This window comes from Vibrio sp. 1580, from assembly GCF_033340055.1.
The window spans coordinates 1-57,671 of record NZ_JAWOVT010000006.1; the positions used below are offsets into that span (position 1 = coordinate 1).

Here is a 57,671-nt window from a genome sequence, read left to right on the forward strand (position 1 = left end):
AGTGATTGCTGTCGGCGTCGTCGAAACGACGTCAACGACGATAAATGGAAGGGTTATTTTGTTTTCTTGTCTGCGAGTGCTAACAGCTCTGCTTTTAGCTGTTGGTATTCGTCGCCTAGTACGTGAAGATAAATTGATGATTCGGACTTTTGGGCTAGACCTAAGTCTCTAACTATTGAGGCGCAAAACCCTAGGTTGTTAGCTGAACCTGAGGGATATAGGGATTTATAGACCTGACTTTTCCACGAGGTGTCACCTTGAGATTCGATCAACTGGAATAGTTCGTTAAGTGGAACCCAGTGTTTTGAATGCAATCCTGCCCCGCCACTTTGTCCGGCAATACGAAAGTAGAGCTGCTCGTCCTCATTATGTTGAGCAATTTCATAGAGGACTTTTCCTTGGGCCTTTGCCCCTAGTTTTGAGGCTTCACCTGTTTTGAGAATGGTAGAGAATGGATTGTCTACTGATGTGGTTTTAGATGTGTCAACTCCTGCATTCTTCCTGCTGTTTTTGGCTTGGTTCATAGAAACTCCTTTATATGTCGAACTGGAAAGAAGAGTACTCGCACCGGACTAATCCAGTAAAAGTTATTACAATTCAATAATATAAATTCGATTTTCAGCTTAATACGACTAGGAGTTTTTCCTGTCTTCTCCGGTACCGTTCCTGTCTTTCCAACACAGTTTTCTACATTTTCTCGACGGTGGCGGCGGTGATATAGGTTCGGCGGATTTCCCGTTGTCGACGTCAGAGAAATCATGCGGGTAATCAGGTGATGTGATTTTGCTGGTGGATATGGGCGTGATTCGGGGCAGGGTTTCTATGTTGATTGTGCAGTGATATTGCGTCAGACCTTCGCTCATAATCGATTGGTCCGCAGTTCAAGTCTGCGAGGGGCCACCATATTCCGAAAGGCGTAGCAGGTTAATACCTACTACGCTTTTTTTGTATCTTATATCTTTGGGTACAGTTTCGGTTGCGGTAACTCGTCACTAACCTCGTAATAGCTTTTCCTCTTCCCCTTTTCTTTAACCCTTATCTGGCTTTCTATATGTAGCAATGAAACAAAATGTCCGCTCGTGATTTAAACCATTGACCCTCAGACAACTTCTGATAGGATGGACATACAAACGTATGGACGTCTAAAACAAAAAATGGAGCTACAATGAAAAGTATTGGTCACTTAAAGAAACTAGCTTTGATTCTCACGGCAGTAGTCGGCTTAAGCGCTTGTGGAGAAAAAGATGACTCTGTCATTAAAGTGGGCGCGACAGTTGGACCACATGCACAAGTAGTCGAGGCGGTAGCGAAGGAGGCAGCAAAGCAAGGTTTGAATGTCGAAGTCATTGAGTTTTCTGACTACGTGACACCTAATGCCGCTCTTAGCGATGGTAGCATCGATATTAATAGCTATCAGCACCAGCCATTTTTAGACAACTTCAACAGTAGCCATAACGCCCAATTAGTATCAATTGGTCAGTCCATTCTTATGCGTATGGGGCTTTATTCCAATAAGTATCGCTCACTGCAAGAGCTTCCAAACAATGCACGTATAGCGCTTCCAAATGACCCTACCAACGGTGGTCGTGGTCTGTTGCTACTCGCCGATGCAGGTTTAATTGAGCTGAAACAGGGTGTTGGCCATAAAGCCGCCCTAACTGATATCACAAAAAACGCAAAATCATTTGAATTTGTCGAGGTAGATGCCGCTCAGCTACCAAGAACATTAGATGATGTGGACGCGGCTGCGATTACAATGAACTACGTAATGTCTTCTGGTTTAGATCCGAAGAAACAAAGTATCTATCTTGAAGCAAAAGACGCCCCATTAGCAGTCATGGTCATCGCCACTCGTGACGCAGACAAAAATAATGAAGCGTATAAAAAGTTCGTTTCTATTTATCAATCTCAAGCGATTCGTGATTATCTCGATCGTACGTTCAAAGGCACAATCGAAGCAGCTTTTTAATCAATAAAGCAGCGAATACTTTGCCCACGAATCAGATAGAAAAGAGGCTAATGTTTTCTCATAGCCTCTTCTTTTCATTACTCACTAAATCGACTCATTGTCGACTTTCAGCCTCTAACTTCATTGCCAAATAAGCTTGGTCAGCAGAAACCAATTCAGGACGGTTAATCAACTTCCAGAGGAAGTATGGTGGGATTAAAAATACGATGAAGTAGAGTGATTCATGGAAGAAAACATCGGCTATCGTTTGCTGATGCTCCCAAAGTGCCGTCAGTGCGAAGAGCTCTAACATCACGCCTAATACGCCAAAGACGACAGAGACAACAATCGCTAAACCCAGTAGTTCTCTAATAAAGTGCTTGTATGCCATGATACTAATTCCTTCTAGCAATAAGTCATACTAACTTACGCTCATAAGAAACAAGTGAGCTTGATTATTATCAAACTCACCTCATCACTGTTAAGAACTTAGTTTTATAAAAAAGTACTTGTATATAGCGTCATCGAAGACTGATTTCCCTATCACAGAGCATAGATACCTCTACAAATAGAAGGTGATGGAACGACCAACTATTGACTATATGAGCGCAACTTTAATCAGATAAGTAATATTGAACCGTCGATACCACTCGTACTTTCTTAATGTAAGGCGTGTTGCTGTCTCGGTCATAAATCGAGAACTGCCCTTGAGTTGCACGTTTGATCTTACCCAGTGAACTCTGTGAGTCTTTCGCAAATTTCTCAGCCACTTCACGCGCATTCTTAGTCGCTTCTTCGATCATGTCTGGCTTCACATCATTCAGCTTAGTAAAGCTGTACTCAACACGATTTGCATAAGGATCTTGGTTAAGCAAAACGCCTTGCTTTCCTAGCTCACCTATTTCATTGATTGCCGCTCGAACAACATCAACACTCTGGCTATAAACCGTAACGGTTCGCGAGGCCAAATAACGATACTCAATGTCTTGCTCGCTCCCATATTGCTGTGCTTTTCTGTCAATGACCGCTGGGGAAGAAAGGGAAACGCTGGTTTCAGGAAGCCCTTTGGCACTTAGAAAGTCCAAAATCAAACGGGTTTGCTGGTCAATTTCATCAAACATGGCTCCCATATCATTACTCGCTAGAGTAAATTGAATCGGCCAAATCACCGTATCAGCAGGATACTCACGCTCCGACAAACCTTTTACTGTCACGACTCTTTCATAGGCTCGGTATTTCACCGCCGTCTGCTGCATAAAATAGCCAAGGATGCCAAGACCAAGTATCAAACTTAGCCCAATCCAAAGTGCTGCTTTATTGGAAACTCGTTCCATTATTTCCCCCTGATAAATATCAACTTAGCTTAATCTTTGTTCTAGATAAGATAGCCTATCTATTGTTTTAAGAGGGAGACATAACGCGAGTTTTGATTCATAGCACAGTGATATACCGTTTTCTTTAGTCAATAAAGCTTCATTGGTTTGTCACCAAAGGCTCATGCTTTTGCCTCTTAACTGTCATCTGTAATTTCTACTATCCAATCAGCAACTTGTACGCTGAGGTAAATATGGATAGTTCAACCCCTTTTCGTCTCCCTCGTAAAACGCCGTTTGGCATTGGTGAAAACGTTGCTGAATGGGCAACCGGTTTAAACCAACTTGATAAGTTCTACGCCCAACGCCCCGTTAATGCCGATACCAAAACTTTTCTCCGCTTCACGCTGGATATCTTAGGTATCGATTATCGCATTGCTCATGGTTCACTCGACTCAGTACCTAAACAAGGAGCTACCGTCATTGTGGCGAACCACCCGCTTGGTTGTGTGGAAGGCGTCATCTTGGCCGAACTCTTGTTGATGGTACGAGACGATATCCAAATTCTAGCCAATCAATACCTGAAAACCGTACCAGAGTTAGATCAGCTCTTCATTGGTGTCGATGTGTTTGAAGGCAGAGACGCCGTCAAATCGAATATGAAGGCCCTCAGAGCGGCTAATAAACACCTCGCAAGTGGCGGCTTATTGCTTGTCTTTCCTGCCGGTGAGGTTTCCCAGTTAGTCGATGCCAAACAGCAACGCTTGGAAGACAAAGCGTGGAGTCGAAGCGTAAGTAGCCTGATCCGCAAAAACAAAGCAACGACAGTTCCAGTATTCATCAGTGGTCAGAACTCGAAACGCTTCTATATGGCAGGGAAAATCCATCCACTTTTGCGTACCCTAATGCTCGGGCGGGAGCTACTGAACAAACATGCACAAACCATCAACTTGTCTTTTGGCCAAGCGATTAAATTCAAAGAGCTCAACACACTTAACGATGATCAAGTGGTGAACTATTTGCGGCTCAACACTTACTTGCTCAATCGTGAAACCCAATCAGTTAAGCCTTCTTCTTCATCAGAACTGCTCTCTCCAATAGCGGCAGGGTTACCCGTAGGCGAATTGCTTGAAGAGCTGAACAACTTACCAAAAGAGTCCAAGCTGCTAACAAGTGGTGAGTTCGATGTTTACTGCACGGAGTCGCAGAGTATCCCTTCCCTACTGCATGAAATTGGTCGCCTACGTGAGCTCAATTTCCGACAAGTTGGCGAAGGGACTGGACTAGCAATAGACATTGACCATTTCGATCATGATTACCTGCATCTGTTTGTGTGGGACAGAGAGAACCAATGCTTGGTGGGCGCGTATCGTTTAGGTCTGGTTGATCAACTGATTGAAAAGCGCGGCGTAGCAGGTCTGTATTCACGAACGTTGTTTAACTATGACCAACGCTTTATCGACCAAATGGGTAAATCCATTGAGATGGGGCGCTCTGTGATTGCACAGCAATATCAAAAGAGCATGAGCGCGCTACTGCTGCTGTGGAAAGGCATCGCAACGTTCGTTCATCAAAACCCAGATTACACTCACCTATTTGGTCCGGTAAGCATTAGCAACGACTATAGTGATACTGCACGTCAATTACTGGCTCAATCAATGACACTGCACCACTACGATAACAACTGCGCAGAGTATGTCACACCTTCTAACCCACTTCCTGAGCACCACCGTGACTGGAACACCAGCATGCTCACTGCTCTGGGTGATTTACAGCTATTGTCACGTGTCATTGCCAGAATCGATGAAGGGAAAGGAGTGCCCGTTTTGCTGCGTCAGTACTTAAGCCTCAATGGCAAGCTGGTATGCTTCAACGTCGACCCTGCATTCAATAACGCTCTAGATGGATTGATTATGGTGGATTTGCGCGATGTTCAAGAAAAGACGTTGGCAAGGTATATGGGACGCGAGCAAGCTCATGACTACCTCGTCTATCATACTAAATAGCAACGATGATTAAGAACAGTGATTAAATAGAGAGTTGGGAATCACAAGAAGAACCGTGTGGCGACTCTCTTTATTTACCCTTTCATCAACTAATTAGGCGTGCTCCGTGAAGTGCGCCGAAAAGACTCTCATAGATACAATCTATCGAAAGATCTAGATAGCATTTATCTCACCAATTCCGTCACAAACTTTCACAAAAAACAAAAACAGATCCAGGTCACACTTTAAATCCACCACAACTCAACACAAAACGTGACATTGATCATTACAAGTATTTAATTCGAATTTCAAAAAAAATCAAAAGTGATCAAAGTCACAAAGTATTTTGATTTTAAATTTGTCAGAAGATCGGATTGATCACTAAGATTTTTATTGACAGATTTAAAAGTGGCTTTTTGTTATTAAGTTACAAGTTAATAAGTTGAACTTGGTCACTTAAAAACCGTTTCTCAGCCTAAGAAATGCGGGCGTAGATCACGAAAAACCCGTTGTCAGTTCCAATTGGAAAATGTGTGGTAAATTGATTGGGTACTAAGCAATCAAACAAACGGTTTTGGCGAACCGTTTACTACAACAAGATTCATCAGAACATCGAACGGGGAATTGTTATGATATCACCAGATGCCAAGATCAAGATACAAAATTTTGGTCGTTTTCTGTCAAACATGGTAATGCCAAACATCGGCGCGTTTATCGCGTGGGGCTTTATCACTGCTCTATTTATCCCAACTGGATGGCTACCAAACGAAACGTTAGCCTCTATGGTTGGCCCAATGATTACCTACTTGCTGCCACTACTTATCGGTTACACCGGTGGTAAATTAGTTGGTGGCGATCGTGGTGCGGTAGTCGGTGCAATCACAACAATGGGTGTGATTGTCGGCACCGACATCCCAATGTTTATGGGGGCAATGATGGTCGGCCCAATGGGCGGCTGGGCTATCAAGAAATTCGATAACTACATCGATGGTAAAGTAAAAAGTGGCTTCGAGATGTTGGTTAACAACTTCTCTGCGGGCATCATCGGCATGCTATGTGCGATCCTTGCCTTCATCTTTATCGGTCCATTCGTAAAAATTCTTTCTGGTGGCTTGGCAGCTGGCGTTAACTTCCTAGTTTCTGCTCACCTACTACCACTGACTTCAATCTTCGTTGAACCTGCGAAGATCCTGTTCCTAAACAATGCGATCAACCACGGTATTTTCTCTCCACTGGGTATCCAACAAGCGTCTGAAACAGGTCAATCGATCTTCTTCCTAATCGAAGCAAACCCAGGTCCTGGTCTAGGTATCCTGCTAGCTTACATGGTGTTTGGTAAAGGTACGGCTCGTCAAACGGCAGGTGGTGCATCAATCATCCACTTCTTCGGCGGTATCCACGAGATTTACTTCCCATACATCCTAATGAACCCTCGCCTAATCCTTGCGGCTATCGCAGGTGGTATGACTGGCGTATTCGTTCTAACTATCTTTAACGCAGGTATCGTTTCTCCAGCATCACCAGGTTCAATCTTTGCAATCTTGTTGATGACTCAGAAAGGCTCAATCGTTGGTGTTCTAGCGTCTATCGCAGCAGCAACAGGCGTGTCATTCGCCGTAGCAGCACTGCTAATGAAGACGCAAACGTCAACAGAAGAAGACGGTGATGAAGCAGCACTAGAAAAAGCAACATCACAAATGAAAGACATGAAATCTGCATCTAAAAACGATGCGGTGGTAAACAACCAAAGCAAAGGTGACGTAGACCTAGCGACAGTACAAAGCATCATTGTCGCTTGTGATGCGGGCATGGGCTCGAGTGCAATGGGCGCGAGCATGCTACGCAAAAAGGTTCAAGACGCAGGTCTGAACATCCACGTAACCAACCTTGCCATTAACAGCTTACCAGAGAGTGCAGATATCGTGATTACTCATAAAGACTTAACGGATCGTGCACGTAAGCATGCTCCAAACGCACACCACATTTCATTGACTAACTTCCTAGACAGCGAGATGTACAACCAGCTAGTCACCAAACTACTAGCAGCGCAAAACCAATCCGCAGCCAATGACGACCAAATGGTAAAAGTTTCGCTCGTGGCAGCAAACGACGACAACTTCGAGCCACAGCAAACGTCGGTGTTCCAAATCCAGCGTGAAAACATTCACCTAGGTTTGAAAGCTGCCAACAAAGAAGAAGCGATTCGCTTCGCGGGTAACAAGTTGGTCGAACTTGGCTACGCAGAACCAGAATACGTAGACGCGATGTTTGAGCGTGAAGCATTGGTTCCAACTTACCTAGGCGAATCTATCGCAGTGCCTCACGGCACGGTAGAAGCGAAAGACCGCGTGAAGAAAACCGGCATTGTAATCTGCCAATACCCATCGGGTATCCAATTTACTGAAGACGACGATGATGTAGCGAAACTGGTTATCGGCATTGCCGCTAAGAACGATGAGCACATCCAGGTGATTACCACCATTACGAACGCGCTCGATGAGCCGGAGGCAATTGAGAAGCTAACCAGCACCAACGATGTGGAAGAGATTCTAAACATCCTTGGCGGTCAACAAGCGGCTTAATTACCCCTTTAATTTGCTCCTGAGGCAAATGAGGTCAGCTGTCACCCCCTATGCGGTTGGCCTCCCCCTAGTTTCGTAAGTCAACATTTTAGACATTGGTAGGTAAGAATTATGAAAAACGCAGTTCATTTTGGCGCAGGTAACATTGGTCGTGGCTTCATCGGAAAACTCTTAGCAGATGCAGAAGTCGAGGTCACATTTGCAGACGTTGACGCTCCACTCGTCGACCAACTGAGTCACAAGCAAGAATACAAAGTAAAAGTGGTCGGTACTGAGTGCCAAATCGACACAGTAACTCACGTCACCGCGGTAAACTCAGCCAGTGAAGATGTCATCGACCGCATTGTAAAAACCGACTTGGTAACAACAGCGGTTGGCCCTAACGTACTGGACATCATTGCAAAAACCATCGCTACCGGCATTGCTAAACGCTTTGCAGCAGGTAACGATAAACCATTGAACATCATAGCGTGTGAAAACATGGTTCGCGGCACCACACACCTAAAAGGTGAAGTGTACAAACACTTGGATGAATCATTGCACGCGAAAGCAGACGAACTGGTTGGCTTTGTCGATTCAGCGGTAGACCGTATCGTCCCACCAGCAGAAGCAGCGAACGATGACCCACTAGAAGTGACGGTAGAGAGCTTTAGCGAATGGATTGTGGATGAGCAGCAATTCAAGGGCGAAATCCCTGACATCGCAGGCATGGAAAGAACCAATAACCTAATGGCGTTTGTAGAGCGTAAGCTCTTCACCCTCAATACAGGTCACTGCATTACCGCTTACCTAGGTTGCTTGAAAGGCCATCGTACCATTCGTGAAGCAATTGAAGACCCAAGCATTCACGCTGAAGTAAAACAGGCGATGCAAGAGAGTGGTGAAGTGCTGATCAAACGTTACGGCTTCGACCGTGACATGCACAACGCCTACATCGAGAAGATTTTAGGACGCTTTGCCAACCCTTATTTAGTTGATGAAGTTGATCGTGTTGGTCGCCAACCAATTCGTAAATTAGGTGCAAACGATAGATTAGTGAAGCCTTTACTCGGTACAATTGAGTATGGCACTGAAAATCAAACACTTTTGAAAGGCATTGCCGCTGCGTTGAAGTACACTAACGACACTGACCCACAAGCCGTAGAGCTACAAAACTCATTAAAAGAAGTGGGTGTGAAGAAGACGCTAGCGACATACACAGGTCTTGCAGAAGACAGTGCTGAAGTGGCTCAAATCGAGACACTTTACAACCAACTTTGATTTACCTAGGGGAGCTCGGCTCCCCTTCTATGTCCTTCTCTGCTTGAAGAGTTGGGATAGCTAATAATTAGAAATGTATTCAGTATATGGCAGATAACATCAACGAAACCGAGATCATTGAGCGATTAAACAGCGCACCATCGGTACGAGGCTTTTTCATTGCAGCAGTCGACGTTTTTAACGATTCGATCGACGGGTTGGTGCAAAGAATCTTTCGTAAAGATAACTTCGCTGTTCAATCAGTTGTCGGTCCGCTGCTACAAGACTCTGGACCGCTGGGCGATCTGTCTGTTCGTTTGAAGTTATTGTTTGGCTTGGGAGTGCTCCCCGATGACATTTACCACGACATCGAAGACATCATCAAACTCAAAAACCAACTCAATAGTGACGCTTCAGATTACGAATTCACTGACCCGAATATTCTAGAACCAATTAAGAAACTGCACTTGGTGAAGAAAATGGGCATGGTACAACTGGAAGTCAGCGAACCAGATGACGACATCGACCTTGAGTTTTATCAGCTACAACTGCAACGTCAACAACAAATCATTAAGTCAGGGCTCTCACTTGCCATTGTCGAGATTTGCAATGAGCTCGGCAAAGACAGCCCTTTTTAATCGAAAAACTGGCACGGAAGCCTCCTCAACTCGCCCCCCTTTTTGCACATTCTTCTATACAACGTGCGTGAAAGCCATCACAGTCCATATTCCGATGTCTCTGTAACATCAGACCAATCTATCGCTAGTATTGAAACGGTATCGCATGCTTTCAATCGAAGACACTAAAACTAAGTGGGAGTTTTTCCAGAAACACCACTGGGTATCTCCAGAATTTTCCCGCACTCCCGTCCTCGAGTCGTGGGAGCGTTGCATAAAGCAATGCAGCCCTTACACCTGGTCAAAACCACATATTGCTTCTGGATTTACCTTCTCATCTCTAATGAAGCGCAACGAATATCTCATCGAATGCGCCACGACCGTGCTTGAAGATACGTACGATATGCTTGGTGACGAAGACCTGGTATTGATGGTGACTGACGGCAACGGCTGCGTTCTATCTGTTGTGGGACATAACTCAATGCAACAAGAGATGCAGGCGCTCGGTATTAAACAAGGCTGTTTTCTCTCCGAAGGAAAGATAGGCACAAATGCAGTCAATCTCTGTATCAACACTCATATCCCGTGTGAAGTTTTTGCTGCCGAACATTTCAATCGCCACTTGCACTCTTATGCCTCTGTAGCGGCGCCTGTTTTTGACCAATTTGGCAAATTACGCGGTACAACATGCCTTTTCAGAAAAGCGGAAAGCTATAAGAAAGAAGACTTAGTCATCATCGCGTCGAGCGCGAAAGAAGTCAGCTTGCAAATCCACATTCAGTCGGAACAAGAAAACATGAACCGCCTCACTTGTGCGCATAACGCAACGTTAGAGTGCATGGATGACGGCCTTCTGGCCTGGGATGAAGAGAGCCGTATAACCATGGTAAATCACCAGTCCGAGCGCTTGTTAAACATTAAAGCCAGTCAGGTCTTGGATAAAGAAGTCTTTTCTGTTTTGCGCTTCCCACCGAATGTCCTTACTAGTATTGAGTCAGGTGCGAGCATAAACCGTAAACTCACAACGGTAGAGGTTCGTGGCGAGTTTGTTGAAGCGATCATCACCTTGCGTCCACTCAACGACGGCACACACTTATTGTTCTTGCACCCTATCGATAAAATTCGCGAACTTGCTCAACAACAAATAGGTGGCAGTGCGCGCTATACGTTCAGCACTTTGCCTGTCATTTCACGAAAAATGAAGCATGTCATTACCGTTGCAAAACGGGCCATAAAGTCCAAATCACCGATTCTAATTACGGGTGAAGAAGGTGTAGGAAAAGCCACTCTCGCCATGGCGATCCATAACGAAAGCACTTACAAAGAAGGGCCGTTCATTACGCTCAACTGCCGCTCCATCAATACAGAGCAACTGGTCAAAGAAACTCTGGGGTATGACGAAGGGCAAGGCATGCCTTCAAAGTTTGAGCTCGCCCATGGCGGTACGCTCTTTTTAGAAAAGGTGGAATATCTGTCGCCCGATTTACAAGCCGTGCTACTTAAGTTGTTAAAAACTGGGCTCGTCAGCCGCAGCGACAGTTTGCGATTGATCCCCGTAGATTTTCAACTTATTACCAGCACCGCTTCAGAGATCAGCGAGTATGTCACTCAGCGCTCATTTGGTCGGCAACTTTATTATGAAATCTCCTCGAACGAGCTGCATATTCCGCCACTACGAAAGCGTAAAGAAGACATTGAATTTCTCGTCCAGCAACTTATCAGCCATTATGAACGCCGCCACAATGTGACGATCTCGATAGAGCCAGTCGCACTGGAAGCGTTGATGAATTTTCGTTGGTCAGGCAACAACTCTGAATTAAGAAATCGAACTGAGCGAATTTTGCTTAACCGCAGTTCCAACTTAATCAAGCTGAACGATATTCCTGAAGACATTAAACTGAATTCTCGCCATACCGCAGAAAATACGCCAGTAATCACGTTAGAAGAAGCCGAGAGAAGAGCGATTGTTCAGGCTTGGAATCAGTGTGATGGCAAAATGCATGATATGGCGAAAGCATTGCAAATTGGCCGCACGACCTTATGGAGAAAAATTAATAAGTTTGGGCTGCAGGAGCAAATGAAGCTGTATTAAGTCGTGAATTGGCGTTCCTATAACAAAAGTAAAACCGGCGTAAGCACGCCGGTACAGGTGTACTAACGATAAGGTATCGATTAAACATCGACAGACAACTGACGAATCTGCGCTTTTAGTCCCGGTAGCATGCTCGAACTGGCGCTGAATTTTCGCAACCCCACGCGAAGCAATGTTTCTGTGGCATTTGGATCGCCAGCCATCTCACCACACATACTAACCGGTATGCCCGCGCAATCGCCTGCTGCACACGTGAGCTCAATGGCTTTTAGTACCGATGGTTCAAAGTAGTTCACCAATTCAGCAACAGCGGCGTTACCTCGATCGGCGGCCATAACATATTGAGTCAAATCATTGGTGCCGATAGAGAAAAAGTCGACTTCTTGGGCTAACGCATCAGCATTTAACACCGCGGCTGGTACCTCAATCATAATACCAACGGGCAAATGAGTCGCATCCAAGCCGAGTTGGTTTGCTTGATGCGCCAACAGCACTTTTACTTTTCTCACTTCTTCAACCTGAGCCACCATCGGTATCATCAATTGAATATTCGGTTGCTCGTGAAAGGCTCTCAGAATGGCTCGAAGTTGAGCGGTAAACAATGACTCATGTTGAAGGCACAACCGCACCCCTCTCAAACCTAAAAATGGATTATCTTCTGCTGGCATAGGATAAGCGGCTAAAGGCTTATCACCGCCAACATCTAGACTACGAATCGTAAGTGGCTTATCACCAAGTGCGGCAGCAATATCACGATACACTTGGTATTGCGCTTCCTCAGTTGGCAACTCATCACTGTTTTGAAATAGAAACTCAGTCCGGAATAGACCAACGCCCTCAGCTCCTGATGTTAGTGCATCATCAATATCTTTCGGTCCACCAATATTGGCGAATACTGGAATATGGACACCATCACAGGTGACTGCGGCTTGCTGAGCACTCGCTAGCGCACTTTGTCGGGTGCTTTGCCACTCAATTTGTTGCGCTTCTAATTCCTGCTGTACGGCATCTGAAGGAGAGAACCATAAATGCCCTCGAAAGCCATCAATAGTCACCACTTGACCAGCACGCACAGCATCAAGGCAGCCCTGAGCTTTAACGATGGCAGGAATCCCCATCGCACGAGCAAGAATCGCACTGTGAGAGGTTTTCCCTCCCTCACTCAAACAGATACCAAGCACTTTCGATTTATCAAGCCCGGCCACATCAGAAGGCATCAGGTCGCGGGCCAACAAAATACTCGGTTCCTGAATGTCGATGGCATTAGGCGTTACGCCTGTCATTTCGACCATAACTTGGCGTGCGATATCATGCACATCTGCTTCGCGTTCCCGCATGTACTGACTTTCTGCCTGGCGAAACTCTTCGGCCAACGTTTGCAGTGATTCTACCCAAGCTTGCTCGGCTATCATGCCCGTTTGAATTCGCGACTCGACCGATGCCCATAATTCTGGGTCACTGAGCATCATGCTATGAGCGGAAAATATTTCCCCTTTCGGCTGCTTCGCTTGCTCCTGCAAATGTTGAACAACCACGCCTATCGCACGCTTAACCCGTTCAATTTCATCTTGTTCACTTTGGAAATCACGTTCAGGCACTGCTGGCATTTCATGAGTAAAAAGGACAGCAGGAGCAGTAGCGATACCGTCATTGACTCGAATACCAACAACAGCACCTTCAATCTGATTTGAGGCCATGCCATCGAGCAGAGTATCCGAGCTTTCTTCAGGTTCGACAATGCCTTGCTCAACCGCCTCTTTTTCTCCGAAGTGCTCACTAGCTAAGGCTTCAAATGCCTTGATTGCTTCACTGGATTGAGAGCCGAGTGCGCACAGCGTGATCGTCTCTTGACTACGAACGCCAAGTTTCGCAATGCTGTTCAAGCTTTTCGCGTTCACACGGCGCTCGCCTTTTTTCAACCATAATTGACAGTCGAAAGGCGCGAGTGCACCAACAATGGCCGCAGCGGGACGAGCATGTAATCCATGCGGATTTTGCACTACCCAATCAAATGTCCGTTCTTGCTCAAAGTTCTCTGATACTGGCGCTATCTCAGCGGATGTTAGTGGCTGATCACCAAGATGCTCTTGTTTTACGCTTAACGCATTCTGTGCCTCTTCGACTACCGTCGATAAAGGTAGTCCGGCAGCAGCAGCCACCGACGCCGCCATGGTTCCTTCAACAATAGGTGCCGAGATAAGGGTGACATTTTCCCTCACATGATCATCAATCAGGTCCAGAGCCATTTCCGTGCTAAGCAACGCGCTGCCAAGATCCATCAACACAACAACCCCTTGTTGATCTTGTACCTGCTCAATCGCTTCCATCACGGCAATGGCATCGGTTCCGATCGGGTTCTCTGGATCATCAATCCCAGCAGCAATCGCAAGCTTGGCTTTGCCTTGCGTCATTTGGGTGGCAAGTTCTGCCACCCCTTCTGCAAGTCGACGACTATGAGATACAACTACAATTCCCACCATCTTAATTACCTGCTATTACCTGCTGGAGTGCTTTAATCATTAACAAAGAAGAGGTTGCACCGGGATCTTGGTGACCAATACTACGTTCCCCCAGATAGCTTGCTCGCCCTTTTTTCGCCAACATTTCAATCGTGGCAACCGCGCTCGTTTCTGCTAGCTCAACCATTTCATTCAGTAAGTGATCGGCGCTCATACCATTTTCTAACGACGCCTTCACGCTAACTAAAACGGGTAACCAAACATCACACATGGTTTTATCACCCAGCTCTGCTTTACCACGAGACACCACGCCATCCACACCGCTTTTTAGTGCATCCACCAACTCTTCAAACGTTAATTGCTCTCGGGCTCCGACAGCGGCGGCCGTGCGAATAAACAGCGTGCCATACAGAGGGCCACTTGCCCCACCGACACTAGAAAGCAAGGTCATGCCCGTATTCTTGAGAATGCTGCCGATATTTTGGTCCGCAAATTGCGGCAGTTTTTCCGCGACTTTTTTAAAGCCACGGTTCATATTGAGACCGTGGTCTGCGTCACCAATATCACGATCAAGGTCGGTCAGAAAATCTTGATTCTCTTGATACGTTTTTGCACATAACTCTAGCCAGTGAACGATATGTTGTTTTTCAATTTGCATGTTTGCTCCCCCCTGTTACCACTTGATCGCGGCCGTATCGACAGGAGCATCAAACAGCTCCAACATCTCTTTGTCTGCCTTCAGCAACGTAATCGAAACGCCTTCCATATCGAGTGACGTACAGAAGTTACCAACCATATTACGCACGATACGGAACCCTGCTTGCTCGCAGTTATGAGCCAGACGGCGGTACACTCCGTAAAGCTCTGAAGTTGGCGTACCACCCATACCATTCACCATCACGATGTAGTTGTGTTCAGCGGCGAAAGGCTCAATGCTGGACTCCACTTCATCCCATTCACCTTCGTCACGATTCCAAATACGCAATGTGCGCTGATAAGGCGTGTTTTCAGCAACTTCAGCAAACATTTCATCCACTAACGTATCGACATCGGTGTATTTCACTCGCTTGATACCTGGTTCACCATGGATACCAACACCAAACTCCACTTCATCATCTTCCAGAACAAAAGATGGTTTACCTGCTGCGGGTACAACACAAGCATTAAGCGCCACGCCAAATGAACGACAGTGATTATTAACGCGACGAGCCAGTGCTTCACATTGCTCCAACGAATAACCTTTGCTCGCGGCAGCCCCAACTAACTTTTCAACCAATACCGTTCCAGCTACGCCACGGCGACCAGCGGTATACAGGCTGTCTTTGACTGCAACATCGTCATCCACCAACACCGACCCAACTTTGATGCCATCGGTATGAAGCAGCTCCACAGCCGTTTCAAAGTTCAACACGTCTCCGGTGTAGTTTTTAATGATAAATAGCACGCCTTCACCAGTATTCACTTGGTTGCCACATTCGTACATTTGATCTGGCGTTGGTGAAGTAAATACCTCTCCAGGGCAGGCGCCTGTCAGCATGCCTTTACCAATAAAACCTGCGTGCAAAGGTTCATGACCACAGCCACCACCAGAAACCAGTGCCACTTGCCCCGGTGTTTCCTCGTGCCACATGTAACGAGGTTCGTAGTTCGCTTTTAGCTCTGGGCGAGATAAAGCCAGACCTTCCATTTGCTGCAATACAACATCATCAACTTGGTTAATTAACTTTTTCATCGTTCTATCTCATTCCATTTATATTTTTATGTAGGGTATGAATTCATCTTAAACAGAGAAAATGCGTGCTCAACAAAAATCAATCCGTTTCATATTGAAACAAAAACTTCGGCATTATTGTTTCAATATGAAACGAAAAACGACAAATTTTCCTGAATAGTGATCGTCGCCATAAAGCATGCTGATTCTTATTACTTCTGGCAGTCGGTTTGACACAGAGGTCATAAAAGCATGGAACAAAACCAGAGATATCCTTCACCACTTACCACACCAAACCTAATATAAACCTTATCCCTACAATGGATATTCATTGCAGTCCAAAACACACATAAAAAAGGTTAAAGGTTTGAATTATGGACAAAATTATTATCAGCCCAAGCAAATACGTCCAAGGTGAACAAGTACTTACATCTATCGCTCACTATGTGAAAACATTGGGTGAACGTCCGTTAGTAATTGCCGATGAGTTCGTGACTAACCTGGTTGGTGATGACGTCAAACAAAGTTTTGCTGACGAAAAGCTTCCACTCACTATGAACATTTTTGGTGGCGAATGTTCACGCGTTGAGATTGAACGCATCACGGACATTTGTGCCACTCAAAAACACGATGTCATTGTCGGTATTGGTGGTGGTAAAACGTTAGATACAGCAAAGGCTGTTGCGTTTTACACAAAAATTCCTGTCGTGGTGGTTCCTACGATTGCCTCGACTGATGCGCCAACCTCAGCGCTTGCGGTGATATACACACCTGAAGGTGAATTTGCAGAATATTTGATGATCCCTAAAAACCCAGACATGGTCATCATGGATACGTCAGTCATCGCCAAAGCCCCTGTTCGCTTACTTGTATCGGGGATGGGCGACGCGCTTTCCACCTACTTTGAAGCTCGTGCCAACATGACTTCTGGTAAGGCAACAATGGCTGGTGGGTTAGCGACGCGTTCAGCACAAGCGCTTGCGAAACTTTGCTATGAAACCTTGCTTGAAGATGGTGTAAAAGCAAAAGCTGCAGTAGAAAATGGTGTGAGCACCAAAGCGGTAGAAAACATTATTGAAGCCAATACATACCTTAGCGGTATCGGTTTTGAAAGCAGTGGTCTAGCGGGTGCTCACGCTATTCATAACGGCCTAACTAAGCTTGAAGAGTGTCATCATCTCTATCATGGTGAGAAAGTCGCGTTCGGCACACTAGTTCAGCTGGTACTAGAAAACGCAGCGATGGAAGAGATTAATACGGTTCTTGCATTCTGCCGCTCTGTAGGTCTACCAACCAACTTATTTGATATGGGCGTTAAAGAGCTTAACCACGCTAAGTTGCGCGAGGTCGCCGAAGCCTCAACGGCCGAGGGAGAAACCATCCACAATATGCCATTCCCAGTGACGGCAGAAAATGTCTACTCTGCAATTCTAACCGCTCACCAGTTGGGTCAATAACTCACAAACCTTAAAATGGGTTTAAATAAAAAAGCGGCACATACTCTCGCATGTGCCGCTCAGGATTTTTGCTGTTAAGCGTAATTACTCAACCGTTACCGCTTTCGCTAGGTTACGTGGTTGGTCTACGTCCGTACCTTTGATCAGTGCTACGTAGTAAGACAGCAATTGCATTGGGATGGTGTAGTAGATCGCCGCCGTGATTTCACTAACGTGAGGCATCGTGATGATCTTCATTGTTTCATCGCCTTCGAAGCCTGCGTCTGCATCTGCGAATACATACAGAAGACCGCCACGCGCACGTACTTCCTCAACGTTTGATTTTAGCTTTTCAAGTAGGTCGTTGCTTGGTGCAACCACAACAACAGGCATGTCAGCATCAATCAGCGCAAGAGGACCGTGTTTTAGTTCACCCGCCGCGTACGCTTCTGCGTGGATGTAAGAGATCTCTTTCAGTTTTAGAGACGCTTCCATCGCGATTGGGTAGAACTCGCCACGGCCTAGGAACAATGTGTGGTGCTTGTCTGCAAAATCCGTTGCTAGTGCTTCAATTTCTTTCTCGAAAGAAAGTGCCGCGTTGATTTGCTTAGGAAGTGCATGCAGCGCTTCAACAATCTCTTTTTCTTTCTCTTTGCTGATGCGGCCTTGCTCTTTACCTAGTGCTGTTACCAGCATAAGTAGTGCAGAAAGCTGAGTCGTGAACGCTTTGGTTGAAGCCACGCCGATTTCGACGCCAGCGCGAGTCATGAATGCAAAATCTGATTCACGAACCAGAGAAGAGCCTGCTACGTTACAAATGGTCATCGCCGCCATATAACCTTTCTCTTTCGCAAGACGAAGTGCTGCTAACGTATCTGCAGTTTCACCAGACTGAGACAACGTAATAAGAAGGCTGTTTGGACGAGTCACAAACTTGCGGTAACGGAACTCAGACGCGATTTCTACATCACAGCTAACGCCAGCAATGTCTTCAAACCAGTAACGCGCTGTCATACCTGCGTTGTAAGACGTACCACACGCGACGATTTGTACGTGTTCTACTTTGCTTAGAATGTCTGCCGCGTGCACACCGATCGCGTCTGTCACAACAGAGTCTGCCGTGATACGACCTTCCATTGTGTTGATCAACGCTTTAGGTTGCTCATAGATTTCTTTTTGCATGAAGTGACGGTATTGGCCTTTATCACCTGCATCATGCTCTGCGTTAGATTCAACAATTTCACGCTCAACTGGCTCACCCGTTGCATCAAACACAGTGACTTCACGGCGAGTAATTTCTGCTACGTCCCCTTCTTCTAGGTACATGAAACGGCGCGTAACGTTAAGTAATGCAAGTTGGTCAGACGCTAGGAAGTTTTCACCTACACCAAAACCGATCACGATCGGGCTGCCTGAACGCGCTACTACGATGCGTGAAGGATCTTTGCGATCCAACGCTACCGTGCCGTATGCGCCTTCAAGTTGTTTTGCTGTTTTTTGTACCGCTTCTAATAGCGTTTCTGAAGTACGAAGTTCCCACTCAACCATGTGTGCGATAACTTCTGTATCCGTTTGCGATTCAAACACGTAGCCACGAGATTGAAGCAGCTCACGCAGCTCTTCATGGTTTTCGATGATGCCGTTATGGACAACTGCGATATCACCAGACATGTGTGGGTGAGCATTGATTTCAGAAGGTTCACCGTGCGTCGCCCAACGAGTGTGCGCAATGCCAGTTCCGCCGATCACTTTTGCTTCTTCTACTGCATCAGCCAATTCTTGTACTTTACCCAAGCGACGAACGCGCGTTAGGTTTGATTCGCCATCAACAACCGCAACGCCAGCAGAGTCGTAACCGCGGTACTCTAAGCGGCGTAGACCTTCAACCAAAATTTCTGCAACATCTCGTTGTGCTACTGCACCTACGATTCCACACATGTGTTTATCTCCGTTTGTAGTTTTGTTCTTCCCTAGCCATGATTTCAAATAGAGGCAGCAAGCAAAGGCCTTTATCCAGAGGGAAGTGAAATATGAAACTGATTACATCATTAGGCGCAAATGACTTTCACGCCATGTTGTTCAATCTGTACTTTATGCTCTGCTTGGATATCTGCATCGGTCACCAACACATCAACTTGATGCCAAGCGAGCTCTAAGTTTGGGATCTTACGGCCGATTTTTTCGGACTCTATCATTACGATCACTTCACGTGACGCTTCTGCCATTACCTTACTTAAGCCAACCAACTCATTAAATGTCGTGGTTCCACGCTCGAGATCGATGCCATCCGCACCGATGAATAGTTGGTCAAAGTCGTAAGCTCGTAATACAGATTCGGCTACTTTGCCTTGAAAGGACTCTGAGTGCGTATCCCAAGTACCGCCAGTCATCAGCAGTGTCGGTTCGCTCTCTAATTCATTTAGGGCGTTAGCAACATGCAACGAGTTGGTCATGACCACTAAGCCACGTTTGTCATTCAACTGTTGAATCAGCGCGGCAGTCGTGCTGCCACTGTCGATCACGATGCGATTATGATCGCGAATCAATGATGCTGCTGCTTTTGCTAAGCTTAACTTTCGAGTCGAAACATTAGCGCCCAATTCTTCGTGAATGACTTCCTTTGGGATAGCAATCGCACCGCCATAGCGGCGTAGAAGTTGGCCGTTTTTCTCTAAAGAAGCTAAATCCTTTCTAATCGTGACCTCTGAGGTTTCGAATTTCTGAGCAAGTTCATCAACGCTGACTTCTCCTAGTTCAGAAACCAAGTTAGAAATGGCGTGTCTTCTTAATTGAGTATTTCGTTTCGACATTTAAGTTTTGACCTTAAGTTTCGATGTGAAACTTATTATAGTCAAACCGAAACTTTCAAGTCCATTTATTTCGATCCAAAAAATTAATATTTCTCGATAAAACCTTGTCCTAAGACAATTCTTAAACAGTGATATTGGATTCATTCAGTGGTAGAATTCGCCACCGAAAAGAAAAAAAATTACAGAATTGAAGGCTATTTTTTTGAAACTTTCTGCATATAAAGTGGGATTAGTCACAAAAAGGTAACCAAAATCGCCGATCTTTTAGTCATAAAATGACTAAACTTGGTGAAAGACTTTCAGAATCTGAAGTTCTAATAATGAGACGAAAAATCGGTGGATGACAGGTACTAAATGTCATCAAAAACGTCCTGACTTCAGAGTAAATAACCGACTTTCAAATTGTAACTATACTTACCGGAGAGTATCTTCCATGAAAAAGACCAAAATCGTATGTACGATTGGCCCTAAAACAGAATCTGTAGAGAAGCTAACTGAACTAGTTAACGCAGGCATGAACGTAATGCGCCTTAACTTCTCTCACGGTGACTACGAAGAACACGGCACTCGTATCGCGAACTTCCGTAAAGTAATGGAAGCTACTGGCAAACCACTAGCAATTCTTCTAGATACTAAAGGTCCAGAAATCCGCACTATCAAGCTAGAAGGCGGTGACGATGTTGATCTAGTAGCAGGTCAAGAATTCACTTTCACAACTGACACTTCAGTTGTAGGTAACAAAGATAAAGTTGCAGTAACTTACGCTGGTTTCGCAGCAGACCTAAACGTAGGTAACACTATCCTAGTAGACGACGGTCTAATCGAGATGGAAGTTATCTCTAAGACTGAAACTGAAGTTAAATGTAAAGTTCTTAACAACGGTGCACTAGGCGAAAACAAAGGTGTTAACCTTCCTGGCGTTTCTGTAAACCTACCTGCACTATCTGAAAAAGATAAGAACGACCTTAAGTTTGGTTGTGAGCAAGGCGTTGACTTCGTAGCAGCTTCTTTCATCCGTAAAGCGTCTGACGTTCAAGAAATCCGTGAAGTACTTGCTGCAAACGGCGGCGAGAACATCCACATCATCTCTAAGATCGAAAACCAAGAAGGTGTTGATAACTTCGACGAGATCCTAGAGCTTTCTGACGGCATCATGGTTGCTCGTGGTGACCTAGGTGTTGAAATCCCAGCTGAAGAAGTAATCTTCGCTCAGAAAATGATGATCGAGAAGTGTAACCGTGCACGTAAGATGGTTATCACTGCAACTCAAATGCTTGATTCTATGATCAACAACCCACGTCCTACTCGTGCGGAAGCAGGCGACGTTGCTAACGCAGTAATGGACGGTACTGACGCAGTAATGCTTTCTGGTGAAACGGCGAAAGGTAAATACCCTGTTGAAGCGGTAACTATCATGGCTCAAATCGCGAACCGTACTGACTCAGCGCTAAAAGCTGAACTAGGTTCTCGTCTAGACAGCCCACGTCTTCGCATCACTGAAGCAGTATGTAAAGGCGCTGTAGACACAGCTGAGAAACTAGCAGCTCCACTTATCGTTGTTGCAACTGAAGGCGGTAAGTCTGCACGTTCAGTACGTAAGTACTTCCCAACTGCAAACATCCTAGCGCTAACAACTAACAAGAAAACTGCTGCACAGCTAGTTCTAACTAAAGGTGTTACTCCAGTAGTTGTTGATTCAATCGAAAGCACTGACGCATTCTACGTAGCGGGTAAAGAACTTGCTCTAGAATCAGGTCTAGGTAACAAAGGCGATATCGTTGTTATGGTTTCTGGCGCTCTAGTTGCTTCAGGTACTACGAACACAGCTTCTGTACACGTACTATAAGACTGAACTTTTAACACTTCAGTTTCTTGAGAAGGAGGGCTTATGCCCTCCTTTTTTATATGGCTTTCTTGCTCTCATAATAGGCTAATTGTATTATTCACCTCTATCAGAATTTCGTACTGTTTAATTTTATCGTCACGATTAAAGTTTCTATGAGGTGTATGTGTCTAGTCCCACTCTTACCGACAAAGTATTAAGAATGATCCGTCAGGATATTCTCGATGGCGAGCTTAAACCAGGTCAAAAACTCGTGGTTGCCGAACTCAAAGAGAAGTACAACGTAGGAGCGTCACCCATTCGAGAAGCATTGGTGCAATTATCTTGGAGCAAATACGTCAAACTCGAGCCGCAAAAAGGCTGCTGGGTTGCACCTGTATGTAAAGATGAGTTACATGACTTGTACGAAAGCCTGCAAATGGTCTCCGCATGCTTACTCAGTAAGGCAATTATGATTGGCGATGAAAAATGGGAACTGGATGTACTAACTGCTTATCACAAGTTATCCCGAGTAAAACCTGGCGAAAGCTTTTGTTGGAGGGAATGGGAAGAGCGCCAAAATCAGTTTCTTACTGCGCTGTTTGAAGGTGCTGGCTCTGTCAATATGTTTGGGTTTTTCCGCGATCTACTCACGCAAATTAAACGCTACCAATACTTCGCGATGCAGATTTTAGGCACAGGGAACCCTGGGCACTGTAATCTCGATGAGCAAGAAATACTGATGAAGGCATCGCTAGACAAAAAGAGTCAGGATGCTTTAGGTTATCTAGAGCGTTATTTGAGACAGTCAATACAGTGTATCGAAGCCGCCATCGACAACCAATGTCGCATACTGGCTAGCGAATAACGCTGAGACTAAAAAGCGGGGGGCTATCCCCGTTTATTCATTTTTGCAAAAGCGCTAAGCAATATCATCATAACTATGACACAGCGATACGCAGTTACGCCCTGCACTTTTTGACTCATACAAAGCAATATCAGCACATTTATACGTTCTTGTACGATCAGAGGTTAAATCACTATACCCAGCACTGACAGTAATGCCTCTATCACTACGCATTTGAACCGCGACACGTAGCCTGTTCAATACAATTTCAGCCTCTTCTAGTGTTGTATGCGGCATGATCACTGCAAATTCCTCACCACCGACACGAGATACAAAGTCTGTGCTGCGGACTTCTTCTAGGAGGGTTTCTGCGACACTACAAATCACCTTGTCTCCTTCGTCGTGGCCTAGCTCGTCATTAATACGCTTAAAATGGTCAATATCAAACAACGCCAAACAAGCAGGAGGGCTATCAGGATAGCGTTCAATAATCCCCGCATATTGCGCCAATTGCTCTTCAAATTTTCGGCGGTTCCACAACCCCGTCAAGCCATCTTTTTCGCTTAGGTTTCGTAATTTTTCTTCTAACTCTTTTTGCCCAGAGATATCCACCAGCGACGTAATGTAATAACTCACTTTACCTGATTTGGTTAAATTCGCCTGAATACGCATTATTGCAGTAAAGACTTGATTAAACTTAGTTCGACAACGAATCTCCCCTTCCCATACGTGTTCACTCTTCAGTGTTTTCCAGATACTCAGGTTTGCTTCGAGATCTTCAGGTAAGAGAATTAAATGATGTGCACTCCAACCTTGGGCATGCTTGGTTGAGTAACCCATCATGTTTTCAAACTCTTGATTAACCATGATGATTCTATGCGAAGCATCCGAGATCATCACCGCAGTCATACCATCAAGAGCAGCTCGAGCCAACTTCGATTCCATACTATGACGCCGATAATGCAGAGCAAGGGCTGCCGTCGGCAAAGTGAAGCCGAGCACCAAACTTAGAACAAAAAATGCTTCTTGGATTAAGTCATCAATGTCCCTCTGAGCTCGGGATAATAACTGCTCATTGGTAAGATCAATAACCAGATGAAGAGGTTCGCTAGAAACAAACTGGATGGTGCGATACGCGACCAAATTCGAACCATTGTAAGCATAGCCCGAATCTTTTGAATTTAAACTACGCCAAATGTTTGGGTACATCCGGCCAAAATTAAATTGAGAGCGAGCGGGAATTATATGGCCATATAAACGAGCTGATTTAGGGCTATCAATGTAAAATCCGTCACTCTTAATCAGCTCAATATGGAAATCAAGCACTGACGAATAGTTGAGTCGAGAGGATAAATAGTCAATATCAACATTAAGCACAAGATACCCTTCGCGCTTTCCGTTAAGCGAAATAGGCATCAAAATACGCAGTGACGGGCTATAGGGATAGACTAACTCGCCATACTCTCGTTCTAAACCTATCCCCCACGAAGCGATTTCGCCATCGTCTAAGTTCTTAGCGAATTGAAAGTAATCTCGCTCTGACTTATTTTGCAATTTGATCGCGGGCAACGCAGCGCCTGTTTCAATCTCATAATTAATCCTCACTTTTTCTCGACCAGAAACATCAAGAAAGCGAATTTGCTTATACAACTTTTGATTGATTGCGACCGAGATCCACATGTCTTCTAAGATGGAACGGTTCACCCGGTTAGGTTGGCGCAGATATTCATACAGACTTTGGCTGTGACCAAGTAGGTCACTGATCGTTTCGATTTGATCCTGAATATTGCTGTATTCACGGCCAGTATAGGCCAATTGATGTAACGCTTCTTGAGCGGTGTTCTCAACATTGTTTTCTAACAACGTCAGATATTTCTGATAGTAGTAAGCGGCAGTGAGTGCACTAAAAAATAGTGCTGTCGCCAATAAGGTGCCGACTCGCTTAGGTACTTTCACACGTCTAATGCCTATCATGCTTACTAAAACGACAATTATATCATTAATTGTTATTTTCTAAACAAAAAAGCCACTTAGATTAAGTGGCTTTTCTATATGCAATCAGAGAGTTAAGGTTTGAGAGCTCGCTCTCCTCGCGCAATGCCAACGACACCACTACGAGCAACTTCGACAACTTCGGTCACTTCGGATATCGCTTGAATGAAGGCATCTAGCTTTTCACTCGTACCCGCAAGTTGTACGGTGTATTGGGAAGCCGTGACATCCACGATCTGGCCACGAAAGATGTCTGCCGTCCGCTTCACTTCTGCTCGCGCAAAACCACTGGCTTTCACTTTCACCATCATCAGTTCACGCTCAATGTGCTCATACTCGGTGACTTCTTGCACTTTCAGCACATCGATCAATTTGTGTAACTGCTTCTGAATTTGTTCCAACTGCATCTCATCAGATGTCGTGGTAATGTTCATTCGCGACAGGGTTTCATCATCAGTCGGTGATACCGTCAAAGATTCAATGTTGTAACCACGTTGAGAGAACAAACCAACAACACGAGACAACGCACCCGGTTGGTTTTCCAATAGCAATGAAATAATGTGTCTCATATTAAGTTCTCTCCGTTTTGCTTAGCCACATTTTATCCATACCCTCACCTTTGATTTGCATCGGGTATACGTGTTCGGTTTCGTCTACGTTGATGTCCACAAACACCAGACGATCTTTCATATCCAACGCTTTTTGTAGCCCTTCTTCGAGCTGATCAGGCGTTTCGATACGAATACCGACGTGACCATAAGCTTCTGCAATCGCTGCAAAGTCAGGAACAGAACTCATGTAAGAATTAGAGTGACGACCTTGATAAATAATGTCTTGCCACTGTTTTACCATGCCTAAGAATCGGTTGTTCAGGTTGATGATCTTCACTGGAATGTCGTATTGCATGGCTGTCGACAATTCTTGAATGTTCATCTGAATACTGCCGTCACCAGTCACAACCACGACCTCTTCTTGTGGCATGGCAAACTTCACGCCCATGCCAGCCGGAAGACCAAATCCCATGGTGCCAAGACCACCAGAGTTTATCCAACGGCGCGGCTTATTGAATGGGTAGTACAGCGCCGCAAACATCTGATGCTGGCCCACATCAGACGCCACATATGCGTCACCATTAGTTAGCTTGTGCAGCGTTTCAATTACTTGCTGTGGCTTGATTCGTTCTGGAGACGTTTCATAAGACAAGCAGTTGCGGTCACGCCATACTTGAATGTCATCCCACCATGCAGTGATAGCATCTTGATCATTTCCACTACCTTGCTCTGCAAGCAGCCCGAGCATGGTTGTCAGCACTTTTTCCGCAGAACCTACGATCGGCAAATCCACTTTCACGTTTTTCGAGATCGATGACGGATCGATATCAATATGCATCACTTTTGCGTTTGGGCAGTACTTTTCAAGGTTGTTGGTTGTACGGTCATCAAAACGCACACCGATACCAAAAATAAGATCCGCTTCATGCATTGCCATATTAGCTTCGTAAGTGCCGTGCATACCCAACATGCCCAGTGAGTTTTTATGTGTACCCGGGAATGCCCCCAAGCCCATCAAAGTACTCACAACGGGTAGGTTCAGTTTGTCGGAAAGCTCTAAAATATGTTCATGAGCGCCAGAAATCACCGCACCACCACCGATATAAAGCACTGGTTTTTTCGCTTCTAATAGCGATTTAAGCGCTTTTTTAATCTGGCCTTTATGGCCCGAAGTTGTCGGCTTGTAAGAACGCATTGAAAGCGTTTCTGGATATTGATAAGGCAGTTTGATTTGCGGGTTCATCACATCTTTTGGCAAATCAATCACAACTGGACCAGGTCGACCTGTAGTCGCGATATAAAACGCTTTTTTGATTGTTTCAGGAATATCTTCCGCTTTTTTTACTAAAAAGCTGTGTTTGACCACTGGGCGGGAGACACCGACGATGTCACACTCTTGGAAAGCATCATTACCAATTAGGCTATTCGGTACGTTACCCGAGATAACGATCATTGGGATAGAGTCCATATACGCTGTTGCAATACCCGTAATGGTATTGGTCGCGCCCGGCCCCGAGCACACAAGTACGACACCCGGTTTACCGGTAGCTCGAGCGTAACCATCTGCCATATGAGTGGCGGCTTGCTCATGCCTTACAAGTACGTGTTTGATTTGATCGGTTTTGGCATGCAGTGCATCGTAGATATCCAAAACAGAGCCACCTGGGTAGCCAAAGATCTGCTCTACGTGCTCTTCTATCAGAGATTGAACCACCATCTCTGCGCCTGACAACATTGCTGTCATAATTGCTCTCCTTAGCCAGTTTCCTCACCGTAAGGTCAACGGATTGGTCTGGTTTTACATAGTCTAGGTCTTATTCGTAGCCTAATCGAAATACTTCCACGTTTTCGGCTATGTCTTGCGTTCGTCATAACATCCCGCAAGGTTACCCAACAAATGTAACGTTTTATTATCAATGGGTCTAATGAGAGATTGGTCTACTTTTTAAACAAGATACTAGTAATTAGAATGTTAGTAGGAATAGCAGCCACACATCTCCTATTTCACAGTACAACCTAAAAAGTTAACGCTCAAAAAAAGAACATTATTTCATAAGCTTTTAGCTACAGGGTGCGAAATAGCGTTATTTGACGAGCAGAACAGAAAAAATCAATACAAACAAAAATCCCCAGCAATGCGCGATCACATCACTGGGGATTTTTTCATCAATATAAAATCTAAGTCAGCTTAAGTTACTTTTTATCCGACTTTTCCTTATACATTTCTTCAATTTCATCTTGGTATTTGTCATTGATGACTTTACGACGAAGTTTTTGAGTTGGCGTTAACTCACCATCATCCATAGAGAAAGCTCTTGGTAACAATTTAAACTTCTTCACTTGTTCAAACTTTGCCAACTCTTTTTGAAGATCGTTTACACGCTTCTCAAGCATTTCGACCACCTGGTGGTGCTTAATCAACTCAACGCGATCGTGATATTTGATATTCAGCTCTTTCGCGTACTCTTCTAGCGAGTCATAACAAGGCACGATAAGCGCAGAAACAAACTTACGAGTATCCGCAATGACTGCGATTTGCTCGATGAAGTGGTCTTTACCAATCGCACCTTCAATCATTTGTGGAGCGATGTATTTACCACCTGAAGTTTTCATCAACTCTTTGATACGATCGGTGATGAACAAGTTGCCATTTTCATCAATGTAACCAGCGTCGCCCGTTTTTAGGAAACCGTGCTCATCAAAGGTCTTTTCCGTCTCTTCTGGCATTTTGTAATAGCCACGCATCACCATTGGACCACGAACCAGAATCTCGTTGTTTTCGCCGATCTTAACCTGTGCGCCAGGCATCGACATACCAATAGAGTCGGGGTTAAAACATTTATCATCCCAACACGATACTGTCGCCGTGGTTTCAGTCATGCCGTAGCCCAACTTAACGTTGATACCAATCGCATGGAAGAATCGACCGATGGTTTCATCCAACTTTGCACCGCCACAAGGCATAAAGTTGATTTGCCCGCCAAGTAGCGCACGCAGTTTGCTCAGAACCAACTTATCCGCCAAAGCGTATGACTTACGCAGCAAGAGCGATGGCTGACGTTTTTCTTGATGACAAGCGGCCATTTTTGCGCCCATGTTGACTGCCCAAGTAAACATGATCTTACGATGAATCGGCGCGCGAGACACTTTCTCGTGAATCGCAGAGAAGATCTTCTCATAGAAACGCGGTACGGCACACATCACGGTAGGTCGCACCTGGCTCAGTGCATCACGTACTTGCATGGTGTCTTGCAAATAGCAGTTGGTCGCCCCTTTGTACAATACATAAAAGGTCCAAGCGCGCTCAAATACGTGTGACAACGGAAGGAAACATAATGACACGTCACTTTGAGAAAGGCTCAAGCGCTGATCGTGCCCTTCCAATTGCGCCGCAATGTTTGCGTAGTCCAACATAACGCCTTTTGGCTGGCCTGTTGTACCCGAGGTGTAGATGAGCGTGAGTAGATCATCTTCTTTTGCCTGATCTAAACGCGCATCCAATTCAACTTGATATGTAGTGTCGCCTTTGGCAACAAATGCTTGCCAAGAGATAACGAAATCATGATCGCCAAGTTCTATATCATCAGACATCGCAACAATGAGCTCTAACTGTTCGCACTGGTCGAAAATGCTCACTGCTGCATCAAATTGAGGCTGTTCACCAACAAACAGAACTTTGACGTCTGCATTGTTAATGATGTACGCCGACTGGGCGGCAGTATTGGTTGGGTAAATAGGTACTGTCACGCTGCGTAATTGCAGTGCTGCGATATCAGCGATCGTCCATTGCGGCATGTTGTTCGAGAAAATGCCGATCTTATCTTGGACTCCTAATCCCTGAGCCAAAAGTGCAAGTGATAAAGCATCAACTTGCTGACCAAATTGCGTCCACGTAATACCTTGCCACTCCTCACCCACTTTATGCTTGAGTGCAACGCGTGTACCACCGTTCGCAATTTGTTCACGAATACGTTTAACGATATGAAAATCTAACTTGGCCATTCTTTTACTTACCTTTTGGCTTACAGGCGTAAGCTAATTGAGCGAACAAGTGTACTCACGGCTTGCTAAAACGCAACTGACCAGTATCAAACTTATCACTAATAAGAGACAACTATCACTTATACGTCGCGAACGTACCTCAAATTGCTGAATGATTACTCTATTTAACTTACTGTTTCGATTGTTGATTACGAAAACAAAAAGCCCCGAGAGACAAAAATCGCTCGGGGACCAATGAATTGTAAAAATTGATGATTACCAATATGGTCTAATCGAGAAGACCAAACGTCATCTTATTTTGCGGCAACGACTTCACCACAAGTGATCATCAGTTGATCGCGCAGCCAAATGTGGCCTTTATCTTTTTCACTTGATTCATGCCAGCTTAAGAATCCGCTGATTTCTTTGTTCGCAAATGGGAAATCAAGAATTTGCAGTTGATCGCTGTTTACCGCATTTTCCGCCATCCAACGTGGTGCAATAGTCACAAGCTCAGATTGACCCACCACGTATAGTAGGTTGCTTAAACTAGAACCTTCATACGCCGCTTGGCAATCCAGTTCACGGTACGCTTGCTCTGAGAAACTACGTTGGCCATGCACTTTCGATAACTTCGCATGCTTTTCGTTAAGCAGTTGCTCTGCCGTCACACCACCTTGAATGCGTGGGTGTGTTTTTGATGCGATAACCACTAATTCATCTTTGAAGATTTCAGTACTTGAGAAACCTTGCTCATCAAAACGAGCGTAGTCGATCACGAAATCAATTTCTTGGTAGCGCATACGCTCAGACAACAAACGGTCAAATTCTGCATCTAGGTGAAGCTGAACGTTTGGTGCTTGTTGATTCACTTTTGCCATGATCTTCGGAGCAAAACGCATGTCGCAAGGGCTGCAAATCGCAAGCTTGAATAAGCGAGTCGAAGATTCTGGCTGGAATACAGAGCTAGGAAGTTCATTGCGAATCAGCTGTAGTGCTTGGCGAATAGGGCCAAACAGTTGACGTGCTCGTTGCGTAGGCTGAATACCACGGCCTTGGCGCATGAATAGCTCGTCGTTAAACATCACTTTTAAGCGTGCCACGGCGTTACTTACCGCCGGCTGAGACATGCCTAGGTTATGTGCTGCACGAGTAATATTTTGCTCTTGCATTACAGCATCAAATACAGTCAGTAGGTTTAAATCTACACCACGCAAAGTGCTTTCCATACGGTAGCTAGCAATTGCGCTCATCGCGTCTTTCTTCTCTAACATTGAGTGCGCCTCTTTTGTAATCGTCAACTTTGTTCATTAAATTCATAACGAATAGAATCCCATCTCGCACAAAAGACGGCGGCTGGATTCGAATCATTTTACGAATAGATAACCTAACTTTTTATTATATTTATCGTCCGGATACTTCCGGCTCGAACTGTACTATCAACTAATCGATTGCGGTTTCGCAACTAGATTGATATTTAATCAGTAAATTTTAGCCAATTAGGTATTTATTTATTAAATAACAAAGACTTGATAAAAACATAAAAAACTATAAAACACGTAAAAATGCATTCTTTGAGGACGTATTTAGCAAATTGATAGGACAGGCGGTCAACACAAGCATGCATTTAGCTCAGTTATTAGTTGGAATAAGAACAACAGATGACAGCTATATCTCTGATTGAATTTTGCACTTATCAGTCAAATTATCAGCAAATACACACTGAATAGAAATGAGAGAGGAAGAATAAAAATGCAGCCTTCTAAACAGAAAGGCTGCAACAAAATCGTGTCAAAAATGGAAGGAACAGTGTACTGAACAACGTACTTAAATGTTCGACACGTAACTTGGAAAATCAACCTGCTCCCACAGTTGTCTGGATAACTCTGCTTTTGAATCCCATGCACCTTGCAGTACCCAATGAACAATAGCCTGAGCAACATCTGGGTATTTCACACTTTCGGCTTGTTGCTCCTTTAGCCACTGGCGTACTGCGGAAATGTCTAAGCTCTCCATCGACATCGCAAGCCCTAAATCTTCTAAGGTCGCAACATTGCTCTGCTGCTCGAATTGACCCGCGAGTGGCTTTAGTAACAATTTTTTCCCCAAAGACAAGGCTTCTGAAGGAAGCTCAAACCCACCATTAGCAATGACACCACTACAGCGATGCAAATGATGCTGGAAGTTGCTGTGGCATAAAGGGCGCAGTTCTATGTTTTCTACCTGCTCACATTCGATCACATCCGGGTGATAACAGATAAACGCTTGTTGATTAAAGTGGAACAATAAGTCCGAGATATCTTCTATCGATTCGAACGGCAGATACACCAACACGAAGTCGTCGTTTTCTGCTTGGCTATCGACGGTATGCACTATTGGTGGTAACAAAGGTTGATCAAAATGATGCCAATGCAAACCAAGGTGATGTTGAGAAGGCGCAAAGTATTCAATGACGGATTTATCTAACCAACTTGCTCCCTTTAGTGGCACCGGATAACGGAAAGCATTTTGGTGGCTAATACCAATAGAAGGCTTATTTTGTTGTCTCGCTGCCCACGCAGTCACAGGTTCGAAATCATTAATGATAAGATCGTAGGACGACAGATCGAGTTGCTTAACTTCTTTGAAAAACTGCACCAAATTGTTATTCAATGCTGTTTTCGCGTAGTTTACAGAGCCTTTTTCGGTAATAAAGGTGAAGCCTCGGCGAGTCTGGTAATCGCCAAATGCTTCCATTGAAAAGTATTTTTCCGGCGCTCGCCCAGAAAACAAAAAGTCGACCTCAACATTGTGCTCTTTAAACGCATGACTCATCGCCCTTGCGCGTGCAATATGTCCGTTTCCTGTCCCTTGAACACCGTACAAGATTTTCATCAATTAGCCTCCTAACATCGCAATCGCTAATCCACCACAAAGACTGCCAAGCAGTGCACCAATGATGACATCGGTAAAAAAGTGCACACCCAATAAGATTCGCGCGGTTCCGATTAAACTTGCCCAAAAGAATGCAGCAACGCCTAGGCTCGGATAGAAATGGTCAATCAGCGTCGCCATGACAAACGCAGCGGCAGTGTGTCCTGAAGGAAGACTGTAGCGATCGGAGGGAGTAATAAAAGCAGGAAGGAGTGCACTAAGCTCTTCAGGGCGACGACGCTTAAAACTATTTTTCAGCGTCCAATAAATTGGTAGCTCGATAGCAAAAGCAAGTAAACCCGCCAGTAAAAACCAGACTCCTTGCTCCTTATCTAAATACCAAGCTAATAACCCCAACACCAAGTAAAGATGCCCGTCACCACTGTGGGAGACTCCTTTGCTGATATTGGCGACTTGTTGATTAAAACGGTGCTTAAGACAAACACTAGAGAGCGCTAAATCAAACTTAGCAATGGTTGCAATTGGCTGTGTAATTGTCTCTATGGTTCGCATGTGACCTTTCCTTACTTTGACAACGCCTTTGTGTGAAAAGTAGGAGGTTTAGGTGACAACAGCATGACGGGAGTTTGGACAATTAATGACAAAGGCCAAATTAAAGTGTGCCCAACAATTTATCTATTGGGCATAACCATAAAATAGAACACTAAGAAGGGTTTGCTGGTTGCGGTTGAGGGGTATCTATATACCAGACTTTTCTCTTCTTGCGGCAGGCGCGCAAAGAGCCTGTCGTCATGTCGCCATCTTTTGTAAGCTCATAGCTCAGTGAGCGGCAAGTATAGTTTCCCGACAGTTCATGCTCTATACTCGTTTGCTCCGTTTTACTCGATTTAGGCTCTAGTAGAGGGTTAGGCTGAGTAGATAAAATGTCACGATTTATCACATTGCTGCGCGCATAATCCTTATGGACATAACCTTTTATCACTCCTTTCTGTTCAACGAGAAACCAAGGTTGATCAACCACTTTTGCTAGCACATTAAAGACTTCCCCTTTCGATAATACGCCAAGCTTTGCCCCTTCAAGACTCGGTTTAGAGCGTAGGTTTAATGTGGTCTTAGAGCGGTAAGAAACATCCATAAACTCTACTGGGTTTGAGGTATCGACACCTTCAGTGGTTGGTCGGAAAACTTCCGCTTGCTGTTTCTCACTAGGTTGAACGCGGATCTTCCACCAAGAATACGTTTCCGGATCTTTACCTTTAAACTTATTTCGGCTGTCAGACTCAAGGGCAACAAGCATCTGATTCAAGAACGATTCGCGTCCCTCATAACTCAAAAATCGATCCATTTGATCATTGATAACCATGACGCTCTGCGAGTGATCATTCATAACAACGGGGGAAGCCACTTCCACATAGGTCTGCGATTGAAACAGCTGACAACCCGACAAGCTGACCAGAGTAAATACTATGGCTGAACGTCCAAATTGTTTTGTTAACCTCATTCTTTCCCTAACCCTTATTTCTTTTACCTAGTGCAACTGCACTACTATAAATGGTCATTCAAAACTTTTGCCAAACAATTCGGACCTTTGTGTGACAAGTCGCAATCCCGATGCTTGTTTTGGTAATGAAACGTCGCAAACTTGATGAGAACTTACTTCTTCTAGCACGTTTCTATCGCATCATGCCGTTTCACTTAGTGCATCATTTTTCTCAAGCAAACGAAAAGACTCATCCGATATGAATAAAAAATCGACTTTAGGGTTGACGCGCTTCATGGAGTGCGGTACTAATTTGTTAACTTAATTATGTGGAAAGCTTAACAACTATGTCAGCTCATTTTTCTATCCTGCTTAGCCTCCTCCTGATCGTGACCAGTTCGCGCGGGTAGGCTGTGGAAGAAAAATAACCACACCAATTTCTAAGAACCCGCATGAGAATGCGGGTTTTTTTATATCTAAATACTGGAAGTAAACGATTCACTTGCGCGAAAGTGCAGAAATCAGGAAGGAAGCAAACATGAACGATCAGGTCATTATATTCGACACCACATTGCGTGATGGCGAGCAAGCGTTGTCAGCAAGCTTGACGGTTAAAGAAAAACTGCAGATTGCCTATGCGCTGGAAAGACTCGGCGTTGATGTTATCGAAGCTGGCTTCCCAATCTCTTCACCAGGTGATTTCGAGTCTGTACAAACCATCGCAAAAAACATAAAAAACAGTCGAGTTTGTGCCCTTTCGCGTGCCGTTGCGAAAGACATTGATGCTGCCGCTGAAGCCTTAAAAGTGGCTGACCAATTCCGTATCCACACGTTTTTAGCCACTTCCACCATTCACGTAGAAGACAAACTACGCCGCAGCTACGACGATGTACTAGAAATGGCAGTCAACGCCGTTAAACATGCACGTAACTACACTGATGATGTCGAGTTTTCTTGTGAAGATGCTGGTCGTACTCCAATCGACAACCTATGTCGCATGGTAGAAGCCGCCATCAATGCAGGTGCGAGTACAATCAACATTCCAGATACCGTTGGCTACACCGTACCAAGTGAGTTTGGTGGGATTATTGAAACCCTATTTAACCGCGTTCCGAACATTGATAAAGCGATCATCTCCGTTCACTGTCACGACGATTTGGGGATGTCAGTTGCCAACTCTATTGCCGCCGTTCAAGCTGGCGCACGTCAGATAGAAGGCACGATCAATGGCATTGGAGAGCGAGCGGGTAACTGTTCACTTGAAGAGATCGCAATGATCATCAAGACTCGTCAAGAGTTTTTGGGCGTTCACACTGGCATTAAGCATGATGAAATTCACCGCACCAGTAAGTTGGTTAGCCAGCTATGCAATATGCCTATTCAAAGCAACAAAGCAATTGTGGGTGCAAATGCGTTTAGCCACTCTTCAGGCATCCACCAAGATGGCATGTTGAAGAATAAGAATACCTACGAAATCATGACCCCTGAGTCTATTGGCCTAAAAAACCAAGCTCTGAACCTAACCAGCCGCAGCGGTCGCGCTGCCGTGAAGAGCCATATGGATACCATGGGTTACAACGAAGACGAGTACAACCTAGACGCGCTGTATGCGGATTTCTTGAAACTTGCTGATCGCAAAGGCCAAGTGTTCGATTACGACCTAGAAGCCCTAATGCACTTCTCGAACTTGCGTGAAGAAGATGACTTCTACAAATTGAGCTACCTAAGCGTGCAGTCTGGCAGCGTAATGGCTACCACCAGCATCAAAATGCAATGCGGTGATGAAGAAATGTGTGAAGCAGCGGTCGGTAATGGCCCAGTTGATGCGCTATACCAATGTATCTACCGCGTGACAGGCTACGACATCGTTCTGGATAAATTCGACCTAACCGCGAAAGGTGAAGGTGAAGATGGTTTGGGTCAAGCAGACATCATTGCCAACTACAAAGGTCGCAAATACCACGGTACGGGTGTTTCCACCGACATCGTTGAGGCTTCCGGCCAAGCATTATTGCACGTTATTAACAGCATTCATCGTGCAGATAAAATCGAAGAAATGAAGCAGAAAAAGATTGCGACTGTGTAATAACAACCGGGCTACACGGCTCAGGAAAGAACACGCTCGTTGAATTAATTAAGCTCAAAATTAGAAAACTTAAAGGATTAACATGACAGACAAATCGTACAAAATTGCCGTCCTACCCGGTGACGGCATTGGCCCGGAAGTAATGGCGCAGGCACATAAAGTATTGGATGCAATCGAAAAGAAACATGGTATTGCGTTTGAGCGTGACGAGCATGATGTCGGTGGTATCGCGATCGACAACCACGGTTGCCCACTTCCAGAGAGCACAATAAAAGCATGTGAAGAGTCTGATGCAGTCCTATTCGGCTCGGTTGGCGGCCCTAAGTGGGAGCACTTACCACCAAACGACCAACCTGAACGTGGTGCCCTACTTCCACTACGCAAACACTTCCAACTGTTCTGTAACTTACGTCCAGCGCAAATTCACTCAGGTCTTGAAGCTTTCTCACCGCTACGTGCAGACATCTCGGGTCGCGGCTTTGACATCGTGGTAGTCCGTGAACTGACGGGTGGTATCTACTTCGGCCAACCGAAAGGTCGTGAAGGTGAAGGCGCAACAGAAAAAGCATTTGATACTGAGGTGTACCACCGCTTTGAGATCGAACGTATTGCAAAAATCGCTTTTGACTCTGCTCGTCTACGTCGCAAGAAAGTGTGCTCTATCGACAAAGCGAACGTTCTACAAAGCTCTATCTTATGGCGTGAAGTAGTCGAAGAAATCGCAAAAGACTACCCAGATGTCGAGTTGTCACACATGTACATTGATAACGCGACTATGCAGCTTATCAAAGACCCTGCTCAGTTCGACGTAATGCTGTGTTCAAACATCTTCGGCGACATCATTTCTGATGAATGTGCGATGATCACAGGCTCTATGGGTATGTTGCCATCAGCAAGTCTAAACGAAAGCAAATTCGGTCTGTACGAGCCAGCAGGTGGCAGTGCACCAGATATCGCAGGTAAGAACATCGCTAACCCTGTGGCACAAATCCTGTCTGCGGCACTGATGCTACGTTATAGCCTAGGTGAGGAAACGGCGGCACAAGACATCGAAACGGCAGTTTCAAAAGCGCTATCAGCGGGGGAACTAACGGGTGACCTTGCTGGTGACAACCCAGCACTTTCGACGTCTGAGATGGGCGATAAGATCGCTGAGTACGTCTTAAACTCTTAATACAAAACAGATTCATAATAAATACTAAATCCTCGGTCAACCAATGGCTTTCCTCTAAGTCATTGGTGCAATAGCAAGGCAGCAAGCCCATTTATATTAAGGCGTTTAGTTCGCTAAATAAGCTAAATAACTGGATAAACGGGTGTCGCTAACGCAGTTATTGCGGCAACGGCGATGAGGAAAGGAAGCAAACAATGGGCAAAACATTATACGAAAAAGTCTACGACGCACACGTTGCCGTCGCAGCAGAAGGGGAAAACCCAATCTTGTACATCGACCGTCACTTGGTACACGAAGTGACGTCTCCGCAAGCATTTGACGGCTTGCGTGAAAAAGGTCGTAAAGTGCGTCAGGTCAGCAAAACTTTTGCCACCATGGACCACAACGTTTCGACAACCACCAAAGACATCAACGCATCGGGTGAGATGGCTCGTATCCAGATGGAAACGCTATCGAAAAACTGTGAAGAGTTTGGCGTTACGCTTTACGACATCAACCATAAATACCAAGGTATTGTGCATGTTATGGGCCCAGAGCTTGGTATTACCCTACCGGGCATGACCATTGTTTGTGGTGACTCGCACACGGCTACACACGGTGCATTCGGCTCTCTCGCTTTTGGTATTGGTACATCAGAAGTTGAGCACGTATTAGCAACTCAAACGCTAAAACAAGCGCGCGCCAAAACGATGAAGATCGAAGTAAAAGGCAAAGTGGCTCCGGGTATCACGGCGAAAGATATCGTGCTAGCAATCATCGGTGAAACTACAGCAGCTGGCGGTACAGGCTACGTGGTTGAATTCTGTGGTGAAGCGATCACTGACCTTTCAATGGAAGGCCGCATGACCGTATGTAACATGGCGATAGAGCTAGGTGCGAAAGCCGGTTTGATTGCGCCAGATGAAACCACGTTCGAATACATCAAAGGCCGTAAATTCTCACCTCAAGGTGCCGACTTTGATGCAGCAGTAGAATACTGGAAGACATTAAAAACTGACGATGATGCTCAGTTTGATGCAGTCGTGACGCTAAACGCAGCAGACATTAAACCACAAGTCACTTGGGGTACTAACCCAGGCCAAGTGATCGCGGTAGATCAACCTATCCCAGCACCAGAAAGCTTTGCCGACCCAGTAGAAAAGGCATCGGCAGAAAAAGCATTGGCTTACATGGGCCTAGAGGCAGGCAAGTCATTGTCTGATTACAACGTCGATAAAGTCTTCGTTGGTTCTTGTACTAACTCACGTATCGAAGACATGCGCGCAGCCGCTGAAGTAGCGAAAGGTCGCAAAGTCGCGCCTCACGTTCAAGCGCTGATCGTTCCTGGCTCTGAGCAAGTAAAAGCGCAAGCAGAAGCGGAAGGCTTGGACGTTATCTTTAAAGAAGCGGGCTTTGAGTGGCGCCTACCAGGTTGCTCGATGTGTCTAGCAATGAACAATGACCGTTTGGGCCCACATGAACGTTGTGCGTCTACTTCAAACCGTAACTTTGAAGGCCGCCAAGGTCGTGATGGCCGTACCCACCTAGTGAGCCCTGCGATGGCAGCGGCAGCAGCAATTGCTGGTCACTTTGTAGATATTCGTGAACTAGACTAAGGAGCAAACCAATGTCAGGCTTTAAACAACACACAGGCTTAGTTGTTCCTCTAGATGCAGCGAACGTTGATACTGATGCCATCATTCCAAAGCAGTTCCTACAAAAGGTCTCCCGCCTAGGGTTTGGTAAGCACCTATTCCATGACTGGCGCTTCCTAGACGATGCTGGCGAACAGCCAAATCCAGAGTTCGTGATGAACGCACCTCGCTACCAAGGCGCGTCTATCTTGCTGGCTCGTGAAAACTTCGGCTGTGGCTCATCTCGTGAGCACGCACCGTGGGCACTAGCGGATTACGGCATCAAAGCGATGATCGCACCAAGCTTTGCCGATATTTTTTACGGCAACTCGATCAACAACCAAATGGTGCCAGTTCGTTTGACTGAACAAGAAGTGGATGAAATCTTCCAGTTTGTTGAGGCAAATGAAGGTGCAGAAGTCGAGGTCGACCTAGAAGCGAATGTCGTTCGTGCCAACGGCAAAGAATATGGTTTTGAAATCGATTCGTTCCGTCGTCATTGCTTGCTAAACGGTTTGGACAACATTGGCCTAACCCTTCAACACGAAGATAAGATTGCTGAGTACGAAGCGAATATTCCAAGCTTCTTGCGTTAAGACGCGTTAGTAAATACACAAATCAAGGGCTGGCAATTGTCGGCCCTTGATTTGTTTTGGGTGACTGATCTCATATCGCTTTGCTTACGGAATGCCGAACGCCTCTGTTGAAATTCGTCATCCTGAACAGCGACGAAGGAGCGTGATTCAGGATCGACTACCAGAGCGCACTGTACAGATTCATACTGTCTTTACTCAAGAGTTTGTGGATATTAGACTCCTGATATCGCTTATGCTCCTCGGAATGACAGCTAATAAAGGCCACTGATTACTGAAAGAAAACAAGCACTAAACTGGTCTACACTATCAACAATATCTCATTCAAAGGTATCTCTATGAAGCGTCTGTTATTGCTGTTGTGTGCTCTGGTTTCTTTCTCGACATTGTCCGCGCCTAAATCCGACTTATGGCCATATTGGAAACAATCGAATCAAGCCAACCAAACCCAAATTTCTCATCAAGAATGGCAACAACTGCTCGATACTTATTTAGTTGAACAAGGCGAGAATACCTTGTTTCGTTATAGCCAAGTCTCCTCTGTCGATAAAACTAAGCTGAAACAATACATCCAGCGTTTGGCAAAACTAGACCCTCTACAATACAACCAAGCAGAGCAATATGCCTATTGGGTAAACCTTTACAACGCCATCACGGTAGATCTTATTTTGGATAACTATCCAGTCGAATCAATCACCAAGCTAGGTGGTTTATTTAGCTTTGGTCCTTGGGGAGACGATGTGGTCGTGGTCAATGGGAAGGATCTAACTTTAAACGATATTGAACATCGAATTTTGCGTCCAATTTGGAATGACCCAAGAACGCATTACGCGGTTAACTGTGCCAGCCTAGGATGCCCTAATCTGCAATCTCAAGCATTCACTGCTGGCAACACGCAAGCTCTACTGGATAGTGCCGCCAAAACATTTATCAACAGCAGCAAAGGCGTATCTATCCAAGGTAACACGGCACAGCTGTCTTCTATTTATGATTGGTTTGCAACGGACTTTGGTGGAGAAAAACAAATCTTCAAACACATCGCAAAGTACGCACCGCAATACAAAAACTTCTCTGGCAAAGTGAAATACGAATACGATTGGGACTTGAATCAAGCCAACTAAACTGGGGGATGTGAGGTCAATTAGCATTAGGGACATAATAGGCCAAAAGCTAAAGACACCGGCAACTCAAAGACTAAGACATGAAAAAAAAGGGCACTGAGTGCCCTTTTTTACATCCAAATGTTTGATAGAAAACGTCCGACTACTTAAAGCCTTTAACCTTCTTAATAAGATCGTAAGCGTTTTGAATCTCTTGAGATTTCTCTTTCGCGACGTTCATCATCTCTGGTGGTAAACCTTTAGCCATCAATTTGTCCGGGTGATGCTCGTTCATCAGTTTACGATAAGTACGCTTAACGGTTTTACTGTCTGCATCTGAAGACACATCCAGAATTTTGTACGCGTCGGCCAACTGATCCGCTTGTGAAGCTTGTTGCCAGCTACCACCTGAAGATTGGCCTTGATGCTGACCATGAAAACCGCCCTGGCTTTGGAAACGAAATGCGGCTTCTTGCATTTGCAAACGACGCTCTAATTGCTCAGAAGAGAAACCCAAACCACGTGCAATCTTGTGTAGTACATTTCGTTCACTCGGGTGGATCGAGCCATCTGCAAAGGCCGCCGAGATTTGCAGCTCTAAGAAAAATTGCAACAAGTCAAAGCGACCAGCTGTCGAAATTTTCACACGAACAAGAACATCTTCTAACGGAAAGTCGCTGTCTTTACCTTCACGAAACGCGTCTTGCGCTGCGCGACGCTGTTCGCCATGCAAATTCATGCGGTCCATCATGGCTGAAGCCAGTTGGATTTCCTCTTTGGTGACTTGGCCTTTCGCTTTTGCCACATGTCCCATTACCGCAAACGCCGCTTTAAAAAACTCTTCTTGGCGCTGAGCTTGACTTGGCCCTTTTCCAAAGCCGCCAGTAGAGAACCCGGCTTGACTCAAGCGACGTGCTTTATCGAATTGATGGCCAATAAATAAGCCAAAGAGTAAACCTAGCGGCCCGCCAAGTAACAAGCCAAAAAAGGCACCCAGAATTTTGCCAAAAATATGCATTATGTGTTCTCTATCAATGAATTTTTATCGACGACGGCGGTCTTATAGTGCCGGATGCAACGATTTCCTTTATGATAATGGAATTAGTTTTATTTCGGCTAGGCCATTTCGCCTGCTTATCTTTGCAGCTATTTTGTCGTCATTATGCCACAGTGAATCAATACGCTGGGATAAATGCGACTATAGTTGATTCATTTGGCTATTACGCTAGGGTACAACAAGCCCTATAGCCATCGAGTAGTAGTGACACAGGAAAGTTCAATTCAATGCAACATTTCTCCCGCACATTTTTAGCGGCCTCTATCAGCACCGCCTTGTTTGTACCCACCACTCAAGCTGAAGCGAATATCCATGATAGTGTGCAGGAAATGCCCGCCACAGATCAATGTTTGGTCGATACAAGTGGCGAGGAGGACGCTCTTAATACCCCAGTAGTGGTAGAAGCTGACACCCTGCAAGCCATCAATGGTGACAAAGCTCAGTACTCAGGTAATGTACAAGTCACCCAAGGCCAGAAGAAAATTACCGCAGATAGCGTAACGCTGCACCAACAAGACAACGTCGTGGTTGCCGAAGGCAACGTGACTTTCAATGACGGCCAAGTCAAAGCTCGATCTGATCGTGTTACTAACGACATTAATCAAGATACGTTTTCGCTTGAGAACACCGATTATCAGTTCCTTTGCCAACAAGGCCGAGGCACTGCAGCCTATATCGCTCGCACAGGTCAGTCGGTTTATGAACTCGAAGACGGCTCTATCACATCGTGCCCTCAAGGCGATAATTCATGGCGATTGGTTGCGTCAGGCATCGATGTTGACCAAGATGAAGAGACAGCGACGCTGCATCATCCTCGATTTGAAGTGTTAGATGTGCCTGTTTTCTATGTGCCGTATCTAACCATGCCAATTGGAGATACGCGCAAAACGGGTTTCCTCTTCCCTTCTTTATCGTACGGTTCTAGTGATGGTATGGAAGTCGAGGTGCCATTCTATTGGAACATCGCGCCTCAATATGACATGACACTCACCACGCTCTATATGCAGCAACGTGGTACAAAACTCGATACTGATTTCCGCTATCTAACAGATGGTTGGGGAAATGGGGAAATCAAAGGCGAATACCTCAATAGTGATCGCAAATATCAGGACGAGTCTCGTTGGGGCTACCAAGTTAAACACGACGGTATCATCAATAAACAGTGGATAGTCAAAGTCGATTACTCAAAAGTGAGTGATATTGATTACTTCCTCGATCTCGACTCCGACATTGGTAACCGTGAAGATGGTCAACTGGTTCAAGAAGGACAAGTACAATATCGTTCTGACTTCTGGGATGCCTCGTTAACCGTTCGTGACTTCCAAATCTTATTGAAAGAAGAGAACCGCCCTTATCGCCTGCTTCCTCAGTTAGACTTGAACTACTACACGCCGTTGTGGGGAGATTACCTTAACTTTGACGTGAAGAGCCAAGTCAGCCGCTTCGATACCAGCGATGCTGCGCGACCAAATGCGACCCGTGTTCACATTGAACCAGGGCTTACATTACCACTCTCAAACTCATGGGCAACGTGGACAACAGAAGCGCGTGTGCTCTCTACGTATTACTCTCAAGACTTAACGGGTTTGACAGATGTAAACTTGCAAAACCAGTTGGATGATGAAGTTTCTCGTGTTATTCCTGAGTTCCGTACGCATGCGCAACTTTACTTAGAGCGAGATACAAGCTGGATCAAGGGCTACACACAAACACTGGAGCCTCAGCTGCAGTACTTGTACGTACCTGAAGAAGATCAAACCAACATCTACAACTACGATACCACCTTGCTACAAACCGACTACTACGGGCTATTCCGCAGTCGTAAGTACAGTGGCATTGATAAAATCGCCTCGGCGAACCAGTTAAGCTACGGTGCGAGTACTCGCTTCTTTGATGATGACTATAAAGAGCGTCTTAACGTTTCATTTGGTCAGATTTACTACTTCGATAAAAAGACCAAACTGAGCAACAGCCCAAATCTTCCGGATGAGACAACCAATTACTCATCATGGGCAATTGAAACTGATTTCAACTACAACGATTACTTGTTCTATCACGGTGGAATTCAATACGATATTGATTTGAGCTCCATGCAGTTGGCAAACAGTACCTTGGAATACCAATTCAACGGCGGCTTTATTCAGGGTAACTATCGCTACGTTACGCGTGAATACATCGAAGATACGATCATTCTCGAAAACCTAGACACAATTACTCGTAAAGGTATTTCTCAAGCAGGTATTGTAGCGGCCTACGAGTTCAACCCGAACTGGTCTGCGAGTGGTCAATACTACTACGACCTCAATGAAAATGCGGACCTAGAATGGTTAGCGAGCCTACGTTACCAATCTGACTGTTGGTACATTGGCGTCACTTACTCAAACCAATTGCTTGGTTGGGAAGACCAAGCTATCGGCAGCACCGGGGCATCACCTGAATACGAAAATAACTTCAGCGTTAACTTCGGTATTCAAGGCTTTGCGACCAACCAGCGTGAAGACACTGCTGTCAAAGAACTGGATGGTTCTGACAACGCGATTAAGTACGGCCGCCCATTCTATCTGAACAATTAATCAAAATAGGCGTCTTAAATGAATAAGACGCCTATTCAAAAATACTGACGGAATTTTAAATGAAAATTTGGAAATCAATCTTATTCACGACCCTACTCTCTTGCGGAGCGGTTGCAGCACCAGTAGAGATCGATAAGGTTGCGGTCATCGTGAACGACGGTGTAGTTCTACAAAGCGACATCGAAACAGCGATGAAAACGCTGCAAGCCAACGCACGTCAAAGTGGAAAGAGCTTACCTTCTACCAGCGTATTAAAAGAACAAGTTGTTGAAAAACTTATTATTGACACGTTGCAAGGCCAAGAAGCAGACCGTATTGGTGTGCGTATTGACGACAACCGTTTAAACCAAGCGATTGCAGAGATCGCACGTAATAATGAGCAAACAGTAGAACAACTCGCCGCTTCTGTAGAAAGTGAAGGTTTAAGTTACCCAGAATTCCGCGAACAAATTCGTAAGGAAATCGCCGCATCAGAAGCCCGCAATGCACTGGTTCGTCGCCGTATTAATATCCTTCCAGCAGAGGTAGATAGCCTTGCTGAGCAACTATCACAAGAAACCAATGCGACTGTTCAATACAAAATTGGACACATTCAACTGCGCTTCTCTGACGATAAAGAAAAATCTGCTGTAGAAGCAGAAGCTAAAGCGCTCGCGAAAAAGCTAAACGAAGGTGCAGATTTTACGGAGATGGCCTACACCTACTCTAAAGGTCCTAAAGCTTTACAAGGTGGTGATTGGGGCTGGATGCGTAAAGAAGAGATGCCAACCATCTTTGCTGATCAGATCAAGATGCAAAACAAAGGCAGCATTATTGGTCCATTCCGTAGTGGCGTTGGTTTCCACATCCTAAAAATAGAGGATGTCAAAGGCCTAGAAACGGTTGCGGTAACGGAAGTAAATGCGCGTCATATTTTGATTAAACCAACCGTGATTCTGAGCGACGAAGGGGCGAAGAAGCAACTGAATGAATTTGTACGCCGCATCAAAGCCGGTGAAGCAACGTTCGCTCAATTGGCAACACAATACAGTCAAGATCCTGGCTCGGCAGCACAAGACGGTGAACTAGGTTATCAAACACCAGATCTTTACGTGCCAGAATTCAAGCACCAAGTAGAAACTCTGCCAGTTGGCTCAATCAGCGAACCGTTCAAAACCGTTCACGGCTGGCATATCGTTGAAGTGTTGGATCGTCGCCAAGTTGACCGTACTGACTCAGCGATGAAGAATAAAGCTTACCGCATTCTATTTAACCGTAAATTTAATGAAGAAGCGGGCGCATGGATGCAAGAGCTACGCGCAAGTGCGTTTGTTGAAATCGTGGATGACAACAATGACAACTAATACAATTCGTAGAATTGTCGTAACCGCAGGGGAACCTGCGGGTATCGGCCCAGACTTAGTGCTTGCCCTATCGAAAGAAGATTGGGCGCACCAAATTGTCGTCTGTGCCGATAAGAATATGCTGATGGAGCGAGCCAAGCAGCTTGGCATCGAAGTCCAACTGTCTGATTACAATCCAGAAGAAGCACCTAAAGCACAAAAAGCGGGCACGCTTATCGTTGACCATATCCAAATATCGGAACCTGCGGTCGCAGGTGAGCTCAATGAAGCGAATGGCCACTATGTACTAAAAACGCTAGAAAGAGCGGCTTTAGGCTGTATGAATGATGAATTTGATGCTATTGTCACCGGCCCTGTTCATAAGGGGGTGATTAATCGCGCAGGTGTTGCATTCAGTGGTCATACTGAATTTTTCGCCGAGAAGTCACAAACGCCGCTAGTTGTAATGATGCTAGCAACGGAAGGACTACGCGTGGCGCTGGTTACAACACATATTCCTTTAGCTTATGTGTCCAAAGCTGTCACCGAAGAGCGATTAGAAAAAATCATCGATATTCTTCATAAAGACCTTGTAGAAAAGTTTGCTATCGCACAACCAAACATCTACGTTTGCGGGCTTAACCCTCATGCTGGCGAAGATGGCTGCTTAGGTCGTGAAGAGATCGAAACCATCACTCCGACACTGGAAAAAATTCGACAAGAAAAAGGTATCAACCTGATCGGCCCTCTGCCGGCTGATACCATTTTCAATGAAAAATATTTAAATGATGCTGATGCTGTTTTAGGCATGTACCATGATCAAGTGTTGCCAGTATTAAAATACAAAGGCTTTGGTCGTTCAGTAAACATTACTCTTGGTCTACCTTTTATTAGAACATCGGTGGACCACGGTACTGCATTAGATCTGGCAGGGACAGGTCAAGCGGATACAGGGAGTTTCCGAACAGCGCTCACGCATGCGATAGATTTGGTAGAGAAGAAACAATGAGAAATGATGTCCATTTAGGACACAAAGCGCGTAAACGTTTTGGTCAAAACTTCCTGAACGATCCATACATTATTGATGGGATCGTATCAGCGATTAACCCAAAACCAGGTCAAAACCTGGTTGAAATCGGTCCTGGTCTTGGTGCAATCACTGAGCCGGTAGGTCGTGAAGTAGATAAGTTCACAGTTATCGAATTAGACCGCGATCTGGCGGAACGCCTACGTACTCACCCTGAACTGGCAGATAAGTTGACCATCCATGAGGGTGACGCTATGCGTTTTGACTTCACTCAACTAGTGAAGCCAAACAACAAGCTGCGCATTTTTGGTAACTTGCCATACAACATCTCTACACCATTGATGTTCCACCTTTTTGAATTCCATAAAGACATTCAAGACATGCACTTTATGCTGCAAAAAGAAGTGGTAAACCGCTTAGCCGCCGGCCCTGGCAGCAAAGCTTACGGCCGTTTAACGGTAATGGCTCAGTACTACTGTAAAGTGGTACCGGTACTGGAAGTACCGCCAACGGCATTCGTTCCACCACCGAAAGTGGATTCTGCCGTTGTTCGTTTAGTGCCTTACGAAGAGCTGCCATGCCCGGCAAAAGATCTGCGTTTGCTCGATCGCGTTTGTCGTGAAGGCTTTAACCAACGTCGTAAAACCGTTCGTAACTGCTACAAATCGTTGTTAAGCACAGAAGTACTAGAAGAGCTAGGTGTTAATCCAAGCATGCGTCCAGAGAACCTGACGCTAGAACAATTCGTCGCAATGGCGAACTGGCTTGCGGATAACCCGCAGCACTAAGAACTCAAACAATGAGCCAAACCCTTGTAGGTTTGGCTTATTATTATTGGGATATTACGTTTCTGAGGAGTGCACATGGACGTCATTCAACCTTGCATCAAAATTCAAGTTCACACCAAATACATCGAAGAACAGTCCAACCCAGAGCTACAACGCTACGTTTTCGCTTATATCATCACCATCAAAAACCTTAGCCAGCAAACCGTACAGTTAGTGAGCCGCCGCTGGCTAATCACAGACTCGAATGGCAAGCAAATGACGGTTGAAGGTGACGGAGTGGTAGGCCAGCAGCCCTTTATTCCAAGCAATGATGAATACACGTACAGTAGCGGAACCGCGTTAGAAACCCCTGTCGGCGTTATGCAAGGACACTACAAAATGCTGGATGAAAAAGGGCAAGAGTTCATCACCGAAATTGAACCATTTCGCTTGGCTGTTCCAAATGTTTTAAATTAGTAAATTGGAGATTCAGTGGCTACCTATATTGTTGGTGACATCCAAGGCTGTTTTGATGAATTGCAGCGACTACTAGAAAAAGTATCTTTCTCTGCGAAAAAAGACCAACTTTGGCTTGCTGGTGATTTGGTCGCCAGAGGGCCTAAATCACTAGAAACGTTACGCTTTGTGAAGTCACTTGGCGCAAGCGCAATCGTGGTGCTTGGTAATCACGACCTTCATCTTCTCGCTGTGGCTCATGGGATAAAAAAGGTCAAAGACAAAGATAGAACCGCACCTATTTTCGCGGTCCCCGACAAAGAGGAATTACTGACATGGCTAGCTCAGCAACCTCTATTGGCCGAGCATGACGAGTTCGTGATGTGTCACGCTGGCATATCACCGCAGTGGAATCTAAAAACAGCGAGAAAGTGTGCCCGTGAAGTTGAGCGCATCATCCAAAGCGAAAAGCTCCCTTGGCTATTAAAAAACATGTACAGCAATCAACCTGATTCCTGGGATGACTCTCTACAGGGTTTGGAGCGATACCGTTATATTATCAATGCTTTTACGCGGATGCGCTTTTGTTTCCCTGATGGTCGTTTGGATATGGATTGTAAATTGCCACCGCAACAAGTTTCCGGTAACGAACTTATTCCATGGTTTGATGTGCCTAAACGTATCCACTTAAACAAAGCGGTGCTCTTTGGGCACTGGGCTGCACTACAAGGCTATATGAACAACGAAGTCATCGGGCTAGATACTGGCTGCGTTTGGGGCGGAAGCCTGACCATGATCCGTTGGGAAGATAAGAAAATTTTTACTCAGGATGCACTACATTAATAATGAGCCCTTTAGATAAACAAAAGCACCGCATTCGCGGTGCTTTTTTGTTATATCCGATGACTTTTCTGACTATTGCTTTTCTAACACCGTAAAACGCATGTTGTAGGCGTTCTTCTCATCGGCTTGATACATTTCTGAGTAAGTTTCCTTAAACTCGTCTCCCCAATCTGGGAACTGAGTATCACCATCAATGGCCGCTTCAATGTGTGTTACATACAGTTTATTGGCCATAGGCAGACAAGTGGTGTAAATCGCACCACCACCAATGATCATCACTTCTTCCACATCACCTGCGACTTCCAGAGCCTGCTCAATCGATGTTACGGTAGTAACGCCTTCGATCTTTAGTGTCTCATCACGGCTAATAACAATATTCAAGCGACCTGGTAAAGGGCGACCAATAGACTCATAGGTTTTGCGTCCCATCACAACCGGTTTTCCCATGGTACAACGCTTAAACCAAGCGAAATCGGCGGGAAGATGCCAAGGCATTTGATTGTCTTTGCCAATGATGCGATTGTCGGCCATAGCGGCAATCATACTAATGATCATGTTAGGTCCTTATACAATTGGTCTGCGGCGATAGAATAACAGCCCTGGAACCGCAAGACCAACAGCTAAACCTGCAATAATAAACATGGCCTTAAGAAAGTTTTCCATACAGGTTGCGACAAGCTCGGGTGAGTAGCCAACATGATTGATTTCTACCATAGCGATCATTGCTTTGTACGCAAACACACCCGGCACCATCGGGATCAAAGCAGCCACAGTAAACACTTTTGGATGCGCGAGAAAACGGTGAGACCAGTACACACCGATCATCCCAACTAACGTCGCAGCAAAAAAGGTTGCCCACTCAATAGGAATGCCAAACTGCATCATCAAGTAGCGGCTACCATGACCAATCGCGCCACCAACAGCGCAATACACTAAAGCTCTTTGTGGCACGTTAAAAACCAATGCAAATCCTACGGCGGGAATCGCCGCAAAAAACATGTCATTCAACAGGCCAAACATCAAATCAAATAAACTCATTAGATTGCCCACCCCCAAATTCCAGTTACACTCATCGCAGCAACGATCCCCAAACATGTCGCCAACGTTAGTAAACTAGCCATCACAAATCGAGCAATCCCCATATTAATGTGGCCTTTCAACATATCTGCGACAGAGTTAATGAGTGGGAAACCAGGTACAAGCATCAATACCGACGATGCCATTGCTACGGTAGGTAGATTACCGATTTGGTAAATTTCCGCCTGTGCTGAAATTAAGGTGGTCACAAAAGCGGTCGCAGCAAAGTTCAATAGAGGGTTGAAATGACGATGACCAATTTCTTGGCGAACGATCATGCCACCAGCTGAAGCTAAAAAGGTCATAATGAATACTCCCCAATCACCACCAGCTAGATGACTGAATGCCGCACAAGACAAGCCAATCATAAACACCACCAACCAGCGGTTATAACGCTCTGGACTGATAGCGTTCAGCTTTTTCTGCGCCATGGTTGAATCGAGCAAACCACGTTCCATCATGATACAGATTCGTTGAATTTGCGTAATAACGCGCATATTGATGCCACGATCAGCGCAGCTTCGGGTGGTGGTGATGCAATGCCCATCCATTACCGTCGTCACAACCAATGCATTAGCTGATAGTGCTACCGCAACTTCATTCACCCCACAAGCAAGGCCAATACGACGCATAATATCGCTCACAAGAGTACTTTCAGCACCATGAGCAAGTAGCATTTGTCCGGCTTGGGCGACAAGACGAGAAATCGATCGTTGAGTAGATACCGCCAACTCTCTAGGCGGTATGGTTTCTAGAGTCATAAATAAGTCTAATTCCTTTTAGGGTGTTACTCATTCATACGCGCGAGGGCCAAACTAACCCTCAAAAAAACACGACGTATCAGTTATTGTGCCGTAAATCACATCACCTAAATATGATTTAGATACAAAAAAAGCCGCAATAAATAATTGCGGCTTAATGAATTATAGGCAAACAGGCATTGTTTGACCGTTCTGATTAGTCACGAACGTAGACAACGTGACCGTCATCTTCTTCATCGTCCCAGTCATCCCAATCGTCGTCGTCATCTTCAGTGATAACGTCTTTACCCGCCATCGCATCTTTATGGTAATCATCCCACATGAAGTTAACTTTATCTTCTTCAGCCACTTCTTCCTCTTCGCGAGGTAGGTTATCCATAAAGTCAGCCAGTTTGTAACAAAGCTCTTTAGTACCGTTACGATTGATCGCCGAGATCTTAAAGTACTCGTCTTCCCAACCTAGTGCGTCTAAGATTTCTTGGATCTTCTCATTCGCTTCTTCTTCAGGCATTAGATCAACTTTGTTGAACACTAACCAACGCGGCTTACTTGCCAGTTTTTCGCTGTATTGTTCTAGTTCATCAATGATCGTCAATGCATTTTGCACCGGATCGGACTGATCAATTGGCATAATATCGATCATGTGCAGCAATACTCGACAACGCTCTAAGTGCTTCAAGAATCGAATACCAAGGCCAGCGCCATCTGCTGCACCCTCGATCAAACCAGGGATGTCTGCAACAACAAAACTTTTCTCTGGTACGACACTTACGACACCCAAGCTTGGGATCAAAGTCGTGAATGGGTAATCAGCGACTTTCGGTTTTGCTGCTGATACTGCGCGGATAAAGGTTGATTTACCAGCATTAGGTAGACCAAGCATACCCACATCAGCAAGAAGCAATAGCTCAAGGCGAATTTCGCGTACTTCACCTTTTGTACCCAATGTTCTCTGACGAGGCGCGCGGTTTACTGAAGATTTGAAACGCGTGTTACCTAGACCGTGCCAACCGCCTTTTGCGATCATCACTTTCTTACCGTGTTCAGCAACTTCCGCCACGATTTCATTTGTGTGGATATCCACAGCGCGCGTACCCACAGGTACACGAAGAACGATGTCTTTACCACGCTTACCTGTACAGTTACCACCGCGACCGTTTTCACCACGCTCAGCTTCGTAGAAGCGCTGGAAACGGTAATCAATCAGGGTATTTAGGTTTTCATCGGCTTGGATATAAACATCACCACCGTCACCGCCATCACCGCCATCAGGGCCACCTTTAGTGATGAATTTTTCACGCCAGAAACTGACAACGCCACTACCGCCATCACCAGCCTGAACTTTTACTACCGCTTCATCTACGAACTTCATCTTTTACTCCGACTACTTCGTGCGTGGATTAAATCTTACTATGTCATCCGACAATTTTAGCAGATGACAGATCTAAGCTCCCAGATTCAAATCGCTTAGGATCTTAGCGAGAAACTTCGATATGTCGACTGCCACAAATAAAAAACCCCGCCGATTCGGCAGGGCTTTTGAATTCAGCTTAAAGCTATTAAGTAATTTGGTTAAAAACCTAATTACTCAGCTTCGATGCTTACAAACTTACGGTTCTTAGGACCTTTCACTTCGAACTTCACTTTACCTTCAGTAAGAGCGAATAGAGTGTGGTCTTTACCGATACCTACGTTGTTACCAGCGTGGAACTTAGTACCACGTTGACGAACGATGATGTTACCTGCAAGTACAGATTCACCACCGAAACGCTTAACACCTAGACGTTTGCTTTCTGAATCGCGGCCGTTACGAGTAGAACCACCAGCTTTTTTGTGTGCCATTGTTAAACTCTCCTAATAGATTAAGCGTTGATACCAGTGATCTTCACTTCAGTGAACCACTGACGGTGACCCTGTTGCTTACGAGAGTGCTTACGACGACGGAACTTAACGATTTTAACTTTATCGCCACGACCGTGTTGTACAACTTCAGCAACAATTTTGCCGCCCTCTACAAGAGGAGCACCAACTTTGATGTCTTCGCCGTTAGCAACAAGAAGAACTTTATCAAATTCTACAGTTGCACCAGTTTCAACGTCTAATTTCTCTAAACGAAGAGTTTGACCTTCGCTTACACGGTGTTGTTTACCACCAGATTGGAAAACAGCGTACATATTTTACTCCGCTTTTTCCGCACAGCCTTTCTTGAGGGTGTGCGCTAAACTAATCATCAATAGGGCGCAGATTCTACAGAATAGATGCTCCTATGACAAGCCATATTTTGAAAAAATTGGCGAAAAGCTAATCGCCAAAGAAAAGTGCGGCAATCATGCCCTTTAGTAATGTATTAATCAACGTTTTTTAGTGTATTATTCGACAATTATATAAATCGAATAAGCCTTGCAGGGTCTAACTTCAGCCGGATATACGATGGATTTTAAAACTATCCAAGCGCTTACTGCCGATGACATGGCAAAAGTGAATGAAACAATTCAAGCCCAACTTAATTCTGATGTCTCTTTAATCAACCAGCTCGGTTTTTATATCGTGAGTGGTGGAGGCAAACGTCTAAGACCGCTTTTAGCGATACTGTCAGCCCGTGCACTTGGTTACCAAGGCAATGGTCATACAATGGCAGCTGCGTTTATTGAGTTCATCCATACAGCGACTTTGCTGCATGATGACGTGGTAGATGAATCAGACATGCGCCGTGGTAAAGCCACTGCGAATGCAGCATTTGGCAATGCGGCTAGCGTATTAGTTGGGGATTTTATCTATACACGCTCATTTCAGATGATGACGGAACTAGGATCCATGAAGATCCTTAAACTAATGAGCAATGCCGTAAACGTGATCGCCGAAGGTGAAGTACAGCAGTTGATGAACTGTAACGACCCTGACACGACAGAAGAAAGCTACATGCAAGTCATCTACTCTAAGACTGCGCGCTTATTTGAATCCGCAACTCAAATCGGTGCAATCTTAAATGATGCTCCTGAGCATGTTGAAATCGCAATGCAAAATTACGGTAAGTATCTAGGCACTGCGTTTCAGCTCATTGATGACGTCATGGATTACACTTCTGATGGCGAAGACATGGGTAAAAATGTGGGTGATGACTTGGCTGAAGGCAAGCCAACTTTACCTCTACTCCATGCTATGCGTAATACCACACCAGAAAACGCAATCATGATTCGTGAAGCGATTGAGAAAGCGAATGGCATGGATCGCTTAGAAGAAATTCTTGCGGTCATGAAAAAAGCAGGCTCTCTGGAGTACACAACGCAAAAAGCTCTGGAAGAAGCAGACAAAGCAATCGCAGAACTATCAGTGTTGCCAGAGTCTGAATACAAACAAGCGCTTGTTACTTTGGCTCATGTCGCAGTACAACGCACGAAGTAATCAATAGCTACCCATAACGCAAGGCTTATAGCTAAAAGGAAGAGCATGCTCTTCCTTTTTTACGTTTGATACCTAATGACGACGCCCGAGACGCTAGTAATATCTGTCACTACCGCCATGCAGTTGTGGATCATCTTCTATTTCATCAAAGCTAACGGCGAGCTGCTGTTCAGTCCCTTGTTTGGACAACAATACCGTCTCTGCTTCATGGTCGACCACTAATATCGTACCGACGCCTTGTTGGCACTCAACAACCATGCCTTTACGGATTCGACTCGCTTCCATCATCTTCTCCTTCACTACGTCGTTTTATTCGATCATTTTTACGAAGTTGAGAAATCAAGGATCAAAAAAGCCGATCAAAATGATCGGCTTTCTTCTTATATAGGCTTTCTAGATTACTTTGCGAATTCAACACCAATGTTGATGTCGCCATTTAGTGTTTCTAGCATACCGTCTAATGCAGACTTTTCGTAATCGCTGAGTTTGCCGTAGCTTAGTACTTCTTCAACGCCTTCTTTACCCAGTTTCACAGGTTGCGCGAAGTACGTCGCGTGTTCGCCGTCGCCTTCAACGTAAGCGCACTCAACTACGCCTTCTTCACCTTGAAGAGCACGAACCAGAGACAGACCAAAGCGACATGCAGCTTGGCCCATTGATAGTGTTGCACTACCACCACCCGCTTTCGCTTCTACAACTTCAGTACCTGCATTTTGAATACGTTTCGTTAATGCTTCTACTTCTTCAGCTGTAAACTCAACACCTTCTACTTGAGACAGTAGAGGTAAGATCGTTACGCCAGAGTGACCACCAATAACTGGCACGCGAACGTCACCTGGATCTTTGTCTTTTAGCTCAGCAACAAACGTTTCTGAACGGATAACATCCAACGTTGTTACACCAAATAGACGACGCTTATCATAAACACCCGCTTTTTTAAGAACTTCAGCAGCAATTGGCACTGTTGTATTTACAGGGTTTGTGATGATACCAACACAAGCTTTCGGACAAACAACCGCAATCTTCTCCGCTAGCGATTTAACGATACCAGCGTTTACATTAAATAGATCCGCACGATCCATACCTGGCTTACGCGCAACACCAGCAGAAATTAGCACAACATCCGCGCCTTCTAGTGCTGGAGTAGGATCTTCACCAGCGTAACCTTTGATAGAAACTGGCGTAGGGATGTGGCTAAGATCAGCGGCCACACCAGGAGTTACTGGAGCAATATCATATAGGGCTAGATCAGAACCAGCAGGAAGACGGTTCTTAAGTAGAAGGGCCAGGGCTTGACCGATGCCACCAGCGGCACCAATAACGGCTACTTTCATGTAGTTCTCCTTGAGAGTATTTCTCTTATAAACGTATTCGTAGGGTAGTTTGTAACCAACTTAAATAAAGCTATCGGAATCACAACTTGATTACAATCAATTAACGCTAGCTTTGCGACCTCGCGCAACTCGCTGTTACCGTGCTACAAATGGGGCTTGGATTATTCTTTTATTCTGTTGAAATGACAAGGAATTCAAGAAAACAGATACAGCCCTACTTCAGCGCGCTAAAGAATTCTATGTGGTATATAGTTTACAGTGACGCATCTAACATAATCCTGGGACTCTTTGGCACCGCCTGAATATATATGCGAGAATATGCAAAATTGCTGACCCGTAATAAGAGATTTGTAATGACTATGCGCAATTCAGAAAAACAAGACAACTTAGTTCGCGCCTTTAAAGCCCTGTTAAAAGAAGAAAGCTTTGGCTCACAGGGCGAGATTGTTGACGCACTCAAACAGCAAGGATTTGAGAGTATCAACCAATCTAAAGTCTCACGTATGCTGACTAAATTTGGCGCTGTCCGTACGCGCAATGCAAAAATGGAAATGGTTTACTGTCTTCCTGCTGAGCTAGGTGTCCCAACAGTCAGCAGCTCTCTGCGTGAACTAGTACTAGACATCGATCGTAACGCAGCGTTAGTGGTAATTCACACTGGCCCAGGTGCAGCACAGTTGATTGCTCGCTTGCTTGATTCACTCGGTAAATCCGAAGGTATTCTTGGTGTTGTCGCAGGTGACGATACCATTTTCATTACGCCAACCATGGCAATTACGACTGAGCAACTCTTCAAATCAGTGTGCGAGCTGTTCGAATATACTGGTTAAGTTCTATAAAGCTTCAATCAGCTAACTCATTGTGGGTTATAAAAGAAGTCTCATTTTGTAGCCCATAATTTATGTAAATTTTTTGCTTACTCCGCTCATTCTTCAACCATCCATTTTGTGATTAACATCACGCAATTGATCTTTTTCATTTCAGTCACTAAACGTTAATTAAGCAATTGTTTTAAAAAGAATTAAATCACAAATTGAATCCTATCCCCTGATACAAAATTCAGACTTATCAACTATAACATTTAACAATTGGATAATTTTCTGCCAATTTTTTGTTATGATTCGCTCGCTTTTTCAAACGATTGGATTGAAAAAGGTGCCGTTTCCAAATAGGAAACTCCAGAAGTGATTTATGGTTATTTCCGGGTAAATAATGAATATAAGGAAGGGAAATTCATGGCATTTAACAAACTTCTCAAAGTAGGCGCTATCGCTGCAGCCGTAATGGGCGCAGGCGCAGTTAACGCTCAAGAGTTTATTACCATCGGTACTGGCTCTGTGACAGGTGTTTACTACCCAACTGGTGGTGCTATCTGTAAGTTGGTAAATAAAGGTCGTAAAGACCACAACATCCGTTGTTCAGTAGAATCGACTGGTGGCTCAATTTACAACGTTAACACTATCCGTGCAGGCGAATTAGATTTTGGTATCGTGCAATCGGATTGGCAGTACCACGGCTACAACGGTACGAGCAAGTTTGAAGAACAAGGCCCGTACAAGAAGCTACGCGCAATGTTCTCTCTTCATACAGAACCTTTCAACATCATTGCGCGTGCAGATTCAGGTATTGAAAACGTTGAAGACCTGAAAGGTAAGCGCGTAAACATCGGTAATCCAGGCTCTGGTGACCGTGCAACGATGGGCGTTGTCATGGAAGCGATGGGTTGGACAAACGACAGCTTCAAGTTGGCGTCTGAGCTAAAAGGCTCTGAACGCTCTCAGGCACTTTGTGATAACAAAATTGACGCCTTCATTTACATGGTCGGCCACCCGAACGGTTCAATCAAAGAAGCAACCACATCATGTGATGCGAAGCTAGTTTCAGCAACAGGCTCTAAAATCGATAAAATTGTTGCCGACAACCCATACTACGCCTTTAGCTCAGTACCGGCTGGTATGTACCGCGGTACAGACAAAGACGTAAACAGCTTTGGTGTTGCAGCAACAATGGTAACGACCTCTGATGTTTCAGACGATGTCGCTTACAACGTGGCAAAAGCTGTGTTTGAAAACTTTGATACCTTCAAACGTCTACACCCTGCATTCGCAAACTTGAAGAAAGAAGACATGGTGAAAGCTGGTCTTTCTATTCCTCTTCACCCAGGTGCAGAAAAATACTACAAAGAAATGGGTCTAATTAAGTAATTTCCTCAGACTCTACATACAGGCAGGAAAGAATATTTTCTGCCTGTTTGAGCATACAGGTTGTAGCACGTTCTAACTGTATGCTTCATTCGCCAGTTTTCTTCTGAAAACTGCGAGCTCATACCCAAGAAAACTTAAACGCCGCCTAACAGAGTATCCAACAATCAACACTTTGAGTTCAGGCAGCAAAATACTCGAAAGCAAACTTCGCTCCATTCACTACACTGATAGAGGCGAAGTGTGGTTCTCGATAAAAATCAGACAGGACCATCAATAATAAGGAAAAAGTACATGGCGACGAATCAAGCTCCGTCACAAGATGTGCAAGAAATGGTGGCTCAGGCAGACACAGGTGCACGTAGCCCTTCGGGAATGCAAGGACGAATCCTTTGGTTTGTTCCTCTGTGTTGGTCACTATTTCAATTATGGTACGCATCCCCGTTACCATTTATTTTCAATTTTGGCGTACTGAACGACACGGAAGCGCGATCTATCCACCTTACTTTCGCGATCTTTTTGGCTTTCACTGCTTATCCAGCGATG

At 45.1% G+C, this 57,671-nt stretch carries 49 protein-coding genes (1 of these 49 running past the window's edge); 24 read left to right on the forward strand and 25 right to left on the reverse strand.

All coding sequences use genetic code 11. The features are described 5' to 3' along the window. Positions 1-53: 53 nt before the first annotated feature. A complete protein-coding gene (locus R7093_RS10950; RefSeq protein WP_065274154.1) occupies positions 54-524 on the reverse strand; it encodes a hypothetical protein in 471 nt (156 codons plus the stop codon). A gap of 641 nt (positions 525-1,165) precedes the next feature. Between R7093_RS10950 and R7093_RS10955 the strand changes: the two genes are divergently transcribed. Continuing rightward, positions 1,166-1,969, forward strand: coding sequence for a MetQ/NlpA family ABC transporter substrate-binding protein (locus R7093_RS10955; protein ID WP_017633488.1), 804 nt, complete (start codon positions 1,166-1,168; stop codon positions 1,967-1,969). 94 nt (positions 1,970-2,063) lie between these two features. Here R7093_RS10955 and R7093_RS10960 read toward each other — a convergent pair whose 3' ends face one another. Beyond that, entirely contained in the window at positions 2,064-2,339 is a 276-nt protein-coding gene (locus tag R7093_RS10960; RefSeq protein ID WP_005383040.1) for a hypothetical protein, read from the reverse strand. A gap of 223 nt (positions 2,340-2,562) precedes the next feature. Further along, complete coding sequence (locus R7093_RS10965; protein WP_005379714.1) at positions 2,563-3,282, reverse strand: SIMPL domain-containing protein; 720 nt, start codon at positions 3,280-3,282, stop codon at positions 2,563-2,565. 233 nt (positions 3,283-3,515) lie between these two features. Between R7093_RS10965 and R7093_RS10970 the strand changes: the two genes are divergently transcribed. From R7093_RS10970 to dhaR, 5 genes are all read left to right on the forward strand, one after another. Then, on the forward strand, positions 3,516-5,267 hold the full coding sequence (locus R7093_RS10970; RefSeq protein ID WP_238842881.1) for a lysophospholipid acyltransferase family protein: 1,752 nt from the start codon (positions 3,516-3,518) through the stop codon (positions 5,265-5,267). 608 nt (positions 5,268-5,875) lie between these two features. Continuing rightward, positions 5,876-7,828, forward strand: coding sequence for a PTS mannitol transporter subunit IICBA (locus R7093_RS10975; protein WP_033906054.1), 1,953 nt, complete (start codon positions 5,876-5,878; stop codon positions 7,826-7,828). A 111-nt stretch (positions 7,829-7,939) separates the two neighbouring features. Further along, the gene (locus R7093_RS10980) at positions 7,940-9,088 is read left to right on the forward strand and encodes a mannitol-1-phosphate 5-dehydrogenase (protein WP_062730758.1); all 1,149 of its coding nucleotides are present in this window, start codon (positions 7,940-7,942) and stop codon (positions 9,086-9,088) included. 86 nt (positions 9,089-9,174) lie between these two features. After that, a complete protein-coding gene (locus R7093_RS10985; RefSeq protein WP_005379708.1) occupies positions 9,175-9,705 on the forward strand; it encodes an MltR family transcriptional regulator in 531 nt (176 codons plus the stop codon). A 145-nt stretch (positions 9,706-9,850) separates the two neighbouring features. Beyond that, a complete protein-coding gene (gene dhaR / locus R7093_RS10990) occupies positions 9,851-11,776 on the forward strand; it encodes a dihydroxyacetone kinase operon transcriptional regulator DhaR (RefSeq protein ID WP_064353603.1) in 1,926 nt (641 codons plus the stop codon). Positions 11,777-11,856: 80 nt separating this feature from the next. Here dhaR and ptsP read toward each other — a convergent pair whose 3' ends face one another. Genes ptsP through dhaK form a run of 3 tightly spaced genes read right to left on the reverse strand, consistent with a single transcriptional unit; the run spans position 11,857 to position 15,967 of the window. Then, entirely contained in the window at positions 11,857-14,256 is a 2,400-nt protein-coding gene (gene ptsP / locus R7093_RS10995; protein WP_064353602.1) for a phosphoenolpyruvate--protein phosphotransferase, read from the reverse strand. A gap of 1 nt (position 14,257) precedes the next feature. Further along, positions 14,258-14,893 carry a dihydroxyacetone kinase subunit DhaL gene (dhaL, locus tag R7093_RS11000; protein WP_064353601.1) on the reverse strand — a complete coding sequence of 212 codons (636 nt, stop codon included), beginning with the start codon at positions 14,891-14,893 and terminating at the stop codon, positions 14,258-14,260. A 15-nt stretch (positions 14,894-14,908) separates the two neighbouring features. After that, positions 14,909-15,967: a dihydroxyacetone kinase subunit DhaK gene (dhaK, locus tag R7093_RS11005; RefSeq protein ID WP_064353600.1), complete on the reverse strand. Its 1,059-nt coding sequence runs from the start codon at positions 15,965-15,967 to the stop codon at positions 14,909-14,911. Between the two features lie 353 nt (positions 15,968-16,320). Between dhaK and R7093_RS11010 the strand changes: the two genes are divergently transcribed. Continuing rightward, positions 16,321-17,403 carry a glycerol dehydrogenase gene (locus R7093_RS11010; RefSeq protein ID WP_005379703.1) on the forward strand — a complete coding sequence of 361 codons (1,083 nt, stop codon included), beginning with the start codon at positions 16,321-16,323 and terminating at the stop codon, positions 17,401-17,403. Positions 17,404-17,487: 84 nt separating this feature from the next. On the opposite strand, the gene glmS is transcribed toward R7093_RS11010, so the two are convergent. After that, the gene (glmS, locus tag R7093_RS11015; protein WP_033906046.1) at positions 17,488-19,320 is read right to left on the reverse strand and encodes a glutamine--fructose-6-phosphate transaminase (isomerizing); all 1,833 of its coding nucleotides are present in this window, start codon (positions 19,318-19,320) and stop codon (positions 17,488-17,490) included. Positions 19,321-19,430: 110 nt separating this feature from the next. Continuing rightward, on the reverse strand, positions 19,431-20,192 hold the full coding sequence (locus tag R7093_RS11020; protein ID WP_005379701.1) for a DeoR/GlpR family DNA-binding transcription regulator: 762 nt from the start codon (positions 20,190-20,192) through the stop codon (positions 19,431-19,433). Positions 20,193-20,625: 433 nt separating this feature from the next. On the opposite strand from R7093_RS11020, the gene pykF reads away from it, so the two are divergent. After that, a complete protein-coding gene (gene pykF, locus R7093_RS11025; protein ID WP_047101948.1) occupies positions 20,626-22,038 on the forward strand; it encodes a pyruvate kinase PykF in 1,413 nt (470 codons plus the stop codon). Positions 22,039-22,195: 157 nt separating this feature from the next. Beyond that, entirely contained in the window at positions 22,196-22,882 is a 687-nt protein-coding gene (locus tag R7093_RS11030) for a GntR family transcriptional regulator (protein WP_080659233.1), read from the forward strand. Between the two features lie 54 nt (positions 22,883-22,936). Here the strand turns inward: R7093_RS11030 and R7093_RS11035 are convergent, their stop codons facing one another. The 8 genes from R7093_RS11035 to R7093_RS11070 form a co-directional block, all read right to left on the reverse strand. Then, positions 22,937-24,817, reverse strand: coding sequence for a GGDEF domain-containing protein (locus R7093_RS11035; protein ID WP_005379698.1), 1,881 nt, complete (start codon positions 24,815-24,817; stop codon positions 22,937-22,939). 110 nt (positions 24,818-24,927) lie between these two features. After that, complete coding sequence (gene ilvN, locus R7093_RS11040; protein WP_005379697.1) at positions 24,928-25,422, reverse strand: acetolactate synthase small subunit; 495 nt, start codon at positions 25,420-25,422, stop codon at positions 24,928-24,930. A 1-nt stretch (position 25,423) separates the two neighbouring features. Next, the gene (locus R7093_RS11045) at positions 25,424-27,148 is read right to left on the reverse strand and encodes an acetolactate synthase 3 large subunit (protein ID WP_005379695.1); all 1,725 of its coding nucleotides are present in this window, start codon (positions 27,146-27,148) and stop codon (positions 25,424-25,426) included. A gap of 449 nt (positions 27,149-27,597) precedes the next feature. Further along, a complete protein-coding gene (locus R7093_RS11050) occupies positions 27,598-29,406 on the reverse strand; it encodes an AMP-dependent synthetase/ligase (RefSeq protein ID WP_033906039.1) in 1,809 nt (602 codons plus the stop codon). A 293-nt stretch (positions 29,407-29,699) separates the two neighbouring features. After that, on the reverse strand, positions 29,700-30,659 hold the full coding sequence (calR, locus tag R7093_RS11055; RefSeq protein ID WP_005379693.1) for a LysR family transcriptional regulator CalR: 960 nt from the start codon (positions 30,657-30,659) through the stop codon (positions 29,700-29,702). A gap of 553 nt (positions 30,660-31,212) precedes the next feature. Further along, complete coding sequence (locus R7093_RS11060) at positions 31,213-32,259, reverse strand: MJ1255/VC2487 family glycosyltransferase (protein WP_047101943.1); 1,047 nt, start codon at positions 32,257-32,259, stop codon at positions 31,213-31,215. A gap of 3 nt (positions 32,260-32,262) precedes the next feature. Continuing rightward, entirely contained in the window at positions 32,263-32,811 is a 549-nt protein-coding gene (locus tag R7093_RS11065) for a phosphatase PAP2 family protein (protein WP_005379690.1), read from the reverse strand. 151 nt (positions 32,812-32,962) lie between these two features. Beyond that, on the reverse strand, positions 32,963-33,760 hold the full coding sequence (locus R7093_RS11070) for an SH3 domain-containing protein (protein WP_047101941.1): 798 nt from the start codon (positions 33,758-33,760) through the stop codon (positions 32,963-32,965). A 517-nt stretch (positions 33,761-34,277) separates the two neighbouring features. Here R7093_RS11070 and leuA point away from each other — a divergent pair. The 5 genes from leuA to R7093_RS11095 all read left to right on the forward strand — a co-directional run bounded on the left by leuA (position 34,278) and on the right by R7093_RS11095 (position 40,326). Continuing rightward, positions 34,278-35,825: a 2-isopropylmalate synthase gene (gene leuA / locus R7093_RS11075; protein ID WP_005379685.1), complete on the forward strand. Its 1,548-nt coding sequence runs from the start codon at positions 34,278-34,280 to the stop codon at positions 35,823-35,825. Between the two features lie 82 nt (positions 35,826-35,907). Beyond that, positions 35,908-36,999, forward strand: coding sequence for a 3-isopropylmalate dehydrogenase (leuB, locus tag R7093_RS11080; RefSeq protein WP_017820268.1), 1,092 nt, complete (start codon positions 35,908-35,910; stop codon positions 36,997-36,999). A 194-nt stretch (positions 37,000-37,193) separates the two neighbouring features. Beyond that, the gene (leuC, locus tag R7093_RS11085) at positions 37,194-38,594 is read left to right on the forward strand and encodes a 3-isopropylmalate dehydratase large subunit (RefSeq protein ID WP_005379681.1); all 1,401 of its coding nucleotides are present in this window, start codon (positions 37,194-37,196) and stop codon (positions 38,592-38,594) included. Positions 38,595-38,605: 11 nt separating this feature from the next. Then, positions 38,606-39,208, forward strand: coding sequence for a 3-isopropylmalate dehydratase small subunit (gene leuD / locus R7093_RS11090; RefSeq protein WP_005383071.1), 603 nt, complete (start codon positions 38,606-38,608; stop codon positions 39,206-39,208). Between the two features lie 335 nt (positions 39,209-39,543). After that, the gene (locus R7093_RS11095) at positions 39,544-40,326 is read left to right on the forward strand and encodes a DUF547 domain-containing protein (RefSeq protein ID WP_017820269.1); all 783 of its coding nucleotides are present in this window, start codon (positions 39,544-39,546) and stop codon (positions 40,324-40,326) included. 142 nt (positions 40,327-40,468) lie between these two features. On the opposite strand, the gene djlA is transcribed toward R7093_RS11095, so the two are convergent. Next, positions 40,469-41,323 (reverse strand): co-chaperone DjlA, encoded by an 855-nt coding sequence (gene djlA, locus R7093_RS11100; protein ID WP_017820270.1) that lies wholly within the window; start codon positions 41,321-41,323, stop codon positions 40,469-40,471. A 266-nt stretch (positions 41,324-41,589) separates the two neighbouring features. Here djlA and lptD point away from each other — a divergent pair, with 266 nt between their 5' ends. The 6 genes from lptD to apaH all read left to right on the forward strand — a co-directional run bounded on the left by lptD (position 41,590) and on the right by apaH (position 48,350). Next, on the forward strand, positions 41,590-43,935 hold the full coding sequence (gene lptD / locus R7093_RS11105; RefSeq protein WP_318146653.1) for an LPS assembly protein LptD: 2,346 nt from the start codon (positions 41,590-41,592) through the stop codon (positions 43,933-43,935). Between the two features lie 59 nt (positions 43,936-43,994). Continuing rightward, the gene (gene surA / locus R7093_RS11110) at positions 43,995-45,278 is read left to right on the forward strand and encodes a peptidylprolyl isomerase SurA (protein WP_053306855.1); all 1,284 of its coding nucleotides are present in this window, start codon (positions 43,995-43,997) and stop codon (positions 45,276-45,278) included. Then, positions 45,268-46,266, forward strand: coding sequence for a 4-hydroxythreonine-4-phosphate dehydrogenase PdxA (gene pdxA, locus R7093_RS11115; RefSeq protein WP_005379670.1), 999 nt, complete (start codon positions 45,268-45,270; stop codon positions 46,264-46,266). Before surA ends, pdxA begins: the two co-directional genes overlap by 11 nt. Beyond that, positions 46,263-47,072 (forward strand): 16S rRNA (adenine(1518)-N(6)/adenine(1519)-N(6))-dimethyltransferase RsmA, encoded by an 810-nt coding sequence (gene rsmA / locus R7093_RS11120; protein ID WP_005379669.1) that lies wholly within the window; start codon positions 46,263-46,265, stop codon positions 47,070-47,072. Before pdxA ends, rsmA begins: the two co-directional genes overlap by 4 nt. 75 nt (positions 47,073-47,147) lie before the next feature. After that, a complete protein-coding gene (apaG, locus tag R7093_RS11125) occupies positions 47,148-47,528 on the forward strand; it encodes a Co2+/Mg2+ efflux protein ApaG (protein WP_005379668.1) in 381 nt (126 codons plus the stop codon). Between the two features lie 15 nt (positions 47,529-47,543). Then, positions 47,544-48,350, forward strand: a complete 807-nt coding sequence (gene apaH / locus R7093_RS11130; RefSeq protein ID WP_213907301.1) for a bis(5'-nucleosyl)-tetraphosphatase (symmetrical) ApaH — start codon at positions 47,544-47,546, stop codon at positions 48,348-48,350. A 72-nt stretch (positions 48,351-48,422) separates the two neighbouring features. On the opposite strand, the gene folA is transcribed toward apaH, so the two are convergent. The 6 genes from folA to rplU all read right to left on the reverse strand — a co-directional run bounded on the left by folA (position 48,423) and on the right by rplU (position 52,362). Further along, positions 48,423-48,905 (reverse strand): type 3 dihydrofolate reductase, encoded by a 483-nt coding sequence (gene folA, locus R7093_RS11135; RefSeq protein WP_085569676.1) that lies wholly within the window; start codon positions 48,903-48,905, stop codon positions 48,423-48,425. Positions 48,906-48,914: 9 nt separating this feature from the next. After that, positions 48,915-49,388: a threonine/serine exporter family protein gene (locus R7093_RS11140; RefSeq protein WP_005379665.1), complete on the reverse strand. Its 474-nt coding sequence runs from the start codon at positions 49,386-49,388 to the stop codon at positions 48,915-48,917. After that, on the reverse strand, positions 49,388-50,188 hold the full coding sequence (locus R7093_RS11145; protein ID WP_005379664.1) for a threonine/serine exporter family protein: 801 nt from the start codon (positions 50,186-50,188) through the stop codon (positions 49,388-49,390). Before R7093_RS11145 ends, R7093_RS11140 begins: the two co-directional genes overlap by 1 nt. Positions 50,189-50,384: 196 nt before the next feature. Next, a complete protein-coding gene (gene cgtA, locus R7093_RS11150) occupies positions 50,385-51,560 on the reverse strand; it encodes an Obg family GTPase CgtA (RefSeq protein ID WP_005383091.1) in 1,176 nt (391 codons plus the stop codon). 212 nt (positions 51,561-51,772) lie between these two features. Beyond that, a complete protein-coding gene (gene rpmA / locus R7093_RS11155) occupies positions 51,773-52,030 on the reverse strand; it encodes a 50S ribosomal protein L27 (RefSeq protein WP_005383095.1) in 258 nt (85 codons plus the stop codon). A gap of 20 nt (positions 52,031-52,050) precedes the next feature. Beyond that, positions 52,051-52,362 (reverse strand): 50S ribosomal protein L21, encoded by a 312-nt coding sequence (gene rplU / locus R7093_RS11160; RefSeq protein ID WP_005383096.1) that lies wholly within the window; start codon positions 52,360-52,362, stop codon positions 52,051-52,053. A gap of 256 nt (positions 52,363-52,618) precedes the next feature. Between rplU and ispB the strand changes: the two genes are divergently transcribed. Continuing rightward, the gene (gene ispB / locus R7093_RS11165) at positions 52,619-53,590 is read left to right on the forward strand and encodes an octaprenyl diphosphate synthase (protein ID WP_047101929.1); all 972 of its coding nucleotides are present in this window, start codon (positions 52,619-52,621) and stop codon (positions 53,588-53,590) included. Positions 53,591-53,683: 93 nt separating this feature from the next. Here the strand turns inward: ispB and R7093_RS11170 are convergent, their stop codons facing one another. Next, positions 53,684-53,875 (reverse strand): hypothetical protein, encoded by a 192-nt coding sequence (locus R7093_RS11170; protein WP_005379661.1) that lies wholly within the window; start codon positions 53,873-53,875, stop codon positions 53,684-53,686. Between the two features lie 113 nt (positions 53,876-53,988). Continuing rightward, positions 53,989-54,924, reverse strand: coding sequence for a malate dehydrogenase (gene mdh, locus R7093_RS11175; protein WP_005379660.1), 936 nt, complete (start codon positions 54,922-54,924; stop codon positions 53,989-53,991). Positions 54,925-55,283: 359 nt separating this feature from the next. Between mdh and argR the strand changes: the two genes are divergently transcribed. From argR to R7093_RS11190, 3 genes are all read left to right on the forward strand, one after another. Then, positions 55,284-55,754 carry a transcriptional regulator ArgR gene (gene argR / locus R7093_RS11180; RefSeq protein WP_005379659.1) on the forward strand — a complete coding sequence of 157 codons (471 nt, stop codon included), beginning with the start codon at positions 55,284-55,286 and terminating at the stop codon, positions 55,752-55,754. A gap of 405 nt (positions 55,755-56,159) precedes the next feature. Further along, the gene (locus R7093_RS11185; protein WP_047101926.1) at positions 56,160-57,128 is read left to right on the forward strand and encodes a TAXI family TRAP transporter solute-binding subunit; all 969 of its coding nucleotides are present in this window, start codon (positions 56,160-56,162) and stop codon (positions 57,126-57,128) included. Between the two features lie 291 nt (positions 57,129-57,419). Further along, positions 57,420-57,671, forward strand: partial view of a TRAP transporter permease gene (locus tag R7093_RS11190; RefSeq protein ID WP_005383099.1) — the 5' portion only. The gene runs 2,328 nt beyond the window's last position; only the first 252 of its 2,580 coding nucleotides appear in the window; the start codon lies at positions 57,420-57,422; its stop codon lies beyond the right edge, outside the window.

Excerpts from the sequence above, each read along its gene's own strand:
- lptD (WP_318146653.1), top strand. The coding sequence starts at position 41,590 with ATGCAACATTTCTCCCGCACATTTTTAGCGGCCTCTATCAGCACCGCC.
- surA (WP_053306855.1), top strand. The coding sequence starts at position 43,995 with ATGAAAATTTGGAAATCAATCTTATTCACGACCCTACTCTCTTGCGGA.
- rplU (WP_005383096.1), bottom strand. The coding sequence starts at position 52,362 with ATGTACGCTGTTTTCCAATCTGGTGGTAAACAACACCGTGTAAGCGAA.
- R7093_RS10955 (WP_017633488.1), top strand. The coding sequence starts at position 1,166 with ATGAAAAGTATTGGTCACTTAAAGAAACTAGCTTTGATTCTCACGGCA.
- R7093_RS10960 (WP_005383040.1), bottom strand. The coding sequence starts at position 2,339 with ATGGCATACAAGCACTTTATTAGAGAACTACTGGGTTTAGCGATTGTT.
- rsmA (WP_005379669.1), top strand. The coding sequence starts at position 46,263 with ATGAGAAATGATGTCCATTTAGGACACAAAGCGCGTAAACGTTTTGGT.
- ptsP (WP_064353602.1), bottom strand. The coding sequence starts at position 14,256 with ATGGTGGGAATTGTAGTTGTATCTCATAGTCGTCGACTTGCAGAAGGG.
- leuD (WP_005383071.1), top strand. The coding sequence starts at position 38,606 with ATGTCAGGCTTTAAACAACACACAGGCTTAGTTGTTCCTCTAGATGCA.
- apaG (WP_005379668.1), top strand. The coding sequence starts at position 47,148 with ATGGACGTCATTCAACCTTGCATCAAAATTCAAGTTCACACCAAATAC.
- leuC (WP_005379681.1), top strand. The coding sequence starts at position 37,194 with ATGGGCAAAACATTATACGAAAAAGTCTACGACGCACACGTTGCCGTC.
- R7093_RS11060 (WP_047101943.1), bottom strand. The coding sequence starts at position 32,259 with ATGAAAATCTTGTACGGTGTTCAAGGGACAGGAAACGGACATATTGCA.
- argR (WP_005379659.1), top strand. The coding sequence starts at position 55,284 with ATGCGCAATTCAGAAAAACAAGACAACTTAGTTCGCGCCTTTAAAGCC.
- leuA (WP_005379685.1), top strand. The coding sequence starts at position 34,278 with ATGAACGATCAGGTCATTATATTCGACACCACATTGCGTGATGGCGAG.
- R7093_RS11070 (WP_047101941.1), bottom strand. The coding sequence starts at position 33,760 with ATGAGGTTAACAAAACAATTTGGACGTTCAGCCATAGTATTTACTCTG.
- R7093_RS10975 (WP_033906054.1), top strand. The coding sequence starts at position 5,876 with ATGATATCACCAGATGCCAAGATCAAGATACAAAATTTTGGTCGTTTT.
- R7093_RS10985 (WP_005379708.1), top strand. The coding sequence starts at position 9,175 with ATGGCAGATAACATCAACGAAACCGAGATCATTGAGCGATTAAACAGC.
- R7093_RS10950 (WP_065274154.1), bottom strand. The coding sequence starts at position 524 with ATGAACCAAGCCAAAAACAGCAGGAAGAATGCAGGAGTTGACACATCT.
- leuB (WP_017820268.1), top strand. The coding sequence starts at position 35,908 with ATGACAGACAAATCGTACAAAATTGCCGTCCTACCCGGTGACGGCATT.
- R7093_RS11020 (WP_005379701.1), bottom strand. The coding sequence starts at position 20,192 with ATGTCGAAACGAAATACTCAATTAAGAAGACACGCCATTTCTAACTTG.
- folA (WP_085569676.1), bottom strand. The coding sequence starts at position 48,905 with ATGATCATTAGTATGATTGCCGCTATGGCCGACAATCGCATCATTGGC.
- djlA (WP_017820270.1), bottom strand. The coding sequence starts at position 41,323 with ATGCATATTTTTGGCAAAATTCTGGGTGCCTTTTTTGGCTTGTTACTT.
- cgtA (WP_005383091.1), bottom strand. The coding sequence starts at position 51,560 with ATGAAGTTCGTAGATGAAGCGGTAGTAAAAGTTCAGGCTGGTGATGGC.
- R7093_RS11145 (WP_005379664.1), bottom strand. The coding sequence starts at position 50,188 with ATGACTCTAGAAACCATACCGCCTAGAGAGTTGGCGGTATCTACTCAA.
- R7093_RS11140 (WP_005379665.1), bottom strand. The coding sequence starts at position 49,388 with ATGAGTTTATTTGATTTGATGTTTGGCCTGTTGAATGACATGTTTTTT.
- R7093_RS11170 (WP_005379661.1), bottom strand. The coding sequence starts at position 53,875 with ATGGAAGCGAGTCGAATCCGTAAAGGCATGGTTGTTGAGTGCCAACAA.
- R7093_RS11185 (WP_047101926.1), top strand. The coding sequence starts at position 56,160 with ATGGCATTTAACAAACTTCTCAAAGTAGGCGCTATCGCTGCAGCCGTA.
- rpmA (WP_005383095.1), bottom strand. The coding sequence starts at position 52,030 with ATGGCACACAAAAAAGCTGGTGGTTCTACTCGTAACGGCCGCGATTCA.
- dhaR (WP_064353603.1), top strand. The coding sequence starts at position 9,851 with ATGCTTTCAATCGAAGACACTAAAACTAAGTGGGAGTTTTTCCAGAAA.
- R7093_RS11065 (WP_005379690.1), bottom strand. The coding sequence starts at position 32,811 with ATGCGAACCATAGAGACAATTACACAGCCAATTGCAACCATTGCTAAG.
- glmS (WP_033906046.1), bottom strand. The coding sequence starts at position 19,320 with ATGTGTGGAATCGTAGGTGCAGTAGCACAACGAGATGTTGCAGAAATT.
- R7093_RS10980 (WP_062730758.1), top strand. The coding sequence starts at position 7,940 with ATGAAAAACGCAGTTCATTTTGGCGCAGGTAACATTGGTCGTGGCTTC.
- R7093_RS11010 (WP_005379703.1), top strand. The coding sequence starts at position 16,321 with ATGGACAAAATTATTATCAGCCCAAGCAAATACGTCCAAGGTGAACAA.
- dhaK (WP_064353600.1), bottom strand. The coding sequence starts at position 15,967 with ATGAAAAAGTTAATTAACCAAGTTGATGATGTTGTATTGCAGCAAATG.
- calR (WP_005379693.1), bottom strand. The coding sequence starts at position 30,659 with ATGTTAGAGAAGAAAGACGCGATGAGCGCAATTGCTAGCTACCGTATG.
- R7093_RS10970 (WP_238842881.1), top strand. The coding sequence starts at position 3,516 with ATGGATAGTTCAACCCCTTTTCGTCTCCCTCGTAAAACGCCGTTTGGC.
- R7093_RS11095 (WP_017820269.1), top strand. The coding sequence starts at position 39,544 with ATGAAGCGTCTGTTATTGCTGTTGTGTGCTCTGGTTTCTTTCTCGACA.
- pykF (WP_047101948.1), top strand. The coding sequence starts at position 20,626 with ATGAAAAAGACCAAAATCGTATGTACGATTGGCCCTAAAACAGAATCT.
- R7093_RS11050 (WP_033906039.1), bottom strand. The coding sequence starts at position 29,406 with ATGGCCAAGTTAGATTTTCATATCGTTAAACGTATTCGTGAACAAATT.
- R7093_RS11045 (WP_005379695.1), bottom strand. The coding sequence starts at position 27,148 with ATGACAGCAATGTTGTCAGGCGCAGAGATGGTGGTTCAATCTCTGATA.
- R7093_RS10965 (WP_005379714.1), bottom strand. The coding sequence starts at position 3,282 with ATGGAACGAGTTTCCAATAAAGCAGCACTTTGGATTGGGCTAAGTTTG.
- mdh (WP_005379660.1), bottom strand. The coding sequence starts at position 54,924 with ATGAAAGTAGCCGTTATTGGTGCCGCTGGTGGCATCGGTCAAGCCCTG.
- ilvN (WP_005379697.1), bottom strand. The coding sequence starts at position 25,422 with ATGAGACACATTATTTCATTGCTATTGGAAAACCAACCGGGTGCGTTG.
- pdxA (WP_005379670.1), top strand. The coding sequence starts at position 45,268 with ATGACAACTAATACAATTCGTAGAATTGTCGTAACCGCAGGGGAACCT.
- dhaL (WP_064353601.1), bottom strand. The coding sequence starts at position 14,893 with ATGCAAATTGAAAAACAACATATCGTTCACTGGCTAGAGTTATGTGCA.
- ispB (WP_047101929.1), top strand. The coding sequence starts at position 52,619 with ATGGATTTTAAAACTATCCAAGCGCTTACTGCCGATGACATGGCAAAA.